We start from the raw sequence: 57,671 nt of genomic DNA, 5'->3' as shown, positions 1-57,671 counted from the left end.
TACCGAGGAACTCGTCAAGAGCCTCTAAGCCCCACGCACCCCGCCGTATAGGCGGTTGAATATAGGCAGTCCGCTGCAGTTCCCGTTCCGTACGGGTGCTGCAGCGGACTTGTTTTTGAACATCCATTAGAGTAAATACATATGATTCAACTCACTTTACAATGCAATATTGTGGCAATGTGGCATGTATTGCATGTATGTCATCTGTCACTTAGAAAACAAGAATGAAATTTAGCTAAAAGTGTGGGTTTAGATGCTGCATAAAGTGTAAACTTATTGCTTGCTTGGGAAAGTTGTGCAAGGGGGGGGGGTTGAGTGCATTGATTCGCAACATTCCAACATTGATGGCAGTTAAGGTTGAGGGTGAAAAAAGATTGATAATCCTAGATTAATTCTGTTAGGAATTTTTTATCGATCCAAGTTGTTGCACAATATGAAACAATAAATACAAATTTTTGTGATTCCATATAAAGCGTGTTCATATAACGAGTGTTCATCGAAAAGAACTGAAGCGGACTTATAGCCGCAAAAGAATTCTGAGAGCACACTCTGAACTGTACGTTAAACACATACTGCGATAACTTTTATATCTGTATATTTTATGCAGAAATAAAGTGGATCAATGTGCAAAACTCATTCCAATTGAGAGAGACTTGGTAATGGATATTCACTCGACTAAGAGCCACTCCGAACAAAGTGGAAAGCTGATGGGCCGTCGTACCCTGGTCAAGGGTGCAGCATGGGCAACGCCCGTTGTGGCAGCAACCGCCGTAGTGCCCGCCTACGCCGCATCCAAGAACCCTTGCGAATACGGCACCATCGTATCCGTGCCCTGGGGTGAACGTGCCAACCGTCGCCGCTACAAGGGTACCGTGAATGAAGAATACGAATGGGCAGTAATGCCCACCTCCAACTGCAGCCCCCAGCCGCAGACCTACTTCATCGACAACACCACCCCCGAAAATAAGCTTGCTTACCCCTGGGGTCGTTACGAGGGTGTGAGCGACTTCCCGCCGATTTACCCCCCGAACGGCAAGGACACCCCTGACTACACCTCCAAGGACGGCGTTGGTGGCGTTGGTGGCGGCGTTATCATCAACGTTCGTGTTGAGAACGTTGCAGGTGACGTCTCCTATGCACCGACCCCCACCGGTGCGGACCGTTTCGCATTCGGTGAGTCTGACGCAAACCGCAAGAACAACATGTACTACGCCGAAGGCTACAAGGGCAAGGGCGCAAACCCCCCGGTTGTTCGCCTCAACGACAACTACAAGGGCAGCCGCTCTACCTACATCGCTCACGGTAAGTACAACTACCTGCACTTCCCGGATGGTCCCCGTCCTCCCAAGGAAAACAGCCCCCTGTGGACTTACGCATACGGTAAGCACTACACGACTGCTGAAGGCCGCGACGGCTGGTCCTGGGACATTCAGGTGATGGCTAACATTACCCACCCCAATGCTGGTCAAGACGTTGTGTCGTACATGACCTACCTGCGTAAGCACACCTACGGTGACCCCGCGCATCAGTCGGCAAAGGTCATTCCGGTGCAGTACCGCGTTATTGTGACTTCCCCCTGGGGTACTGTCACTTATCTTTCGGCAGCTGTTTAATATCAGCTTCCATTAGGTCTGAATGGAGTAGTGACCCATTCGACCTACTTCAATCTTGGATTGAGATTTATATATTGTGATGTTTATTTGAGTATAAAGTTGATGGATTTTTAGTGTATTAGGGAGTGGTGTCCCTAATAAGTAGACGCTATTCTTCTGTCAGCTTTTGGAGGGGCCGGTTCCGCACCACGTGTGCGGAACCGGCCCCTCTGCATGCATCAATAGGGAGAAAAGCTAAGCATTGTATCTCTTGGCGGGCTATTGCAGGGAAGATGAGAAGTGGTGAGCGTTCCGTGAGAAAAAGCGCATTCACATTCACTAGTAAGTGCCCAAAAACGATAGAGTGGAATCAGATAACACTCGATACGAAGCGGACGAGACATGACTCAACCCCCTGAAAACCACCAGCAGCCCGGTGGGCAGTTCAACGCCCAGCCCGGCCAGCAGGCATTCCGTGCCCCCGGTGAGCCCCTCCCGCAGGACCTCTCCGCAGGCTGGCTCCCCGAAGATGAGCGCCAGAAGCCGGTTAGCCCCCTGCCCCAGCCGAAGCTCTTCGCCTACCAGTCGATGCTGCCGCCGAAGGTGCTGCACGCGCTGCGTCACCCCTCCGAAATTCCGTGGCTGGTCGCCGCCTACGCCGTCACCGCGGTCGGCTACATTGTGCTGTTCATGGCGCTGGCTGACCTGTTCAGCTCGATGATGCGTTACGTCTTCAGCTCAACCGGTGAAGGCTCGGTTCGAGTACCTTCCGGCAGCACCTCCGCAAGCCTGGAAGACCTGATTTTCCAGACGGTTGGTCTGCTCATCCTGGGCCCGATTGCCATCTTCATTGTTCGTGCAATCTACTACGCGCAGCAGCGTGTTCGCGGTGTGCGCATCACCCCGACCCAGTTCCCTGAGGCGTACCAGATGCTCGCCGAAGCAGCGGAGGCGGCGGGTCTGCGCCGCGTGCCGGATGCGTACGTCGTCCTCGGTAACGGCGTGATGAACGCTTTCGCGGCAGGTCACGGCTTCCGCCGCTACATCTGCCTGTACTCTGACCTGTTCGAGATTGGCGGTAAGTCCCGTGATCCGGAGGCGCTGCGCTTCATCATTGGCCACGAGGTGGGCCACATCGCCGCAGGTCACGTCGGTTATTTCCGTCTGATTTTCACTACGCTGTTCAACCAGATTCCGGTGCTGTCGAGTGCGCTGTCCCGCTCGCAGGAATACACCGCCGACAACTTCGGCTACCGCTTCTGCCCCGAGGGCGCTGAGGGTGCCGTCAAGGTGCTTGCGGCAGGTAAGTACCTGAACAAGCAAGTTAACTTCGATGAGCTTGCCGACCGTGCGGTCACCGACCGCGGTCTTGCCGTCTGGTACGTGAACCTGCTGGCAAGCCACCCGATTCTCACCTGGCGTGCGCACGCGCTGCGTGACCGCACCCAGCCGGGCCGCCTGTTCTGGCGCCCGACTGAGAACCCGGTCAAGGACGCCGCACCGCGCGTTCCTGTCCTGATCCCGGCGGCGGAGCCGGTGCACATGTGGCCCGACCCGATTCAGTCCACCGAGTTCATGCGTGAACATCAGGACGTTTGGGCAGACCACACCCTGGAAACCGTGGACGTGTACTCCAAGCCCGAGAACGCCCCCAAGTTCGATGCGAATTCGACGCTGTTCGCTGGCTGGCTCACCGAGCAGGCTCGTGCCTTCCACGGCCAGCGTTGGGATGCGTACGCTGCCGCCGGTGGCGTGCCGGCACCGGGTGCTCCCGGTGGCCCGCAGATGCCCGCACCGGGTCAGCCTGCACCCAATCAGCCTGCCTACGGTCAGCAGCCCGGCTTCGGTCAGCAGCCCGGCTTCGGTCAGCCTGCCGCAGGCCAGCCTGCCGCAGGCCAGAACGGTGCAACCCAGAACGGTGCAGGCCAGTCCGCCCCTGAGCAGCCCTCTAATGGCCAGCCTGCTCCTGAGCAGTACGGTTACGGCCAGTACGGCAACAACTCCTCTGAGGGTGGCTCGTACGGTTACGGCTTCGACGGTGATAAGAAGTAGCCGCTGAGCCTACTCTGAACGTCTCATCTGAGCCGCACAGCTCAATAACCTTCACGAACCCGCCGGGGTGCTAACGCACTCCGGCGGGTTCGGCTGTTAACCGCCTCCTGCACACTCCTAAGCTCTCCCTGCGTGACCCCCAGGTGAGAAGGTGTGCCCTCCACGGCATCCGCTGCATGCCGCAGGCATAGAATGGACAGCATGCTTTCATCACTTCGCTCCATCAAACTCGACCCGCTGCTGACCATGCTCATTAGCGCGGTCATCCTCGCAATTATTGTGCCGGCGCGTGGCGACTTCGCCGAATGGTTCAGTACCGGAACGAAGTTCGCGGTCGCCCTGCTGTTCTACCTGTACGGCGCTCGCCTCTCCACCGCGGAGGCTATTCGCGGCCTGACCCACTGGCGTCTGCACCTGATGATTCTCAGCTGCACGTTCGTGCTGTTCCCGCTGGTCGGTTTGGCGCTTTCACCGCTGCGTTTTGTGCTCGGTGATGGGCTGTATATGGGCATTCTGTTCTTGACCTTTGTGCCCTCGACCGTGCAGGCGTCGATTGCGTTCACCTCGATTGCGGGCGGTAACGTGGCGGCGGCGATTGTGAGTGCTTCGCTCTCTTCGATTGTGGGTGTGGTGGCGACTCCGCTACTCGCCATGCTGCTGATGAATACGGGCCATATTGAGTTCTCTGGAACGGTCTTCCTGGATATCGCCATTCAGCTGTTTCTGCCGTTCGTGCTTGGCCAGCTGACGCGCCGCTGGGTGGGGGAGTTTGCTAAGAAGCCGACGACTAAGTGGCTGGATAAGTTCTCGGTCATGATGATTGTGTATTCGGCGTTCTCCGCCTCGGTGGTGCAGGGTGTGTGGACGCGCGTGGCGTGGTGGCAGATTGTGCTGCTGGTTGTGCTCATGGCGATTATTGTGGTGTTTATGCTGTGGCTGACTGATCAGCTGGCTAAGCGTCTGGGCTTCAACCGTGCTGACCGTATTACGATTCAGTTCTGCGGTTCGAAGAAGTCGCTGGCGGCTGGCCTGCCGATGGCGATCATTATTTTTGGTGCGGGCTCGCTGGGCCTGATGATGCTGCCGATCATGATTTTCCATCAGGTTCAGTTGATGATTTGTACCTGGCTTGCGGGCCGCTATGCGCGCCTGGATGTGGTGGGTGCCGCCTCCGCGAAGGAAGTTCAGTAGGGGCTTGAACCCTATCTGCCGGGGTTGTTTGCCGGGTGTCTGTTAGAAGTGTCTGCCGGGGTGCTCGTTGGACTCTCTGGTGGGCGCTATACCGGAGCCTCTGAACCTGTGAGATAAGCCTCTGATGAGGGGTTTTAATGGGGGACTTTGGGCCGTATCAATCGGTTTATGAAGTGATATGGCGCGCACTGCCAAAAATTCCCTGACTAGTGCATTTGTGTGCAAAATGTGGTATTTGTACTGGTCAGTTGGGTTTTTGTGGGGTATGTGCACTTCACTGCATAAAAGTGACCGAGGAGACAATCAACACTATCGGGCGTTGAGCGGCGAAAAAGCCCCAAATTTGCCCTAGAATGTTTTGTCGTGGGTTAGACAGATTCGCATCCTGTATGCAAGAATTTATGACTCACATGGGAACGGTTGAGATTCACTCCCTCACACCGCCCACGAGCGTTGATGCAGCGGATTCACTCCCCGCCCGCATCCCACACTGGAAGAGACTCACTCACTCAACCGGAAGGAAGCTCAAAACCACTTATTCACTCAAACACAACTGGATACACTCAGCTTAATGACGCGCTTAGATTTCATCTATGCGCTAATCGCTGTTTGTATCCGCCAAGAAAGAGGACACTCCATGGCTACCATCATGAGCGTGAACGTATGCGATTCCAAGTACAACGCTGACCCCACCGGCGTACGAGATTCCACTAGTGCTATCCAGAAGGCTATCGATGATGTTGCTGCGCAGGGCGGCGGCTCTGTGGAGATTCCCGGCGGTATGTACCGCGTCTCCTACCCCTTCATCGAAATGAAGCACCGCGTCGAGATCTTCGGCCACGGTCAGGCAACCCGAATCGTCGCTTTCACCGACAAGAGCATCCCGTCGTCTAAGAACGGTAGCTACGAATGCACCGGCGTTTTCCACACCGGTAGCTACACCACCCCCATGAGCGGTGGCACCAACCAGAACAAGCCCATGCGTATGGGCGTGCGTGACCTGTTCATCCGCACCAACAAGTACAACCTGCCGCTGGATTCTAAGAGCAACCAGATTTTCCTGGAGAAGCACACCCAGCCCGTCGACAACGTTGCGGGCGTCATCTTCCACACCCGCATTGCGGACGCTAACCCCGGTGAGCCGGACGCAGTGCCCACCCTGTCCAACATCGAAATCTGGGACACCGCCATTGGCGTTGCGATCCTGGGCCTGGACGATCAGGGCATGAAGATTGACAAGATCCGCATCCGCCAGACCCTGCGCCAGGGCCTGCTGGTCGGTAAGCCTGTCGGCCACCCGCTGCGCCGCCGTGAGGGTGACACCCCCGGCGCGGCAGATAACAAGTTCTCCATGATTGACGTCTCTGACGCAAACATGAGCTTCGGCACCTACGCGGGTATCGAGATTTACACTTCTCAGTCCAAGTTTGAGGCGTCCACCAGCTGGTTCAACAAGCGCAACCAGGGTAAGAACGCCCTGTACGAGGTGAAGACCCGCCATGTGGGTGCAGGCTGGTTCATTCAGGGCACCCGCAACATGTTCATTGGCTGCACCGCCCAGGAGAACGCCGGTCACGGCTGGCTCGTGGAGTGGGGCAACAACCAGTTCATTGGTTGCCTGGGTGAGTCTTCCAGCTTCCAGGACGCTGTTACCGGCGGTGCTCGAGGCGACGAGGCGGCGAACTGGTACATTGGCCGTAACGCACGCGGTAGCCGCTTCGTGGCTCCTCGTTCGCACAACCCTTACAGCTGGGCGAAGGCTTCCCTGTACGGTTTCTACATTGAGAACAACATTCGCGATATGCACATTACGACTGCGTCCGCGAAGGATGACCGTATTGGTGATAACAACATGATCGGCCGCCGTGTTCACGTGACCGGTGCGATGGGCGATAACGTGCTCATCGAGGTGGACCACATCCGCCACGCGACTTTCGCGCCGAAGCAGCTGGAGAAGCGCGGCAACGGCGTGTTCATGGGCTAACCCTCGCGGGTTAGGCTCTGCGGGCTGAGGCTCGTGATCACAAAATCTTAAAACGCATACGCTTGAGGGGCGGGGAGTAATCCCCGCCCCTCAAGCGTATGCATCATATTTTATTTGTGGGTTCCGACGACCTGGTACCCGGAAGTATGAAAATCTCGAATCATTGAATATACCGTCCTCTTATCAAGGATGGTGGTGGGTTTAGCGGTCTTGAGATTATCCGGTTCGTTTTCATTAACAGGCACCTTGGGGTACGGAGCGATAGCTACGGTGTACCAGGAAGTTTCTTTCCAGAAAGGTTTTCCGATGGGGGTAATATCTTTAGCTGCGTAGTTGTAATGTTCCCATGTGCGGTACCACAGCTTTTGTGGGCTACCGGCAGCACGGTAGAGGAAAGCGATAACGGTGCTGGTAGTTGCACGATCATCGGGATGGAACTTGCCATCAGACCAACCATTTGTAATTCCCTCACGTGATGCCCAGATAGCAAGAGGGTAGGTGGGCTCATAGGTCTCCACGTCTGCGTATGGGGATACTTCAGGTAGGTTTTTGACTTCAGGGTATCCTGCTAGACGGTATAAAGCAGCGATAACGTCCATTCTGCTGGCAGAACTATTGGGAAGTCCATAATTGTCTGCAAAAATCAAGCCATTACAATATGCCCAGATATCTGCTTCCTGGCCGCGTCCGTATTGCTTATCCAGGAGACAGTCACTAACTGCGCCAGTATAAAATTCACTGGGGTTGCGGTAGGGGTTGTTCCCTTCCGCATGTGCGGGGAGGGGTGCCAGCATCAAGGATGCGGCAATGCCTGCTACCCCCAATGCTTTGAGGGGTCGAGGGAGGGGGGTCATGTTACTCTCCAGAAATCGGTGATGTGAGAACGACATGTTGAGTGAATCAGCTAAATACTAGCACCACATCAAGGAATCTGAACCCCGCTGTATGTAGGCAATGTGTCACCTGTATCTTTGCTTATTGAAACGGCTGTCCGTCCCAGAAAAGCTACATTCGGCAACGGAAATATCTAAAGAAGTTACCCAGCAATCTTTGGAACTAAAAACTTAAACGCTTGAGGGGCGGGGAGTAATCCCCGCCCCTCAGTTGTTTAACCCGCCCACAAAACAGCCGAAAAACCTTAGAAAAACAGGGCAGGGGAGCAGGCATCACAGTGCCCGGTCGTCGCCTCCACACGCCCAATGCGGTACCCTTGAGCAGGAGGCAGGTCTGCCGGTGCACAGACCCGCACACGCCAAAACACCCGCAGAAATGCGCCCAACACACCGCACCACACAAACTCAACACTGCACCCACGCAGCACCGTATTCACCGCATACTGCCGTATTCACTCAATTCACTCACCACGCCGCCTTCAGCACCGAACGCGGTACCCATCGAAAGAATTGAGCCACTCATGCCCGATACGCCCATGAGCATCAACGCCATCAACTACGGCGCAGACCCCACCGGTGCCAAAGACTCCACCGCAGCCATCCAGCGCGCCGTTGACGCTGTCGCCGCACGCGGCGGCGGATCCGTAGAACTACCCCGCGGCATCTACCGCGTCTCCTACCCCTTCATCGATATCAAGCACCGTGTCGAAATCTTCGGCTACGGCTCCTCAACCGTCGTCATCGCGCACTCCGACCGCGCCATCCCCACCACCGCCAACGGCCACACCGAATACACCGGCGTGTTCCACGTCGGCAGCTACACCACCCCCGTCTACGGCAACTACAACGCCAACAAGCCCATGCGTATGGGCGTACGCAACCTGCACATCCGCACTAACGCCGCCAACACCCCCATCAGCAGCTACCCGCTCGATGCGCACACCACCCCGCTGAACAACGTTGCCGGCGTCATCTTCCACACCCACCTGACCGGCGACATGCTCAACGAACCGGACATCGTGCCCGTTATCGCCGGCGTGGAAGTCTGGGACACCGCCATCGGCGTTGCCGTGCTCGGCCTGGATGACCAGGGCATGAAAATTGACGACGTGACCATCCGCCGCACCCTCAACCAGGGCCTGCTGCTCGGCAAACCCGCCGGCCACCCCCGCCGCCCCAACGAAGGCCAGAACTCCGGCGCGGCAGACAACAAGCTGCGCGGTATCGACGTTGCCGAGGCGAATCTCAGCGGCGGCTCCTACGCCGGTATTGAGGTGTACGCGGCGCAGGCTAAGTTCGAGAACTGCTCCAGCAACAGCAACCACCGCACCAGCAACAAGAACGCCCTCTACGAGCCCGCCACCCGCCACGCTGGCGCAGGCTGGATCGTGCAGGGTGAACGCAACATGTTCATCGGCTGCACCGCACGCTCCAACGCGGGCCACGGCTGGCTCGTTGAGTGGGCGCACAACGTCTTCATCGGATGCGAAGCGGAAGGCTCCAGCTGGGCTGGCACCGTCAGCGGTGCCGCCGGTGCCGACGAGGCCGCTAACTGGTACATCAGCCGCAACGCGCGCGGTACCCGCATAGTCGCGCCTGTCTCCTATAATCCGCCGGAGAAGCCCGCCTCCCTGTACGGCTTCTACATTGAGAACAAGATTTACGACCTGCGCATCACCGAAGGTACCGCCAAGGATGATCGCATCGGCGATGGTAATATGCTCGGCCGCCGCGTGTACATCACCGGCGAGATTGGCGCGAATGTGGTTATTGAAATTGAGGAGTTGCGCCACTCCACCTCGCCCGCCGGTCAGCTCACCAAGGAAGCCTACAACGTGATGCGCGGTTAGTAGAGACTGACGGCAACTGACGGCAGCTAGTAGACACGCCCGAACCGGTCCAGGACTTTCCTGTGAATCGTGAGGGAGGCGCGTGTGCCCTAGTGGGCGCGTTATACCGCTATATATCAGCTAAAAATCAAAGCAGCTGTGAATGGAATACATACCATTCGCAGCTGCTTTGTCGTTTAGAACAATGTTTAATTTTTACTTGATAAAAGTCTCAATTAAATATTGAATAAAATATTAATATGTACTTTAAACTTTCTATGGCGGTGTAAAACAGTCCATTCACTGTGCACCGCCATAGCCGTGCGACAGCATGCGGAACACGCACATCATTGGTACACACCAAAACCGCGTATCGCCGCACGTCAGCCCCTATTCATTGCCGCTTCTCACTATTCCTCAACGCACTCCTTTCCCCTTTTCTTATTCGCTCCATTTGGCGACCCTGCAGTCGACCCAAAAATCGGTTCCTTCCGGCCGGTTCCCAACCACAATTACATAAGGACAAATCCATGCTTCCGGTTATCTCCCGAGCACTCACACCCGCTCCCCGCGCACGCCGCACTTTCGCCCTCACCCTCGCACTCGCCCTCGGTGCCGTACCCGTCACCTCCGCGGTGAGCGCACAACCTGCCGCCCACGCTGCAGAAGCCCACGCCGCAAAACCCGTCGCGAATCTGCAGCTCGTCATCAAGGCAGAGCAGCCCAAGGACGACCCCAGCTACGCCGAATGCGTCGCCAACTTCCTCGGCACCATGAGCGCCACCCCCGGCGTGTGGGCGGTCTGCCACGGCTACCTCGACAGCGAAGAATACACCGTCACCCGCCGCCATAGCGGCGCAAGCGTCACCCGCGGCCAGCTGGTGCGCATGCTCTACCGTATGGCAGGATCCCCGACCGTCAAGGACCTCCCGAAAACCTCGCCCTACAAGGACGTGCCCACCACCGACCCGGACTACCCCGCCTACATCTGGGCGGCGGATGCGGGCATCACCTCCGGCTGGGATGACGGGCTCTTCCACCCGGACGAGTACGCCACCCGCCACACCCTCGCCGCGTTCCTGTATCGTGCCGCGGGTAGCCCCGACGGTGCCGCACGCTTGCGCCAGATCCGCCGCCCGCTACGTGCCGAAGTCAAGAAGGCTGAACGGTTCAAGACCGAAAACCGCTGGGTAGCCCGCACGCTCGGCACCTACCCCGAAGTCGACCGCGACGGTGACGGCGCGGCAGACGTGGTGGACCCCGCCAGCCCCCTGTACTTCTCCGACGCCCTGTACATGCTCAAGGCGTACGGCGATAAGGGCCTGAAGGTTGTGGGCACTCCCGCCGTTGACTAGGAGGCCGTTGACTAGGAGTAATACCGACTAGATTCAGTGCTCTAACTAGATTCAGCGCTGACTAGCGCATATATTCACCGCCCGCCGGTGCGACCCGAAGGTTGCGCAGGCGGGCGGTGCTCTGTTCCGGGTGCTGTGCTGTTCTGGCAGGTTGCGAGCGCCCGTGCCGCCGCGCAATCGCTTCCGTGCAATGAAAGGTGCATGCTCTGCACCCGCTAAGCTAGAAGGCATGAAGATTGCCACCTGGAACATCAACTCAATCCGCGCTCGTGAGAACCGCGTCGAAGACTGGCTCGACGAACACGACGTTGACGTGCTCGCCCTGCAAGAAACCAAAACCAAGGACGAAACCTTCCCCTTCGACCTCTTCGAATTCATGGGCTACGAGGTTGCGCACTTTGGCCTGAATCAGTGGAATGGCGTGGCAATCGCCTCCCGAGTTGGCCTCGAAGACGTGCAGCGCGGCTTTGATAACCAGCCGCACTTCGGTAAGACCGGCGAGCCCGAGGTGCTGGAGGCGCGCGCGATCGGTGCGACCTGCGGCGGCGTGCGCGTCTGGAGCCTCTATGTGCCCAACGGCCGCGGCCTGACCGACCCGCACATGGACTACAAGCTCCGCTGGATGGAGGCGCTGCGCCAGAATGTGCACAACGAACTGGCGGATAACCCGCAGTCGCAGCTCGCCCTGGTTGGTGACTGGAATGTCGCCCCCGAAGACGCCGACGTGTGGGATATTGACTACTTCCTGCGCAACGAAATGACTCACGTTTCCGCACCCGAACGCCGCGCCTTCGCCGCCCTACTCGAAGAGGGCATGGTGGATGTAGTACGCCCGCACACTCCGGGCGAGTACACCTACTGGGACTACCAGGCGGGCCGCTTCACCAAGGATGAGGGCATGCGCATTGACTTCCAACTGTTCTCGCCCGCGCTCGCCGCGCGCGTGGAACGCGCCTGGATCGATAAGGTGGAACGCGCCGGTGAAGGCGCAAGCGACCACACGCCGGTCGTGGTTGAGATTGCCGACTAATCCGAGCGTATAGCTTGCCGTAGAACCGCGTGTAGTAAGGAGGCGGGGGAGGGGTCCCTCGCCTCCTTGCTGTATCTGCTGGTGCTTCTGTGTGCCTGTCTCTGGGCGGCTGTTCCTATGCCTGCCCCTGGGTTTCTGCCAATATTTCGGGGTTTTCTGTGTGGCTTAGTTGAAAAGTTCGGCTAGCCGAACTATTGTTAAATTCCGCCCGGGACGACAGGCAAAAGCGCATTATGATGCCTGCGCAGACACAACCGTGTCCCTAGCGTCCCGGCGCGGCAAATCCCATACATCAACCACATACTCAAACCCGTGACTTCCAATGAAGGATGCCTCATGAACGCTTTCACCCCCGCAGGCAGCAACGCACGCCGCCTCGTCCAGGCGCTCTGCGCCGCCCTCGCACTCACCCTGCTACTCGTGCTCACCGGCTGCGGTAGCACCTCCAGCACCACCGAAGGCGCTAAGAGCAGCAGCGGTAAGAAGACCGTGCTCACCACCTTCACCGTGCTCGCAGACATCGCCCGCAACGTGGCAGGCGACGACCTGAACGTCGAATCCCTCACCAAGCCCGGCGCAGAGATCCACGAGTACGAGCCCACTCCCTCCGACCTGAAGAAGGCGCACGCCGCTGACCTGGTGCTCGACAACGGCCTGAACCTCGAATCCTGGTTCGCGAAGTTCGTTGAAGAATCCCACGCTAAGCACGTGACCGTCTCCGAGGGGGTCACGCCCATCTCCATTACCGAGGACGCCTACGCGGGCAAGCCCAACCCCCACGCCTGGATGAGCCCCAGCAACGTGCAAAAGTACGTGGACGTGATGATTCGCGAATTTAGCGCCCTCGACCCGGCCCACGCCGCCGACTACAAGACCCGCGGCGAAGCCTACAAGAAGCAGCTACAGGGCGTGCGTGACGAGCTCGTCAAGGAAATCTCCACCCTGCCCGAGAACCAGCGCGCACTCGTCACCTGCGAAGGCGCCTTCTCCTACCTGGCGGCAGACGCGGGCCTGAAGGAAAAGTACATTTGGGCGGTCAACTCCGAACAGCAGGCGACCCCCTCGCAGATTTCCTCCGCGATCGATTACGTGCGCGAGAACCAGGTGCCCGCTGTGTTCTGCGAATCCACCGTCTCTGACAACCCGATGCGCCAGGTCGCAGACGCCACCGGCGCACGATTCGGCGGCGTGCTCTACGTGGACTCGCTCTCCGAAGCGAACGGCCCCGTGCCCACCTACCTGGACATGATCCGCTACGACGCACGCACCATCGTTGCGGGCCTCAAGGGCAACTCCTAAACCCGGCATAAACCCCGAATAAACCCGGTAGAAACCCGGGCCAAACCCGGCATCGAAAACCCCGGGTAAACCCTAAACCCCCGATAGGATAGGAGGGGCGGTCGCCTTCATGGCTCCACTCCTCCCAGCCGTTAACACCCGCCCACACGGCACCTACTCAGCAATACCCACTCAGCAACACGCAAGCAAGTACACCCGCCCCACGCATACGGTGACCACCAGAAAGAACACAAGGAATGAGCACTCTTCTCAGCTGCGAAAATGTGCACGTGAACTACGGGCCAGTCCGTGCCCTCACCGGCGCATCCTTCACCCTGGACACCGGGCGTATCTGCGGCCTGATTGGCATGAACGGCTCCGGCAAATCCACCCTCTTCAAAGCCATCATGGGGGTCGTGCCCATGCACGCCGGAAGCATCACCCTCGACGGGCAGCCCGTCGGCGGTAACCGTGGCAGCCGCGGCAAGAACGCGCACCACCACCGCGCCGGACTCGTCAGCTACGTGCCGCAGAGCGAAGAAATCGACTGGACCTTCCCCATCTCCGTGCGTGAGGTCGTCAGCATGGGACGCTACCGCAACCTCGGCATCACCCGCCGCCTGCGTGCCGCAGACCGTGCTGCCGTGGATGAGGCGCTCGCCCGCGTGGAACTGACCGACCTTGCCGACCGTCAGATTGGGGCGCTCTCGGGCGGTCAGCGTAAGCGCGCCTTCGTGGCACGCGCTATCGCCCAGGGCGCCCAGCTGCTGTTGCTGGATGAGCCTTTCGCCGGCGTGGACAAGCGCAGCGAGGCGATGCTCATTCAGGTCATCGAACAGCTGCGTGACGAGGGCGCGACCGTGCTGGTTTCCACGCACGACTTGGCGAGCCTGCGCCAGTTTGCCGACGAGGCGCTACTGCTGCGCGGCACAATTCTGATGCACGACACCCCCGAGAAGGTGCTCGCCCCCGAGAACCTGGTGCGTGCCTTCGGCATGGAGGTGGACGCCGGCGCGCCGGTCGCTGCTACCGGCACTACTGCAAACAGCTCTGCGGAAGGGAAGAACTAAATGGACATCCTCAACTTTCTGGTGGAGCCGCTGACCCTGCCCTTCATGCTCCGCGCGTTCGTGGTCACCGTCATAGCCGCCGCCGTCTGCGCCCTGCTCTCCTGCTGGCTCGTGCTGCTCGGTTGGTCGCTCATGGGTGACGCAATCTCGCATGCGGTGCTACCCGGCGTGGTGCTCGCCTACATTTTCGGTGCGCCCTTCGCAGTGGGCGCGGTCATTGCCGCACTCCTGGCTGTGGCGCTCATCGGCGGGGTGCGGCGTAGCGGCCGCGTGCGCGAAGACGCCGCGATCGGCATCGTGTTCACGACCATGTTCGCGTTCGGTCTGGTGCTGATTTCGGTCACGCCGTCGAATACCGACCTGAACCATATTCTCTTCGGTAACGTGCTGGGCGTGTCCTGGTCGGACGTCTGGCAGGTCGCTATCCTCGCGGTGGTGGTTGCCGCCGTGCTGCTGGTCAAGCGCCGCGACTTCGTACTGTACGCCTTCGACCCGGGCTTCGCGCAGGCGGTGGGGCTGCGTCCGCGTCTGCTCGGCGCGCTGCTACTCATTATGCTGGCGCTAACCTCCGTGGTGGCGCTGCAAATCGTGGGCGTGGTGCTGGTCGTGGCGATGCTCGTCATCCCCGGCTCCACCGCGCGCCTCATCACGGACCGGTTTGTGCCGATGCTCGCGGTGAGCGTGGGAGTCTCCCTGGCCGGCACGCTGACCGGCCTGTACGCCAGCTACCACGCGGATGTATCTCCCGGCGGTGCCGTGGTCGTCACGCAGGGCATACTGTTCGCCCTGGCGTACGTGTTCGCCCCGCGCTACGGTCTGCTGGGCAGGATGCGTGCCCGCCGACTCAGCACTGCTGCAACGAAAACTGAGCCCTCAGCTTCCTAAAACTAACTCAATACAGCGCTAGGCGGAGGCCCTTTACGGGACCTCCGCCTAGCGCTATTTTCTGAAATTCTAGGGTGCCTCTACCGCCCTGCGCCTAGCGCACCGTGCGGGACACGAACAGGGAGGCGGTCGCCTCCGCACCCAACGGAATAATGGTGCCGCCGGGCTTCACCGCGCCAGCCGCGTCCGTCTCGTGCAGGTTGCCGGAACCGGCACCGACCACGCTCACGTTCACCGCCTCCGAGAAGGGCGCACCCTCCTCAATGTGTAGGCGCACGCCGGGCACAAAACCGTGGCCCTGCAGGTAACGCAGCAGGCGCGGGTCATCATCGTTAATGCGTTCGAGCACGACTGTTTCGCCGGGTTCGCACTGGCTCAGCGGCACGGTCTGCGGAAAACTAATATGCCCCGAAGAATCCGGAATCGGGTCGCCGTGCGGGTCGCGGGTCGGGTGCCCCAGCAGGGTGTCGATGCGGTCCACCATGAAGTCGGATACCGCGTGCTCCAGAACCTCCGCCTCGTCGTGCACACGGTCCCAGGTGTAGCCGAGCGTCTCCACGAGGAACGTCTCAATGAGGCGGTGGCGGCGGATCATTGCCAGCGCGTAGGAGCGGCCGGTTTCAGTAAGCTCAATAGCGCCGTAGGGCTGATGCTCGATCAGGTCGGCGGCGGCGAGGCGCTTGAGGCCGTCAGATACCGAAGAAATGCGCAGGCCCATGCGTTCTGCCAGGGCGGATGCGGTGGCAGGGGTTTTGGTCCATTCTTCGAGGCTCCAGATTTCCTTGAGATAGTTCTGGGTGCTGACGGAAAGTTCTGAAAGAGGCATAAAGATAAGTCTACCTTTTCTCTGGTTTTGCCCGTCGAGCTACAGGGTATTCAGCGCGGGCTTAAAGAGCGTCCCGCCCGGACGGTTCACCCCTGGCAGGGGGTGACCATCACGGGCGGGATCAGGTGTTCGGTTCCGCGCTGGCAGGTACGAGAGGCTGGTAGGCACTATAGGCGGGCAAGCGCGAAAGAATGAGGGATGCGCGGCGGCGGTTAGGTGGCACGGCGGCGCGAACGGTCAATACGGGTCAGCAGTTCGATGAGCGCACCGCGTGCCGCCTGCTCCTCGTGCCAGAGGGAGCGGACGAGGGTGCGGCTGACTGCCTGGGTGGTGATGCCGAGCGCGGTTGCGGCGGCCTTCTGCTGGCCGCGTACGCCGGGTACGAGCAGGTTTACTACGCGCCATTCGGCGTCGGTGCGGTCGGCGCATACGCGGTAGAGCAGGCGTGCGGAGCCTGCGGCGAGGTCGGCGAGGTGGCGGTTGTCGGCGCTGACGCTGATGCAGCGTACGGGTGCGCCTCCTTGTGCTTCTTCGACGGCGAGGCGTGAGAATTCGAGGGCGTCGCCGGTGCAGTCGGTGGTGCTGACGGCGCCGAGTGCGCCTGCGAATCGGGGGATGTTGAGCTCGCCGATTCCGATGCCGACCCAGAAGCCGTTATCGCGCGCGGCAATGAGCGCCGCGTGGAGTGCGTCGCTGGCGCGGTCGAAGGCGCCCTGAATTTCATCAGGGTATGTCTGGGCGAAGGCAACACGCGGGTTGAGCTTTGCGAGTTCGTCCGACAGTGCAGTGAGTGAGTGCTGTGCGGAACGTTGAATAAAGGTTAGAACGAACACCTTCCTATTATGCCGTAAAACCTTCAACAAGCGGCGTAAGGTTCGCCGTAATACCGGCAACATTTAAACCCCTAAAAATGCGCATTGATAAGGGGAATTATCGTGAGAATGCACTGTGTGCAGAAATCCTCGAAAGGACGTAGAACACCCCCGAAAGGAAAATAATTTTCATGCAAGTGCACGTTGAATTATTCGCTTTCGGGGGCGTTGAGTGGAGTTGATAGACGGGGCTACCGCGGAACTACTGTGCGTTCGTTACCTGCGAGATATGCGGCAGCTGACGCAGCGGCTTCTGGAATACCATCACCACCAGCGACAGGAAAATGAACACCGCGTAGAACAGCGCCGTGTACGTAATACCCCAATCAACAATGAGGAAGCCTGCCAGCAGAACAGCCAGCGGGGTCAGTGCCATGTTCGGGATGCCCTGCACCGAATGCACGCGACCGATCATGTGCTCCGGGGTGGATGCGTTAATGTACGCAATGATGCTCGAATTGAAGGAGGGGAGCACAATACCCGCCAGCACAATCAGCAGGCACACCGTCCACAGCATCGAATGAACCACCGGCAGCAACAGGTAGCAGGCCGACATGATGGCCAGGGAGGTGATACCGAGCGGGCCGAGCGCAAACTTCTCGGTCAGCGGGCCGACCAGGAACGAACCGAGCAGCACGCCCACGCCGAAGGCGCTCGCAAAGATGCCGATGAAGAGCGGGTGTGCGCCCTCCAAGGTGTAGTAGTAGATGAAGGTGAGCGGAATGCCGACCGTTCCAAAGTTTGCAAGCGTTGAAACGAACGCGATGGACACCAGTACCTTGTTCTTCAGGATGTACTCGAAACCGGCTTTTGAGTCCTGCCAGAAGCTGGTTTTCTCGCCTTCCTCCTCTTCTGCGGGCTGCTGACTAGCGCCGTAGCTCTTGGGAGCGACGATGAACGCCAGCAGGTTAACGACCGCGTGAACGGCGGTCATGAGCACGGTCGAGAAGCCGATAATGATGCCGGCGACCGGGCCGCCCAGCAGGTTAGCGGTGGACTCGCGCGTCTCGCCCATACCGGAGGCGTAGCCCAGGTGTTCCTTGGGAACTACGCGGGTGATGATGGACTGCTCGCTCGGGTAGTCGAAGGTGGAAATGATGGCGGCTAGAGAAATCGTGATCACCAAAACGTAAATGTTGGTGACGTTGAAAACGAGGTAGAGAAGAATCGCTATCCAGGACAGTGACTGGCCGATACAGGACAGTGCCAGGCATTTTGAGGGGCCGATTCTGTCGACCCATGTTCCAGATACTGCTCCGGCGCAGGTGGCGAGAACACCCGCGACGAAGAGGGTGATACTCGCAGCTTCGGGGGAGCCGGTCAGCGCCAAAATAATGATGGGCGTGGTGATATAGCTCATCGAGTCTGAGAGCTGGTTGGCTCCAATGGCGAAGAGAGTATTTCGAAAATCTCTATTCTTGAGTAGCTCGGTGTTGACACTCATGGGGGACCTCCACGATGGGGTTTATGGTGTCGCGCGGCGTGCAATCCGTCGTGCGTAGTTCGTTGTGCGCAATTCGTAGCACGCAATCGTATGAGTGAATACCCCGACAGCCGGCTGTGCCTGCCTGTATTCGCTTGTTTTCGCTTGTTTTTGCCTGTGCCCGCCGGTCATGACGGGCCCGCCGGTTATCACGGGGTGGTTGAGGATGCACGGGGCGGCTCATCGGGAGCCACTCCCCGCACAAGAAGTGTGTCGCGCGATACTTTAGATTCTATAAGAGATGTGAATCATATACATGAACGCTAGTTGAAAAACTTTCCTCATTTTGAGTATTGACATTAGGGTTAGTTTGACTATAATTCATTTTTGGTGCTTCCACCCAACTAAACCTCAGCTGAACCTCAGCTAAACCCGATTCCGGGCACACCAAAGACGCCTGCAACGCAGCGGGCGGGGGAGTGTAGAAGAGCACAGAATAAGGGCTGCACTAGGTGCTACTCCACCAGGCCCGCGAAGCCCGACAGAGCCAGCACCTCCTCAACATCCTGCGGCACCGAACGCGCCACCCACGGCGAATGCACCAACACCGCCTGCCACTGACCGCGCGACACCGCCACATTCAAACGATTCGGCGACAGCACAAACCCGGCACCGCGCCCAGAATCAACCCGCGACGACGCCAACGACACCAACACCACCGCAGCCTCCTGACCCTGGAACTTATCCACCGTGCCCACACGCACACCAGCACCCGAAGAATCCGCCAAACCAGCAGCAATCAGCGCCTCACGCACACAATCAACCTGCGCGTTATACGCCGCCACCACAATGCAATCCTCCGCCGCCAACGGGCGCGGCTCAGCACCAGCCGCCGGAACCCACTCACGACCCAACAACTCGCGCACGCAATCCACCACCGCCTGCGCCTCCTGCACAGAACGCACCGAACAACCCGCATGCTCCACCGGATACGACACCACACCCGGTGCAACACCCTGCAAGGCGCGACCAGCCGTCGCCGCCGCGCTCGCCAACGCGCCGTCATACGACAGCCACGAAACCCGCTCGCACAACGCCGAATCCATGCGCCACGACTCGCCCAAGAAATAGCCAAAACGAGGGTCCAGCGCCGCCGCCCCATCAGACAACCAGCCCAGCGCCGAAACATCCACCGGGTACGGGTGCACACCCGTCGACACCTGCGGCAACTGCTGTGGATCACCCAACAGCAGCACCGAACGTGCCGCACGAGCCGCCGCCACCGTATTCGTCAGAGAGAACTGGCCCGCCTCATCAACCACCAGAACATCCAGCGACCCGGCAGGCACGCGACGCTCACTCACGTAATCCCACACCGTGCCGCCAAAGAGTAGACCGCCCTCACCGGAAATCAGCTCCACCAGCTCAGAATCAGACACCTCAGACCACGGGGCGTCCGGAGTCACTGACTTACCGCGCAGACGCACCGCACGCGAAACATCAAAACCATCACGGGCACAGCACGCCAACATGAGATTCTCAATCACCGCATGCGACTGAGCCACCACGCCCACTTTCGCGCCCTCAGCCACCAGGCGCGCAATCACGTGCGAGGCGAGGAAGGTCTTACCCGCACCCGGAGGGCCCTGAACCGCCACATAGGAATGGTCGAGAGCGCGAACCGCCGCGTGCACGGCATCCACTGCGGGCAGGTTAGAGGCGGAAAAATCAACCTCAAGAGGTAGATTTTCTACATTTTTGGTGTTCGAGGTGCTCCTCTTCATGCGCGGCGCGCGGCGGAACAGCAAATCCGCGGAGGCACTCTCCACCCCCGTCAGCGAAGCTGCTGCATCGAGCACGCTCGGCAGGGCGCGGGACGAGGAGGGAGCCTCGGAGGGCTCGGAATCTTCATCGGATACGGGGTCATTAAGCACGGAGTCGTTGGGCATGAGCGCGCCGCCGAAGAGCAACCCGTGCACATCAGACTGCAGAGCCGCCTCAATCGTCGCCGTAGACACCGGATCGCCAGGACCAATACCCGAAGGCAGGGCACCGTGCGGCTCATCCTTCACGCGGATGCGCTCCTGCAGAAGCACCTCCAAGAACTCGCCAGCCGACTCGCCGGACTCTGCGGCAGCCTCTTCGGGGTCCGCAGAACCCTCAGATCCGGCTCTGAAACCGCCCTGCGCCACCGCCAGCACACGCAAGCCAAAGAAACCCGTCGCCGCCAACTCGGCGGGCACACGCTCACCCGGATTCGACGCACGGAAATAATTCACCTGCGACTCCATACGGTCCAGCGCAATCTGCGGGCTCAACCCCGCTTCATACGCACAAAAAACCGCACGGTCAGAGGGCGCAATCACCAGGCTCGGGTCAGCATCAATTCGCGCACGCAACAGACGCACCTGCGCGCCGCGCACACGATACCAGCCGGGGGCGTCCTCAACCTCGGCGGGCTCCTTCATGGCGGCGGCAAGCGCCTCCAGGTCTGCGGGGGTGTTCAGAAGAGCATGCGCATGCTCCACCGAAAGCACCTGCACTCGATCAAGGTACGCGTAATCGCGGCTCGCTACCCACGCCGTCGGGCCGTCCTCCAGGCGGCGAATGTGCTCACGCCAGAACGGGGCACGCTCGCGGCGGTGATAGTTCGTCATGGACAGTAGCATCGCCGCCTCAAGTTCACCGGCACCCCAGCCGTGCTCTGCCGCGTGCTCCTCCAGGGACGCGAGCTGGGCATCTAGCAGGCACTGCAGGCGGTACTGTTCGCTGTCGTTCTCCACCGCGGCGGGCACCCGGTACATGACCGGGTGCTCCTCAGTTTCCGGATTCTCGGCGGTATCTTCGGCAGTGTCTTCGGTGACGAGCTCCGGGGCATCGGTCGCGAGGGCAAGAGATGCCGCCGCGTTCAGGCACGCCGGGCACTCGTCGCAGGTCAGAAAATAGGGGATGCGCTCGGCAAGTTTCGCCGGTTCTACACCCTCGTTCAGCGCCTCGGTGAGCAGCAGGAGGCGCTGCTCCTGCAGGCGAACCAGCGGCAGAATACGCGCCGAATCAACTCGGTGAGGTTGAGGAACGGGGGAGTGGTGCTCAGAGGGTTCCGATTCGGACCCCGCGCAGTACTCATTTGCGCCGTGCTCCAGATGAAGGTCGAGGCGCCTCACATTCTCGGCATTCTCGGTGCTCGCGGTTGCACTAGCGGTCAGCAGGTGAGCCGCCAGGGCACCGCGCAATAGCGCCCGATGCGCCGCCTCACTCAGATGCGGGGTGCAGACGATTCGGGCGGTATTGCTCTCGGCGGTGCTGTCCGCAACCGGGCAGTCGAGGCGGTCGAGCTCCACCGTGTAGGTCAGCCCCGCCGCGGAGGTCGCCACCAGGGGCACCGGGCGCGCCGTACCACCCGCATGCTCACCGCTGACTACTCCACTGCCGACCATGCCACCTTCGGTCAGCACTCGCAGGCACTCGCGGTACGCTTCGCGGGCGCGCTCGGACTTCTCGGGGGCTGGGCGTGCAGACTGCTTCTGCGCACGCTCTCGAAGCTCGGTGTAGAGCCGCAACTCGCAGGCGGAGGTGGCGGTCAAATCAGCGAGGGTGAAGGTGAGGTTCATGGCGACTTTTCTGCTGGAGGAGAGAGAAACAAGGCGGGTGTGAAACCCTGCCGGGTGAGCGGGCGCGAGCCCCGGTGGAGAGAGGTGTGAGTACCCTACGCCACCCCTCGCCCCGAGAGGTTGATTTTCAGGTTTCACGTGAAACACTACAGAAAATCAACCTGCACGGGGTGATTCAGGGGGCTTTCGGGGCTATCCGGGCATACACGCTAGGAGGCTGCACCCGCCGCAGCCGCGGTAGAAACTGCCGCCGAAGCAGCCGCAGAAGCCGGGGCGCTTGCCCCGTCCGAAGCGGGTGCCGAAGCACTCGCTGCTACCGCAGAGGGAGCAACAGAAGCACTCGGCGCGGTCGAACGGTTCGCAATCGCCGCCGCGGCAGCGTCCACGCGTTCCTTCGCGGCGGGCAGCGCATCCGAGCCGCCCAGATCGTTCAGAATAATCGCGAAAATCAGGCGGGTGCCGTCGGGTCGAATCGCCACACCGCACAGCGAAGACACCGTGTACAGGGTGCCGGTCTTCGCCTGCACAAAAGTGCGCGCGTGCACGGCATTCGCCGCACCAAAACGATCAGACAGGGTGCCGCTCACGCCCGCGACCGGGAACGTGCTCATCAGCTGCTCCGCATGCTCATCAGCATTCAGCAGAGCCACAACCTGCACGAGGGTTCGGGCGGTCACGCGGTCCGTCAGCGACATGCCGCACACGTCTGCCTGCGCCAGGTTTTCAATGTTCACGCCGGCATCCACGAGTGCCTGGCGCACGGTCTGCTGTGCCGCTTCGCCGCTGCCTTCCTTACCTGCGGCGATGGCGGCGCAACGGCCAAGCACCTCAGCGAGGGCGTTGTCGGATTCGAGCATCATGTGTTGTGCCTGCTCCAGCAGGGTTGCAGACTCGACCGCGGCGATTTCAACCGCTTCCGCGGGGGCGGTGCGGCGCTCCGCGAGGGTGAAGCTCATGCCGGACTCCTTGCCGGCGGTGTTGAGTGCATCCACGAACGCCTTCTGGGCGGCAACCGCCGCATCGTCCGGGCGTACCGGGTTGCTTGCGGTGGACTTGCCCGGCACCGTGTGCGATTCGAGCGCAATCGGGTGAATGGGCGTGATCTGGCCGGACGCCACGTCGGCGGCATCCCAGCCGGGGTTCACGCCGGGGCCGGTGAAGAAGGTGCCGTCAAGGTAGACGGGTAGCGCCGCGGTCGGCTTCTCGCCCTCGTTCAGCGCCTTCACGGTCAGCTCGGCGAGGGTGGTTAGGCCTGCGCGTCCGACAATCTGCTTCGGGTCAGAGGCGCCCGCGCCGAGCAGGGTGTCGCCGCCTGCCATGAGGTACAGTCCGGCGGAGTCGCGGGTGACGCGTGTGCGCAGGCGCGCCTGCAGGTTCGCGTAGTGGTTGAGTGCGAACAGGGTCAGCACCTTAAAAGTGGAGGCGGGTACGCGTGCGGTGTCGGCGTTGGCGGCGTAGAGGTCGGCGGGTGCGGTGGCCGCCTTGATGCTGGGCAGGTTCCCGTCCATGCCGGTGACGAGCAGGCTGTACTGCGGGTAGGTGTCGTCAGCGAAGAGCGCGGTAAGAGCGGCACGTAGCTGTTCCTGCTCCGCTTCGGGCAGTGCGGGGGCGAGGGTCGGGGTGGCGCTCGGGGTTGCGGAGGCGGTCGCCTCGGCGGTGCCGGTGGGGCTGCCGGTTGCGCTGCCGATGGGGCTTGCGGAACCTTCGGGGCGTTTCTGTTCGGTTGCGGCGGGTCCGCAGGCGGTGAGGAGGAACATGCCGCCGAGGGTGAGGGCGGCGCGGCGGGTGAGGGTGGTGGTCTGGGTGTTGTGCTTGTTGGAAGGCATCTTTTGAGCATAGCGGGCGGATGGGGTGCCTATCGAATTTACGCGCCGGTGCCCTGATGCTCATGCCGTGTTCCTGCTGCCCCTCACGAACCCTATCTGGGCTGCCCGGCATGGCGGCGGGGTGTGCTGGCGCGCGTGTTGGCGGGCGTGGGACTAGGCGGAATGTTAACTGTGGTATGAGCGTGGTAAATTACGCTGGTTTTGGCGCCGAATACACGGTTTCGGTGTGCGTGAACGGGTTACAATGGGTGAGTTCAACACCTAACTTTCGCACCTTGCGCGCCGAAGTCGCCGCGAAAGTGACTCTAACTCACGAGAAAGAAGGTTCCGATGGAACTCGACGTCACTATTGAAATTCCCCGCGGCTCCCGCGTGAAGTACGAAGTGGACCACGAGACCGGCCGCCTGCGCCTGGACCGTGTGCTGTTCACCTCCATGCAGTACCCCACCGCTTACGGCTACTTCGAGAACACCCTCGGTGAGGACGGCGACCCGCTGGACGCAATGCTGATCCTGGACGTTGACGTTGTTCCCGGCGTGCTGGTTGAGTCCCGCCCGGTCGCAGTGTTCAACATGACCGACGAGGCTGGCGGCGACGCTAAGGTTCTGTGCGTTCCCACCGACAAGCGCTACGACCACATCAAGTCCCTGGCTGATGTTCCCGAGCAGCTGAAGGCTGAGATTCAGCACTTCTTCGAGCGTTACAAGGACCTGGAGCCCGGCAAGTGGGTTAAGGGCGAGGGCTGGGAAGACCTGGCTGCTGCTGAGAAGATGGTCCAGGAGGCTATCGACCGTTTCGCAGCTGAGGGTCACTAAGCTGCCGCACCGTTAGGTGCACCCGGTTTTGTAGGGGGGCGTGTTCCCCGCTTTCGGTTCGTGCGAGTTTTCGTGCGTGCTGGAGGCGGTGGGCACGCCCCCTTTTGTTGTGCTCGGAGTTGTTGCCCAGGGCTTTGTTGAGGGGGATTTCAGCAAGTACTTTGCGCGGTGGGGCTTGTAATATTTCTGAAAGTTCAGATTTTTAAAGATATTTCTAAAGTTCTAGTTACATAAATATTCAAGTTTAAAGTGAGATTTTAATAAACTTCAAGTTTATATTGATATATATTTTTTCACGAGAATGAAATATTTGCTTGTGAATACTCGAAACGGTGAATTTTCAGAGTAGGGTTGAAGGAGTGTGGTGTATAGAGCGTCGACGAAGCGTAAACGCCACACACTATTGTCATCACTCAACTTAATTTAAGGACTATCATGTCTGAACTGTCACGCCGGCATGTGTGCCGGCTTTCGTCATTTGCCCTGGTAAGTTTCTTCGCAGCACCTCAGAGCACGGCATGGGGTATTCAGGGCTCTGTTGGGTCTCCCCAGCAAATAGATGGATGCACTGTTGCCCCGCTTCGTGAAGCATGGGTGCCGACTAATGGTGCAGATAATGTCATTCTGTGGTTTCAGCTTCTTCCCTTTTCGGGCCCTTTTGTAGGGGTGCATGCGCTTCCGTCGGTAGAACTGATGGGGAATCAAGAAGAGTCAGCCTTATATGAGGTAATTCGTCCCCATATTCACCGTGATACAGGGCAGTGGCTGTCTAAAATTCCTTCGGGTCAGCAGATTGTGGTTGAGCTTGAACAGCTGAGTGGATCGCAAGAATACATGGTGCAGATGAGCCGTTGGCAGCCGGGTTCTATGGGATTGACAAGCCATTCTCCTGAGGGGTACCCGGCTGCACCATCACTGACAGTGCGTGAAGACTCGGGTCTGAAGGTGGTTCGTGCGCGTGGTGCCTCAACGGAGAGCACTGAGTATTTTTGTGGTGTCTACCAAGGGGAGATGAAGGGAAACGCATCCCTTGGAGAAGATGACGGTGCGTTTATTCAAGCTCAGCGCTGGGAATGGGGTCTTGAGGTAGATAAAGATATTTCTCAGCCGGAAGAGTTGTTTCAACGAGGGTGCTTTGGCGTGTATTTCCCGGGTCGTAGCGAATACGGCGGATCTACTGTGTCGGCTTCCTATCGGATTAGTGTTAGGACGCCGGGAGGCGTGTTGACATGTACCACAATAGCTGCCCCATAAAACAATTATGGGGGTAATCGCAGGGTTGTGGATTCGGGAAATCTTGCTCTGCAAAAAGAGATGATTGATAGGGGGTTGGTACAGATTTAATAGAATTAAACATCAAATCATCTTTATGTATAGATATTCAGGGAAAATTGGTGGGTTGGCATTCAAACTATTTGAATGCGTTTGAACTACATGGCTTAAGAAAGGAATACAATATGGTTGATTATAGTAAATCAAAGCATGTGAATGTTTTGGATTTTGGTGCAGACCCAACCGGTACGAAGGATTCCGCACCAGCAATTCAAAATGCCATTAACTCGGTGGCCGCTGTTCCCGGTGGTGGTTCTGTCGAGATTCCTTCGGGAATCTATCTTGTGAGTAATGATTTTATTAATCTCAGGGATAGGGTAGAGGTGTATGGTCATGGATTCTCAACACAAATTATTGGGTTTAATAAAAACCCGAAGATTTTAAGAGATGTTGATGGTGACGATATGGAGTGTCAGGGGGTATTTCATATGGGGTCATACAATACCTTTGTGGGTGATATGGGAACAAATATACCAATGCGTTTTGGGGTACGGGATATGTTTATTCGTGCCGCCAATCTTAATCTTTTGAATCCTAATATTCGTAAAGGATTTTTTGAGTATCAAATTGCTCAGGGTAAGCACGTTGCTGATAATTATATACCGGATAATATTGCGGGCATTATTGTTCATACAAGATATGATATTTTTAATGAACCTGAAGCTGCCCCTATTATTTCAAATATTGAAATCTGGGATACGGCAATCGGAATTGCCATCCTGGGTGAACATGATCGTGCTATGAAGGTTGATAAGGTCCGCATTCGTAAAACTCGCAGACAAGGGCTCTTGGTGGGAAAGCCGGTGGGTCATGTTCAGCGTAGAACAGAGAGTTTGAACTCTGGAGCTGCGGATAATAAGTTTGTGATGGTTGAGGTCTCTGATGCCAATCTTGGTGGCGGATATCATGGGGCAATTGAGGTGTACGGAGCTCAATGTAAATTTGTGGCATGTACCGCCTGGTTTGCTATTCGCAATAAGCCAAATTCCGACCTTTATCACGATAGAGATCAGTACCGCAGAAAGTCTGGTGCCGGGTGGGCGATTTTTGGCGAACGGAATATGTTCATCGGATGTACCGCTCAGGAGAATGGCGGGCACGGGTGGGTCGTAGGTTTCAAGGATAATCAGTTTATGAATTGTCTAGGTGAGTCCTCGAGTCTCGAGAATTCACTTATTCTTAAGGGAACTGCACGCACTGATGAAGCAGCTAATTGGTATATTGGACGAAATGCTTCTGGAGCACGCCTAGTATCGCCGCGTTCGGCTAATCCGAAAGTTGGCCAGCGTTCCTCGCGTTACGGGTTTTATCTGGAGAATAAGCTGGATGATATTAGTATTGTGGCCGGTTCATCGCGTAATGCCCGTGATGGTAATAAATTGACTTCGAATGACGGTCGGCACCTTTTCTTTAGGAGAGATCGCAGTGTCCCCTGGGGCAATTTCTATATTGATATTAATTTTGTGGTCTATAGGACCTCGCAAGATAATGAGATTAATCGGAATAGTCAAAATGACGTAAAAGTTTAATCATTCTGAAATAATTGCGCGGAGAGTGAATCCTGAGTACCTTCAAAGGGATTCACTCTTCTTCTACCCTCACACCTTTCACCGAGGATAGAAAATGAAGAAAAACCTTTCGACCCGCGGCGCGGCGGCACTGTTGGCACTGGCTATGGGGTATATGGGCCAGGGTGTAGCCCAGGCGGCATACATTCAGCCGAAATCTGCACAGCCTGTAGAAGAGCTGGAATTTGATGTTAATTGTTTTGACATGCACTTCTATTACGGCAAGAACACTATGGGCAGTTTGGATTGGGCGGAGTGTACCGGCCTGATTACGAAGAAGCAGGTTGTTGGGCTGGCTACAACCCGTGAAGATAAGTTGCCGAACGGGGTCATGACCATTTCGCGTGGCCGCTTGCTGGAGTACCTGTACCATCTGGCGGGTTCACCCGAGGTGAAGAACCTGCCGGAGAAGTCTCCGTACACCGACCTGACTCCGGGCGATGCGCGCTATAAGGTTGCTATCTGGGCGACCCGGGTGGGCTTGACTACTGGTTGGTCTGATGGTTCCTTCCACTACGATACTCCGGCGAGCCGTGGTGCCTACTTTACTTTCCTTTATCGTGCTGCGGGTAGCCCCAAGGTAACTCTGGAATCCCTGGATGCGGCGAATGCTGTGCGTACGGAAAAGGGTGCTGCTCCCATTAAGGAAGGGAGCGAGTTGCATCGAGCAATGAGTTGGGTTTATCAGCATGCTTTAAGGAGGCCCGATGATAACCTTGATAGTGTCTGGTTGAGTGTTAGCTACACCGAGTACAACACCTGGGAAATCAATAAAATACCGGATTTCTATTACGCTTCGTACCCTACTATTTTCACCCCTCTCGCGATTCTTGATTACCATGAAGAGCTGACGCCGATTGTGGCTCGTCTGCAGTCGCTGTCCTAGCGGCAGGTGAGCGGGAGGGCTTGCTGGGGGCGTGTTCCCTGCATCTGGTTCGTGCGATTTTTCGTGCGTGCTGGAGGCGGTGGGCACGCCCCCTTTTACTGCATCTTTCGCCTTTGTTGTGTTTTTCGCCGCATCCGCCTGCACGCCGGGTGTAGTTGATTGTGCAGGGTGCAGATTCCGAGTATGTTCAAAGAAATTCACTCTTCTTCCGTTCTCACACCTTTCACCGAGGATAGAAAATGAAGAAACCCCTTTCAACCCGCGGCGCGGCGGCACTGTTGGCACTGACTATGGGCTTCATGGGTCAGAGCGTGGCCCAGGCTACGCATATTGATCCGAAACCTGCACAGCCTACTGAAGACCCCAAGGCTAATGTCGACTGTTTCGAAATGTACGGCGAATACGGCAGGAACGCTATGAACAGTTGGCAGTGGGCGGAGTGCACCGGCCTGATTACGAAGGATCAGATTGCTGAGCTGTATAACATCGATGAGTGGTCCCTGCCGAATGAGGTCATGACCATTTCGCGTGGCCGCTTGCTGGAGTACCTGTACCAGCTGGCTGGCTCACCCGAGGTGAAGAACCTGCCGGCAAAGTCTCCGTACACCGACCTGACCCCGGACGATGCGCGCTATAAGGTTGCTATTTGGGCGACCCGCGTGGGTTTGACCACCGGTTGGTCTGATGGTTCCTTCCACTACGATACTCCGGCGAGCCGTGGCGCCTACTTTACCTTCCTTTATCGTGCCGCGGGTAGCCCCAAGGTAACTCTGGAGCCCCTGGGTAAGGCGAATGCTGCACGATATAAGAAGCGTTTTGCCCCCATTAAGCGGGGTAGTGAGTTGCACCGAGCAATGAGCTGGGCGTACCAGCATGCAATGGCGAAGCGGGAGGATTATGACCTGCCTATGAACTTCAACTACCCCAGCGCCGATTACGTGACATGGGACGCCTACAGGGTGCCGGATTTCTACTTCGCTTCGCACCGCACTATTTTTATTCCTCTTATGATTCTGGACAGTCATGAGGAGCTGGCACCGATTGTGGCTCGTCTGCAGTCGCTGTCATAGCGGTAGGTGAGCGGGAGGGCTTGCTGGGGGCGTGTTCTCCGCGTCTGGTTCGTGCGATTTTTTGTGCGTGCTGGAGGCGGTGGGCACGCCCCCTTTTGATGTGCTCCTTGATTGTGTTCGGAGGTTCCGGGAATGGTGTGTGCGACCGAACTATTCTTCGGAAAACAGCCCCAGGGCACCCCTGGGAGTGCTAATATGGGCATATTACGAAGAATAGTTCGTATAACCTGAGGTTCTGCAGCGGTGAGGAGGAAACCCCATGGCATTCGACGCAACGGGGTTCGCGCAAGAATTTGGTGCGCAGGTTCGTGCCGTCCGCAAGTACGAAAAAATCACCCAAATGGAGTTGGCGTGGATGGTCGGGCTCAGCGATAAAACAATCCGCGATATTGAGCGTGGGCTACCCGGCCCATCAATTGGTGCGGTCCTCAAGGTCGCCCAAGAGCTCGGCATCGAGCTGGCCATCACCAACCCCCTCACCTAACCCCTCCCGCACGCCTATATAAAGGAACCACCATGCAGAATGGACGCGCAGGACGCCTGCACCCCGCCGTTGGCACTGCCCGCCGCCACCTCGCCGCCGCCCTCGAAAAGCTCCTCGGCGCCGGAAGCATCAAAGCCACCGGACGCTCCCGCACCGCCTCCACCGCGGACGCCGCCGACCTGCCCCTGCTCCTGGTCGCCTGCAGCGGCGGCCCCGACTCCCTCGCGCTGGCAGCCATTGCCGCACACTTCGCTCGCCGCGGCGACGTACGCGTAGGTGCCATCATCGTCGACCACGACCTACAAGAAGACTCCGCCGCGGTTGCCGCGCAGACCGCGCAGACCCTCACCGAACTGGGGCTTCACCCCGTCATCATCGAAAAAGTGCAGGTTCCCGTCGGCAACATGGGCCCCGAAATGGCGGCACGCACCGCCCGCTACGCCGCTTTCACGAAAGCCGTTGAAGCCACCGGCGCCCGCGCCGTACTACTCGGCCACACCCTCGACGACCAGGCAGAAACCGTGCTACTCGGCCTAAGCCGCGGCTCCGGCACCCGCTCCCTGGCGGGCATGCCGCCCGTACGCGTCGAAGGGGGTGTCACCTACCTGCGTCCCTTCCTTGGCCTGCGCCGCACCGACATGCTCGACATCTGCGATGCCGAAACCCTCACCCCCTGGATCGACCCGACCAACACCGACGAAACCCTCATGCGTGCCCGCATCCGCCACAGCGTGCTGCCCTACCTGGAGGAGCACCTCGGCGGGGACGTCGCCCGCTCCCTGGCGCGCACCGCCGCGGTGGCTGGCCCCGACGCCGAATACCTCGACGAGCAAGCACATGCCGCCTACGAGCAGGCGCTCCTACCCGCCGGAACCGCCGTACGCGGCATCGAACGTGAGGACGCCGTGCTACTGGACCGGGCGCAGGTGGCGGCGCTACACCCGGCGCTTCGATTGCGTGTGCTTGCGACCGCCTGCAAGGCCGCCGGGGGAGAGAACCCCGGCTTCGAGCGACTGCAGGCGCTGGACTCTTTCACCGCCGAATACGCGGTAGCTGGGCCCGTTCAGATGCCCGGTCACGTGAGCGCGTACCGTCGCCGCAAAATTGTGCATCCGGCAACCGGTGAACGCCTGGACGTGCTCGTATTAGTGCCAACCCGACCCTAACTAGGTGCCCAGCTAGGTGCCTGTGGAGCCCCCTCAGCACACACTATCTGCGTGGTGAGGTGCGCCGCGGCGCCGTTTTAAGCCATACTTAAGGCGAACACCATCCACATTATCCGCCGTGGGAAGGCATGAAACCCCGCACCCGGGGCCCCGGCGGAGGCGCAGAGCGTCTAAAAGAATACGAAGGAATACATCGTGCAGGCTATCGACGTGCAGGACGATATTAAGAACGTTCTCTTCAGCAAGGAAGAGATTAACGCGAAGGTCGCCGAACTGGCGGCGCGCATCGACGAAGACTACGCCGGTAAGGACGTGCTGTTGGTGGGTGTTCTCAAGGGCGCCATCATGATCATGGCTGACCTTTCCCGCGCTCTCAAGGGCCACTACACCATGGACTGGATGGCTGTTTCCTCGTACGGTTCCGGCACCAAGTCCTCCGGCGTTGTGCGTATCCTCAAGGACCTGGACACCGACCTGGTGGGCCGCAACGTCCTGATCGTTGAAGACATCATTGACTCCGGCCTGACCCTGGCATGGCTGCAGCAGAACCTGATTTCTCGCGGCGCAGCTTCCGTTGAGATTTGCACCCTGCTGCGCAAGCCCAAGGTCGTCAAGGCTGACGTTGAGGTCAAGTACGTCGGCTGGGACATCGAGCCCGAGTTCGTCGTTGGTTACGGCCTGGACTTCGCTGAGAAGTACCGCAACCTGGACTGCGTCGCAACCCTGCACCCGCACGTTTACTCCTAAGCCTTCACCTCAGCAACCATGCTGTAGGTGGTTACGCCCCGCCTCCTCACGCTTGTGGGGGAGCGGGGCGTTGCTGTACCCGCCGGTGGATGTACGTGGAGGCGGAGGCGGGAGGCGCATCCGCCAAGACGGGCTGCCGCCGGTGTACCAGCCGCCGCAGATACCCGCCGCAGAAGATGCACTTTCACCCCCGCCGAGTGCTACAACCCTTTAGCCCGCAGGTGAAATAGAGAAGCCAGGTACCTAGCCGCTCGCCGGGGTAGGGTACATTTAAGGTTGCACCGTTGGGTGTTCCGGCAGGCATGCCGCACCCCAACGGGTCACAGCCGCAACGTAAGGACAAAGCATTGGCGCAAAACCCCAATACTCCGCAGAAAGGCTCGGAGGGCTTCCTGAAGAAGCTGATTAACGGCCCCTGGTTCTGGCCGGGTGCAGCTCTCGTAATCATGCTGGCTTTCCTCATGGCCTCCTTCTTCACCCAGCCCTCGCGTCAGGTGGACACCAACGTGGGTCTTCAGATGCTCAACGACCACCAGGTCAAGAGCGCAAAGATCTACGACGGCGACCAGCGCGTCGAGCTGCAGCTTAAGGACGACTACAAGAAGGGCAACGACAACTACGGTAAGTCGGTGCGCTTCTACTACGTGCAGCCCCGCGGCGACGAAGTTGCTAAGGCAATGGAATCCGCCGAGCTGGAAAGCTACACGGACCAGCCGGTTGAGCACAGCTTCCTGGGCTCCCTGGTGTCCCTGCTCCTGCCGATTCTGCTCTTTGGTGTGCTCTTCTGGTTCCTGATGGGACGCGTCGGAGGCGGCTCCTCCGTCATGAGCTTCTCCAAGTCCCGCGCGAAGAAGTTCACCAAGGACAAGCCGGAAGTCCGCTTCAGCGACGTCGCTGGCGTGGACGAGGCGCTCGCCGAACTGGAAGAGGTCCGCGAGTTCCTGGCTGAACCCGAAAAGTTCACCCGCCTGGGTGCAAAGATCCCCAAGGGCGTGCTGCTGTACGGCCCTCCCGGCACCGGTAAGACCCTGCTCGCCAAGGCTGTGGCGGGCGAGGCTGGCGTGCCGTTCTACTCGATTTCTGGCTCTGACTTCGTTGAAATGTTCGTGGGTGTGGGTGCGTCCCGCGTGCGCGACCTGTTCAAGGAAGCGAAGAGCGACCCCGCCGCCATCGTCTTCGTCGACGAGATTGACGCTGTTGGCCGCCGCCGCGGCGTCGGCATGGGCGGCGGTAATGACGAGCGTGAGCAGACCCTGAACCAGCTGCTGGTTGAGATGGACGGCTTCGACGGCAACTCGAACGTCATCGTCATTGCGGCAACGAACCGACCCGACGTTCTGGACCCGGCGCTGCTGCGTCCCGGCCGTTTTGACCGTCAGATTGGTGTGGATGCCCCCGATATGCAGGGCCGCGAACACATCCTGCGCGTGCACGCCGCAGGCAAGCCGATCGCTAACACTGTTGACCTGGCTCAGGTTGCTAAGCGCACCCCCGGCTTTACCGGTGCTGACCTGGCGAACGTCATGAACGAGGCGGCTCTGCTGACCGCCCGCGATAACGGCAACGTGATTGACGACCGCGCTATCGACGAGGCGATTGACCGCGTCATGGCTGGTCCGCAGCGTTCCTCGCGCATCATGAACGAGCACGAGCGTAAGGTCACCGCATACCACGAGGGTGGTCACGCCCTGGTCGCGGCGGCACTGCGTAACTCCGCACCGGTCACCAAGATTACGATTCTTCCGCGTGGTCGTGCCCTGGGTTACACCATGGTCATGCCGCAGGACGACAAGTACTCCACGACCCGTCACGAACTGCTCGACCAGATGGCGTACGCGATGGGTGGCCGTGCGGCTGAGGAGATCGTCTTCCACGACCCGTCCACCGGTGCATCTAACGACATTCAGAAGGCAACCGACACCGCCCGCAAGATGGTCACCGACTACGGCATGAGCGCCGTGATTGGTTCCGTGAAGCTCGGCGGCGAAGACACCGAACCGTTCCTCGGTGGCGGCGGCGCCTCGGCACGCAACTACTCCGACGAGACCGCGGCAAAGGTCGACGCTGAGATTCGCGCCCTGCTGGAGCAGGCACACGATGAGGCATTCCAGATTCTGCTGGAAAACCGCGATATTCTGGACCGCCTGGCGTTCGCCCTGCTCGAGAAGGAAACCCTGCTCGAGAACGAGATTGCCGAAATCTTCAAGGATGTTCGCAAGCGCCCCGAGCGTGAGCACTGGTACTCCAAGCCGACCCGCGAGCGTACCGACATCCCGCCGGTGAAGGCACCGAGCGAGCTGGCTCAGGAGGCGCAGAAGGCTGAGGAAGCACCTGCCGAGGCGCCGACTGTTCCGGTAGCACCTACGCAGCCGTTGCCGCCTCAGGCGCCCCTCACCAACCCGGACGCCGACCCGACCGTCGCAATGCCCACCCAGCAGTACCCGAACTACCCCGCCCCTCCGGCGCAGCGCCCGGAGAGCGGCACCCCGAACCAGAATGGAGCAGAGAATGAGCGAGGCTAAGAACGCCGTCGACCAGCCGCGTATTGAGGCTGCCGTCCGTGAGATTCTGCTCGCGATTGGTGAGGACCCGGACCGTGACGGCCTGCAACAGACCCCGGCACGTGTGGCGCGTGCCTACGCGGAGTTCTTCTCGGGCCTGCACCAGGACGCCGGCGAGATTCTGGGTACGACCTTCGACATCGCCCACTCTGAGATGGTGCTGGTGAAGGACATCCCGTTCTACTCGACCTGTGAGCACCACCTGGTGCCGTTCCACGGCGTGGCGCATGTGGGTTACATTCCGGGCCCGGACGGTAAGGTGACCGGCCTGAGCAAGCTCGCCCGCGTGGTGGATTTGTACGCTCGCCGCCCGCAGGTGCAGGAGCGTCTGACTACGCAGGTGGTGGAGGCTCTGGAGGAGCATCTGAACCCGCGCGGCGCGATTGTGGTGATTGAGGCTGAGCACATGTGCATGTCGATGCGCGGTGTGCGTAAGCCGGGCGCGAAGACCGTGACCAGCGCGGTGCGCGGTGCGCTGATGAACGGCGCAACCCGTGCGGAGGCGATGAGCCTGATCTTCTCGCAGCGCTAAGCGCATGCAATGAGCATATAGCTATACGCCAGGGGGCAGGATTCTAAGGAATCCTGCCCCCTTGCGCTATACCCCTGCGCTGTGCGGTCGCATGTGTTGGGCCGCATGACGAGTGCCCTTGCGTAGAGGGCGTCATCAGCTGTAGAGTAGTACCACTAGTACCGGCACCACTCCTTCGGGAGTACAGGACCGGTCTTCTTTTTGTTAACGCTACGTACAGTGCTCTTCACGTACCGTTGTTGATGAATATATGACTGTTCCTCTCCTCATCAGGAGCGAAAATAACCGTGGCCGGTTCCGCCCATCAGGGGTCTGGAGCCGGTCATCGTTTTTAAACGATGACCTTAACAAGACAGAGATGACTTACATGCCGTGTAGTTATACCCTTAATATCCTTATATTGATATTATTAAAGAGTTCCGATGATGAAATGATATCAAGCGATGGATAGTGCATGTCTTCAATCGTAAAGCCATTTAAAACATATGAACAGCAGGTTGGAATCTTGCGGCAGCGAGGTATGCTCGTAGGTTCTCAGGAACATGCCGTTCACGTCCTTGAGCGTGTTAGTTACTACCGTCTGAGTGGTTACTACTATTCGTTCCGGCGACCGGCAGGAAGTGGGCGGCGCTCGGATACTTTCATGCCCGGAACTGTCTTTGAAGATATCGTGGCCCTGTATGAATATGACCGTAATCTTCGGTCCATTGCGTTTTCGTATTTCTCGCAGTTTGAGGTGTATTTGCGGTCCCGCCTAGGGAATTTACTGGGGGAAGTGGATCCACTCATATACGAGGATGAAACCCGGTGCGACCTTCAAGGCAGTAAAAGGCGCACTGCGTGGAGCAGATTTACGAGAAAAAGCGAACAGCTTATTCGTACATCTGAAGAAGAATTCGTGAAGCATCACCGTGAACAATACGGCGGGAAGTTGCCCGTGTGGGTCGTGGTGGAAGTTCTAGATTTGGGGGCTCTACAGAATCTGTATTTGGTCTCTCCGCCAAATATTCGACGAGATATCGCGAAAGCCTTGGGGTGTACTGACCCTCAGTTGGAAACTTGGATTAATTCGCTGCGGGTAATGCGCAATATTTGTGCGCATCAAAGTAGGTTCTACAATAAGCTGCACCCAGAACCTCGTTTGCCACGTGTGTTGAGAGGTGGAAGAGTTGAGAGTCCTGAAATCCGTGAGGTTGTTGATCTATTTGGTGTGCCGCAGGCTGAAGAGAACCATAAGATGTGCAAGACTTTCGGAATGCTCACTCTCCTCAAATATCTGATGAATCAGGGTGGAATTGGGGATACGGAATCTCTGACGCAGATTCTGAAGGAACGTCCTGATATTTCCGTTCCTGGGGTTGATGTATCGCGGGCTATGGGCATACCCCAAGGTTGGGAAGAAACCCGTTTGTGGAGCTAAAATCTTCACAGCTTATAGACACGCTGAAAGGGGCGGAGGTGAAAACCTCCGCCCCTTTTCGCATCGCCAAAGTGCTCTGAGAATGTGTTCTGAGCCGGATGCCTTCCGCGGCCGCGGCGGCGCCGATCATGCCGCACCGCAGAAGCTAGAAGAGCCCCGCTGCTAACGCTGCAAGCTACCCTTCGACTCGCTCGGATTATCCCAACCCAGGGCAAGAGTCACGATCAAGCCCACGGCAATGAAACCGCAACCGGTCGCGGTGCCGAAAGCAATCCAACGCACGGCAGGAACACCTTCAGCGAGCACAATAGTCACCAGCGCGGCAAGAGCTACCAGGGAGAGGATCCAAGCTCCAGTCTTCATATTCACAATGAGTCACTTCCTAGAGTATGTATGTGTGGGTGCGCGCCGCCGACCGGGAATGCGCCCGGTGCGGTATGCGTGCCCTCTCAGCATACCTTTAAATAAGTATCTGTAATGCAAGTATTGCATGCCGTGTCCCCAGAATCGACCCCACAGCTGCCCCAATCACTGTGTCAATCACTGCGGCAAACATGGGAGCACCGCAGATTCGGTACGATAAACCCATGACTGAATCCACACACACCACCCGTGTAGCCCCCCTGCCCTGCGACGCGCTCGCCGCCGAACGCACCCTCGTGATGGGCATCCTCAATGTCACCCCCGACTCCTTCAGCGACGGCGGCCAGCACTACGCCGCCACCGACGCCATCGCCCGCGCCGCCCGCATGATCGCCGAGGGCGCCTCCATTATCGACATTGGCGGCGAATCCACCCGCCCCGGTGCCGTGCGCATCAGCGTGGAGGAGGAGCAGCGCCGCATCCTGCCTGTCATCGAGGCAGTCGCGCAGATGGGCACCACCATCAGCGTTGACACCATGAACCCGCAGACCGCCCGCGCCGCCATTGCCGCCGGTGCGCACATCATCAACGATGTGTCCGGTCTGAACGTGAGCGATGAAATGATTGAAACCGCCGCTGAACTGCAGGTGCCGTACATCCTCATGCACGCCCGCGGCACCTCCCAGACCATGAACAGCCTGGCGGAGTACCCGCGCGGCGTGGTCACCGAGGTTGTGGAGGAGCTGACCGGCCTGCGTGAGCGTTTCCTCGCCGCCGGTGTGCTGCCGCAGAACCTGATTCTTGACCCGGGTCTGGGCTTCGCGAAGGGCGGCATGCAGGATTGGGAGCTGCTCGCCGCCATTGACGAGCTACAGGGTCTGGGGCACCGCCTGCTCATTGCCGGTTCCCGCAAGCGTTTTATCGCCAACGCCCTGACTGCGGCGGATATGGCGCTGGCTGAGCGCCTGAACGCGAGCGGTTTCACCGCAACCGATGCGGGTGAGGCTGAACGCGAACTGTGGCAGTCGCTGTCGGAGCCGCGCCCGGCTCAGCATCGTGCGGCAGCCTCTGCGGCGGTGACCGCCCTGGTGGCGGCGCGCGGCGTGTGGGCGGTGCGCGTGCATGACGTGCCCGCCAGCGTGGATGCGGTGACGGTCGCCTCCGCGCTGCGCTCCGTAAGCTAAGGCTCTGTCAGCTAGAACCACCAACCCCGCCCACAACCTCCGATTACCCGAATACCCTCTAGGAGACCCCCAATGACCCAGGCAGATTACGCCCGCCACGACCGCATCACCCTCACCGGCATTACCGCCAAGGGCTACCACGGCGTGCTCGACTTTGAGAAGCGCGACGGCCAGCCCTTCGTCGTGGACGCGACCCTGTACAGCGATTTTTCCGCCGCAGCCGCCACGGATGACCTGACGAAGACCACGAACTACGCGCTCGTGGTTGACCTGATTCACCGCCACGTGACGAACGGTTCCCTGGACCTGATTGAGACCCTTGCGGTGAACATTGCCGAGGGTATCCTTGCGATGTTTGAGCTTGTGGAGGCGGTGGAGATTACCCTATCGAAGCCGCAGGCGCCGATTGAGTTGCCGTTCGGTAACGTTGCGGTGAGCGTGTTCCGTGAGCGTGCCGCGGAGCGCGCGGCTGAGGGCGGCCGCTAGTGGCGGGCACCCAGAAAACCGATACGCAGAAGCCCAACACCCTGAAACACCGCGCGGTGTTGGCGTTGGGCTCGAACCTGGGCGAAAGCGAAGACACCCTGGAACGTGCCGTCGCCGACCTGGTGGCGGGCGGCGTGCAGCTGGTGCGTGCCTCCGGGTTGTACCGTACCGCCCCGGTGGGTGGCCCGGCGGGTCAGCCGGATTTCGTGAACGCGGTCATTGAGGTGACCACTGACCTGGGCGCCTACGAGCTGCTGAAGCTGTGTAACGCAGTGGAGGCGGCGCATCACCGTGAGCGCCTGGTGCGTTGGGGCCCGCGCACCCTCGATATTGACGTGATTGACTATGGCGGCGTGATCTCTGAGGATCCGGTGCTGACTTTGCCGCATCCGCGGGCGCAGGAGCGTGCTTTTGTGCTGGTGCCGTGGGCGCAGATGGACCCGCAGGCGTACCTGACGGTGACCCGGCGTGCGGAGCCTTCGGGGGAGCGGCCGGATGAGGTTCCTGCGCCGCTGAGCCGCGAGGTCGTGAACGTTGCGGAGCTGTCCCGCACGCTGCTTGGGGCGGATGAAGACGCTATTAGCTATATGCGTGAGATGCAGGTACCTGATCAGCCTTAAATGTGGCACTCTGGAAGGTAGAAGAACCTACCGAAAGGAAACACCATGAAGCCCCTGAGTTATCGGGCGATTATTGTGGCGGCTGTGTGCGGTGCCGCTGCCGCTCTTATGGTGAATTCCGTGATGATTGGCGCCGGTTTTGGTGAGCTGAATTTTTCGTGGATGCTCGGCGCGGTGTGCCTGCTGGTTGCGGCGGGTGCCGTGTGGCTGGGTGTGCAGGTGGCTCGTTATCGTCGTATTCAGACGCGTGAGAAGGTACCCCATATGGGCCCGATTCTTGCGGCGCGTGCGGTGGCGTATGCGCAGGGTTCTATCATGACCGGTGCCCTGTTGACGGGCTGGTGCGCTGCGATTCTTGGCTACCATGTGGCGATGGTGTCTGTGCGCGGTTTTTCGGTGGTCTTTTGGGAGGTTCTTGTTAATTGTGTGGGCAGTGTTGCCCTGCTGATTGCTGGCCTGTGGGCTCAGCATTGTTGTCGTATTCCGCCGGAGGATGATGAGGATGCGGCCTCCTCTTCCGGTGCTGTAAAGCCGCGAGAGGGAGGAACCTATGTCGGCTCCTAACCAGAATAGTTATTCGCCGAATGGTCAGTACGGGCAGGACGCCCAACAGGGTCAGTATGGTCAGTACGGCCAGGGTCAGCCTGCTCAGCAGAACCAGTACGGACAGTACCAGCAACCCTACGGTCAGGCTGGTGCCCCGTATGGACAGCAGAGCCAGTATGACCAGCAGACGCAGTACGGTCAGCAGGCTCCGCCCGCTGCCGCGTACCCGAACGCGCCTCAGCCGGTTCCCTCGCAGCCCGTGCCGGAGCCGCAGTGGGTGCCCGCCGCCTCCGGCTACCTGACGGTTCGTTTTGTTCACACTATTTCTGCTTTGGCGCTCCCGATTCTTGCGGGTGTTGCCGTGTATTGTGCGGGCGCGTTCTTCGGCGGCCCGGAGGTGCTACGCATCGTCGGCCTAGTGGTGGTCGCGGTGTTTGGTTTGTGGGGTCTGTGGTGGATTCTGACCACGCCGCGCCGTACTCGCGCGCTCGGCTACGCGCTGGAGTCGAATCATCTGATGGCTCGCCGCGGTATCGTGTTCCGTTCGATGAGCTCCATGCCGTACGGCCGCATCCAGTATGTTGATGTGGATTCGGGCCCTCTGGAGCGCATGTGCGGTGTTGCCCGCCTGACGGTGCGCACCGCGGGTACGACTACCGGCACGATGGTGCTGTTCGGTATTCCGCTGAACGTGGCGGAGGAGCTGCGCGCGGATCTGGTGCGCCGCGCCGATGAGCGAATGGCGGCACTCTAATGAGTACCCCGGTCCCGCCCAACCCCGCGCCGCAGGCACCGCAGCCTCCTGCCTCCCAGACACCGCAGGAGCAGAAGTGGTGGCGTGCCGATATTCGCACGTTCATCATGAACCTCTGGTTCATTATTCTGTTGGCGTTTGGTTTCTTCCAGAGCATTATCCTGAATATTTTGACCACCCCGCCGAACGAGTGGGGCGCGCGCCTGACGCAGGCATTTGATGAGAACAACAGCTACTTCAGCGCAACGTACTCGCAGCTTATCGGCTTCGCCGTGCTCGTGCTGATTCTGGTTGGCGGCTCGATTGACTGGTGGTTTACCCGCTATAGCCTGGACGATTTGGCGATTCACCGCCGTAGCGGTTTTCTGTTCAAGAAGAACCGCACGATCCGTCTGGAGAGCGTGCAGAGCGTGGATATTTCGCGTCCTCTGGTGGCGCGCCTGCTGGGTCTGTCGGAGCTTCGTTTTGAGGTGGCTGACGGCTCGTCGGAGGCGCTGCACATCAAGTACGTTTCTGCCCGCAAGGCAGAGGTTCTGCGCCGCACCGCGATGGCGAGTATTAACCTGCTGCGTTCGGAGGCGACTGGCCGCCCGGTCGACGTGCTGCCCGATAGCATGCAGATTTCGGCGGAGCGCATGCCGGATGCGGATCAGCTGCATCAGCCGTTTGAGGCATCTTACGAGGCGTCCTATGGTGCGCCCGCGCAGGACGGCGCCCAGCCCGCTAATCAGCAGGCAACGCCCCAGCAGGGCGGATACTCGCAGCCCGCACCCGAGCAGTCTGCACCCCAGCACCCCGGTACTCAGCAGCCCGCTGTATCCCGCCGCGGCGCTCGCGGTCGTATGCCGATGCCGGTCGCGGCCGATCCCTCGCAGCCGCCGATTTTCCGCATCTCGAATGTGCGTCTGATTGCCTCCATCATGCTGGAGCACCTGGTGTGGCTGGTTCCCGCCGTGACCCTCATGGTCGGTGCCGCCGTCTTCGCCGCGATGATGGGCGGCGAGAGCCCGTTCCTCATTTTCATGGCGATGCTACCCGGTATGTTCGCGCCCATGGTCGGTTATGTGGTTGCCCTCTGGACGCGTTTTGATGGTGCCGCAAACTTCAAAATCACCCCCAGCGGTCAGGGCGGCGTGACCCTGCGCTACGGTTTCACCGGCACGCACACCCAGAACGTGATGGTTGAGCGTATTCAGGCACTCGCCGTGGAGCAGTCCATCCTGTGGCGTGCGTTCGGCTGGTACCGCATCAAGATGACCATTGCCGGTATCGGTATTGAGAAGAACGACAACCAGAAGGTTGTAACCCGCAATGTTGCCCTCCCGGTTGGCAACAAGCAGGAGACGCTGATGGTGTTGCGTCTGCTGTTGCCCGCCCTGGATGAGGGGCAGGCGCAGGTGCTGCTGGATACCGCCAACGGCTCGCTGAAGAGTCAGAAGCCGCAGGTTCCGGCAATGATTGTGACCCCCTCTTCGGCGCGCTGGATGGACCTGCTCACCTGGAAGCGTAACGGCGTGACCACGGTCGGTTACACTGCCGGTTCGGTGCAGGCGACCACCCGCATTGATTCTGATGCGGCGCGTTCGAGCGTTGGTGAGCATACGCGCGGTGACCTGCTGCTGATTCGTGGCGGCTACTTTATCCGCACGCTGTCGATTGTGCCGGTCAGCCGTGTGCTGAGCGTGAGCCGAGGCCAGGGCCCGCTGCAGCGTGCCTTCGGATGCGCGAGCGTGCATTTCGGTACGGTGCCCGGCCCGGTGCGCACGCTCATGATGCACTTGCCGCCGCGCGTCTGCGAGGACCTGGTGTGGCTGATGACGGTTCGGTTGGAGGGTATTGAGCCTTACTACCGCGTACCGGTGATGAGTGGGCGTCCCTAAGCCAGCCCGTCAGCTGAGCTTCCCCGCCGGGTTAGCGGGCAGCAAAACTACAGATCACACCCTGCCGTCGGTGTTCTTCGTGACACCGACGGCAGGGCCTGCGTGAAAGGGAGAATATACTTAAAGCCGTGATACAGCATTCAAAACCTGCGCGTTTGGGCATTGGAATTATTTCCGCCGGGAGGGTCGGAGCCGTCCTCGGTGCGGCTTTGCGCGCCTGCGAGCACACTATTGTGGGTGTTCACGCGGTGTCTGAGGCTTCCCAGGAGCGCGCCGCGATGCTGCTTCCCGATGTGCCGCTGCTGCCGGTGGAGCAGATTGCTGAGCGTAGCGAATTGCTGATTCTTGCGGTTCCCGATGATGAGTTGCCGGGCCTTATCACCTACCTGGCGTCCTCGGGAAGTATTACCGCCGGTCAGATTCTGGTGCATACCTCCGGTCGTCACGGCACCGAGGTTCTCGCACCGGCGACCGCGCTGGGCGCTATCGGTTTGGCGATTCACCCCGCCATGACGTTTACCGGCATGTCCGTGGACCTGCAGCGCCTGAACGGCACCTGCTTCGCAGTGACCGGGCCTGCACCGTTCATCCCGATTGCTCAGGCACTCGTGGTGGAGATGGGCGGCGAACCCGTGCACGTTGCCGAGGCCGACCGAGCGCTCTACCACGCCGCCTTAGCGCACGCCGCGAACCACCTCGTGACCATCCTGGGTCAGTCCCAGCAGATGCTCGCCTCCATCGGTATTGAGGACCCGGCACGCTACATGGGGCCGCTCGTGCGAGCCGCCGTGGACAATGCGCTCGCCAGCGGTGAGGGTGCTCTCACCGGGCCCGTGGCACGCGGAGACGCAGGCACCGTGAAGGCTCACCTTCAGGCTCTGAATGAGTACTCAGAGCATGAGAAAACAGGTGATATTACAGACTCTTATGCCGCTCTGGCACACGCAACCGCAAAAAGAGCGCATAATAGAGGTTTGTTAAACGATGAACAACTGGGACGAATTGAAAATCTGCTGGGTGAGTCTTCGGACCGCAACCACCCCGGCGATATTGATGATTCAGCCCCCGAAAACAAGGAGTTCTCGTCATGACTGAGACTTCGATGCCCCGAGTCGTGACCACCATTGCGGATTTCCGCACGGCAATCACCGAATCCCTTGCCGCAGCGCAGGAAGAACTGGACCGGGCAGCCCGCCAGGAGGCGGAGCAGAACGGCACCGCAGTTCAGTACACGAACGCATCCCTGGGCTACGTGCCCACCATGGGCGCCCTGCACGACGGCCACGCAACCCTGTTGCGTCGCGCCGCTGAACAGAATGATGTAGTGGTCGCCTCCATTTTTGTGAACCCGCTGCAGTTTGGCCCCGGCGAGGATTACGAAGCATACCCGCGCACCCTGGAGGCAGACGCTGCCCTGGCTGGTGCCGCCGGTGTTGACATTATTTTTGCCCCCGAGGTTGAAGAGATGTACCCCGACGGTGACCCGCTCATCCGCATTTCGAGCGGCGAGCTGGGCACTAAGTTTGAGGGTGCGACCCGTCCGGGCCACTTTGATGGCGTGCTGGCCGTGGTCAATAAGTTCTTCAACATTATTCGCCCCGCAGCCGGTAACCACCCGGTGAATGCGTACTTCGGTCAGAAGGACGCTCAGCAGTACATCCTGATTCAGCGTATGGTGCACGATTTCAACCACGACGTGACCATGCGCCCTGTGGCGATTGTTCGCGACGATAACGGTCTGGCGCTGTCTTCGCGTAATAGTTACCTGTCGGATGAGGAGCGCGAGTCTGCCCTGGTGCTGTCCCGCACCCTGGCGATGCTTCGTGAGAATTCGCTGAACCGTGGCTTCCACGAGATTGATTTGGACGGTGCGCGTGAGCGTATCAACTCCACTCCGGGTGTACGCCTTGACTACCTGGAACTGGTCGACCCGATGACTTTCGGTGAGCCGACTGAGGAGTCGGAGCGAGTGCTGGCACTGGTTGCTGCGTTCGTTGGCCCGACCCGCCTGATTGACAACATGGACCTGCGCTAAGCGTTTGCGCGTTTAGAAGAGTCCCCAACACACTACACAGATAGGTATCACTGTGAGCACTGAGCACACTGCCGCACCGGCGATTGCTGATATGTCCGAGCAGATGCAGATTCGCCTGGAGAAGCGTGCGAAGCTGATCGAGTCGGGTCGCGAGGCATACCCGGTGGGTCTGCTGGATTCTGAGGGTAACCGCGTGGAGCCCAACCACATTGAGGATCTGCGCGCCGAGTACGATCCGAAGCTGGCTGCTGAGGAGCTGAAGGCTGGCGACGAGACTGACCGTGTGGTGCATGTTGGTGGCCGCGTGGTGTTCGTCCGTAACACCGGTAAGCTGTGCTTTGCGACCCTGCAGGGTGGCACCGAGGGTAAGCGCATCCAGGCGATGCTGTCGCTGGCTGAGGTTGGCGAGGAGTCCCTGTCTGAGTGGAAGTCCCTGGTTGACCTGGGCGACCACGTGTTCGTGACCGGCCGCGTGATTGTTTCTCGCCGCGGTGAGCTGTCCATCATGGTGACCGACTGGAAGATGGCGTCGAAGGCGCTACGCCCCATGCCGGTTCTGCACAAGGACCTGAACGAGGAAACCCGCGTTCGCCAGCGTTACCTGGACCTGATGGTTCGCGAGGAGGCTCGCGAGCTGGTGAAGAAGCGCGCCCTGATTACCCGCACCGTCCGCCGCGTGCTGGAGGATCACGGCTACATTGAGGTTGAGACCCCCGTTCTGCAGCTGGTGCACGGTGGCGCGACGGCTCGCCCGTTCCGCACCCACCTGAACGCTTTTGACCAGCCGATGACCATGCGTATTGCGACCGAGCTGCCGCTTAAGCGTGCAGTGGTTGGTGGTATTGAGCGCGTGTACGAGATTGGCCGCGTGTTCCGTAACGAGGGTGTGGATTCGACCCACAGCCCCGAGTTCACCACCCTGGAGTGCTACGAAACCTACGCTGACCAGTTTGTGATGGCTGAGCGCATGAAGGAGATTATCCAGAGCTGCGCGAAGGCTGTCGGTACCGAGCGTATTGAGACTGAGAACGGCACCATTGACCTGTTCGGTGAGTGGAAGTGGGTTGGCGTGTACCCGGGCCTGTCTGAGGCTGTGGGCGTTGAAATCACCCCCGAGACTGACGCTTCGGTTCTGCGTGAGATCGCTGAAAAGCATGAGGTTGACATCGACCCGAAGTGGGACGCTGAGAAGCTGGTGACCGAGCTCTTCGGTGAGATTGTTGAGCCGACCCTGGTGAACCCGACCTTCGTGTACGACTACCCGCCGAGCGCTCAGCCGCTGGCGCGTCCGCACCGTTCCGGTGAGCCTCTGATTGAGGCATGGGACCTGATTATTGGCGGCATGGAGCGCGGTACCGCGTTCTCCGAGCTGATTGACCCGGTCATTCAGCGTGAGCGCCTGACCGCTCAGTCGCTGCTGGCTGCTGCCGGTGACGATGAGGCGATGGAGCTGGATGAGGACTTCCTGCGCGCCCTGGAGCACGGTGCACCCCCGATGGGTGGTCTGGGCCTGGGCATTGACCGTCTGATTATGCTGCTGGCGGGCGATCAGGATCCGGAGCGTCCGGGTACCGTGGTGCGTCAGCCCGGTATTCGTGAGACCATTCTCTTCCCCCTGATGAAGCCGGAAGCCTAAGCTTTAGCTTCACCTCGAGGGTTGCTTATACTTCGCCTTGAGAGGCGATAATGCGGCGGGTGCCGCGGATACGGTTGTATCTGCGGCACCCGCCGTTTTTGCATGCACTCTTTTGCACGGTGTATAGCGTGTGGTGTGGGCTTGGATTGGTATTTGCACAGGTCAGGGGCGTTTTCCGGTGCTTTTTTGCTCTATTCTGGTGCTGATTTATGCTGCTCTATTCGTTCTGGCGGGTGTTTCTGTTCTTATACACGAATGTGTTGTGTAGAAAAGAATGAGGTGCCGGGATAGGGGTAGAATTTCGCTTTTGAATATCGTAGGAATGCCTGGAGCGAATAGCGTATTGAGGTGCCCGTGTGGGTGGTGTAATTCCTGTGGATTGTTGGTAGCGCCGGGTTGTGTATTGTTCGATATTGTCCCAGAGTGAGTGCTGGAAGAATCCAAAGTATTTGCACCCTGAACTTCACTTTAATGTTCTTGTAGTGGATGCAGATTTAACGGGATGCACAGAAGCGATATATCGCTGTGGGTGATTGGTGCATTGTTTCAATGCTTAGATATTTTCGGAATTTTTAATATATTTCTGTTACTATATGAAAGAAAATTAGTACATAAATATATCCGGCACACTATTTTCTCAATCTCCGATAGAGGCTTTTGGGTTTACTCCACAGGATATATGCAACAGATGAGGAGGTGCCTCAATGGCACAGAAGGTTCGCATCATCCTTGAAGACGATCTCGATGGTGGCCCCGCAGACGAAACTATCCGTTTCGGTCTGGACGGCGCTCACTACGAAATCGATCTGTCCTCCGCAAACGCAGCTCGCCTGCGTGACGCTATCCGCCCCTTCGTAGCGAAGTCCCGCCGCGTGCAGGGTACCGCTACCCAGCGCACCCGTGCACCCCGCGGTACTGCTGCTCCGGTTAAGCGCAACCCCGAGACCGCAGCAATTCGCGAGTGGGCTAAGGCTAACGGCCACAAAGTTTCTGACCGCGGTCGTATCCACCAGGACATTCAGGACGCATACTACGCAGCAATGAAGGCTCAGGACTAAAGGTTCTAAGTTATTGCGTGTAACCGGAGGTGCTGGTTCTTTAGGGCTCTAAACCTCCGGGTGCTCAAGGCGGGCGGTGTTATCACCGCCCGCCTTTTGTTGTGCCCCCTTATGCGTTGTGTGTTTTGTGTATCTAATGGGGCGTGTTTTGTGCCTAATTCCAATTAACTATTTACATGTAAAATATATTGATCCTTTGCTGATGCCCGCTTCTGAATTATTAGGAGGAAGAGTGGGGAATCGGATACGCAATCTGGTGTCGAGGTTGGGTTCCTCATTTAGGTTTCATGCATTGGCAGGAAGGCTAAAGGTGTTGTTGCATTAATCTCTTCGGTGCGGTTGTTATGCGCCGTTGTTGTGCGCCGAGATATTCCCCTTGTAAGAGGTACAGAGCGTACCCTGAATAGAGTCGAAAATAATAAGCGCCCTACCTATGTATCGACGTGGGGATTTCCTCTGATGTCGAGATGATTATCGGATGGAATTCTGATGCAGATTGTCTGAAGATTATGCAGAAATATATACCGGAAATGGTGCCGTTATATATTTTTGCGAATTATTGAAATTTCTCACGCAAACATATAAATTTTTAAAAATTTCTGCATTATATTCACGCGCGTGCAGAAAACATGCGGTTTAGGTGTTGGTCTATGTGGCTTCTTTTGGGTTCTTCTCTTCCGTAAACCCGCGTATCGGCACTGTAGACCCTCGGAACCCACTTGTAGCACCTGCCCGTGGTACATCCGACGGTAATATGCGCATACTCTGCACAGGCAACCCCGGGAAAAGTAGCCAGTCCCGGCAAAAACAGCTGGCCCCGGCAAAAGCAGCCAGCACCGGCAAAAGCAGTCAGCACCGACCGGGCGGCACCCATCCACCTTCAGGTAGGCTCACTTGCGTGAGCTAGACCCCTCAAAACTGCTCCTGAGCCCCGCCAGAAGCCCCGAAACTGCGCCTAAACCGCCCCGAACAGCCTATCTGTTCTCTTGATGGCGAACAGACGCCCATCAGCCCGCCCTTTCAGCCGCGCTCAACGTACTCTTGTATCAATAGGAAAATGCAAGGAGTGCGTAAATGTTTGAACGCTTTACCGATCGAGCTCGGCGCGTTGTGGTGCTTGCCCAGGAAGAGGCACGCATGCTCAACCACAACTACATCGGTACCGAACACCTTCTGCTCGGTCTGATTCACGAGGGCGAAGGCATCGGTGCCCGCGCCCTGGAATCATTGGGCGTTACCCTGAACGCAGTACGTGAACAGGTTCAGGACATCGTCGGCCCCGGCCCCCAGGCGCCTAACGGTCACATCCCCTTCACCCCGCGCGCGAAGAAGGTTCTCGAACTGTCCATGCGCGAGGCTATTCAGCTGAACCACGGCTACATCGGCACCGAACACATCCTGCTGGGCATGGTTCGTGCAAACGAGGGCGTAGCAAACCAGGTGCTGGTCAAGCTGGGCGCTGAGCCCGCTGCCGTGCGCCAGGCCGTTATGGACCTGATTTCTGGTTACCCCGGCAACAACTCCGGCGATAAGGAAACCGCTGGTGTGGGTGCGGGTAACTCTCGCGAAGGCACTCCCGCGGGTTCGACCATCCTGGATCAGTTCGGCCGCAACCTCACCGCAGCAGCACGTGAGGGCGAGCTGGACCCGGTCATCGGCCGCCACAAGGAGATGGAACGCGTCATGCAGGTCCTCTCCCGCCGTACCAAGAACAACCCCGTGCTGATTGGTGAGCCCGGCGTCGGTAAGACCGCCGTCGTGGAGGGCCTGGCACAGGCTATCGTGCACGGTGACGTCCCTGAGACCCTCAAGGATAAGCACCTGTACACCCTGGATCTGGGCTCCCTGGTCGCAGGTTCGCGCTACCGCGGTGACTTTGAAGAGCGCCTGAAGAAGGTTCTGAAGGAAATTCGCTCCCGCGGCGACATCATCCTGTTCATTGATGAGATTCACACCCTCGTCGGTGCAGGTGCCGCAGAGGGCGCAATTGACGCTGCCTCCATCCTCAAGCCCATGCTGGCTCGAGGCGAACTGCAGACCATCGGTGCAACCACCCTGGACGAGTACCGCAAGCACATTGAGAAGGACGCCGCCCTGGAGCGCCGCTTCCAGCCGATTCAGGTTGAGGAGCCCTCTCAGGAGCTCGCCGTGCAGATTCTCAAGGGTGTGCGCGATAAGTACGAGGCACACCACCGCGTCACCATTACCGACGAGGCTATCGAGACTGCCGTGAACCTTGCGGCACGCTACATCTCTGACCGCTTCCTGCCAGATAAGGCTGTCGACCTGATTGATGAGGCGGGCGCACGCCTGCGCATCAAGCGCATGACCGCACCCCCGGAAATCAAGCTGCTCGACGAGAAGGCAGCCAAGCTGCGCCAGCAGAAGGAAGACGCCATCAACTCCCAGGATTACGAGAAGGCCGCAGGCCTGCGTGATCAGGAGCAGAAGGTTCTGGCTGAGAAGGAAGAAGCCGAGAAGGCATGGCGCGAAGGCGGCGACGCATTCGGCACCGTGACCCCCGAGGTTATTTCTGAGGTTCTTGCCGCTTCCACCGGTGTTCCGGTCTACAAGATCACCGAGGAAGAGTCCAGCCGCCTGCTGACCATGGAGCAGGAGCTCCACAAGCGCGTCATCGGTCAGGAGCACGCTATTGCGGCACTGTCCCGTGCTATCCGCCGTACCCGCGCAGGTCTGAAGGACCCGCGCCGCCCCGGTGGTTCGTTCATCTTCGCCGGCCCGACCGGTGTGGGTAAGACCGAGCTTGCCAAGGCTCTGGCGGAGTTCCTGTTCGGCGATGAGGATTCGCTCATCACCCTGGATATGTCCGAGTACCAGGAGAAGCACACCGTCTCCCGTCTGTTCGGTGCGCCTCCCGGCTACGTTGGTTACGATGAGGGCGGCCAGCTGACCGAGAAGGTCCGCCGCAAGCCCTTCTCCGTGGTCCTGTTCGACGAGGTTGAGAAGGCTCATGCCGACCTGTTCAACTCGCTGCTGCAGATCCTGGAAGACGGTCGCCTGACCGACTCGCAGGGTCGCGTGGTGGACTTCAAGAACACCGTCATCATCATGACCACCAACCTGGGCTCGCGTGACGTGAACCGCCGCATCCCGGTTGGTTTCCAGGCGATGGATGACACCGCAGCCGACTACGAGCGCATGCAGGCACGCGTGATGGAGAACCTCAAGGAGCACTTCCGCCCCGAGTTCCTGAACCGTGTGGATGACATCATTGTCTTCCCGCAGCTCTCCGAGTCTGAGATTCTGCAGATCGTGGACCTGTTCGTGGGTCGCCTGGCTAAGCGTCTGGCGGAGCAGGATATGTCCATTGAGCTGACCAACGCTGCGAAGGTTCTCATGGCAGCTAAGGGTTACGACCCGTCCATGGGTGCTCGTCCGCTGCGCCGCGAGATGCAGCGCAACATTGAGGACGCCCTGTCCGAGAAGATCCTCTTCGGCGACATCAAGCCCGGTGAGAAGATCACCGTGGACGTTGAGGGCGAGGGCGACTCCGCGAAGTTCGTCTTCTCTTCTCAGCCGATGAAGGAGCTGGCTCTGGACTCGGTGCAGGAGCTGAACGAGGGCGAGTCTTCCGAGGCACCTGCCGCTGAGGGTCAGGGCAACGACTAAGCTCTGGAATAAGTCCTAGGTAGCTAGGCTTAGCGCACTAAACGCCTGAGGGGCGGTACCGGAATTATCCGGTACCGCCCCTCAGGCGTTTCTATTATAAGCCCCAGGAGCCTCTAGGAGCCTGTCTGCGGCGGGTACTAGAGCGAGACGAGCACAGTACCGCCCTGCGTGACTTCGCGGGCGAGAGAGTCCGCCAGCAGCCCCGCGTAGCAGCGCTGCAACTGCTCGGCAGCGGGGGAGAGATCGTACAGCGCCTTCAGTGGACGATGCACCGCGGCGGGTGCATCCGCCGGGAAGGCCAAGTCAGGCGAAGCTGATGCACCAGTGGCCGCAGTGGTGCCTGCACCCAGGATGAGGTCGCGTTCCACCGGCTCATGCGCCGCACGCAACACCGCCATGACTGCGCCGCGCACCTGGCGGTCCGTGCCGTGCCAGCTCTGACCCTTGGGGGTGTAGTCCGCCTCCGGCTTACCTGCCGCAACCCAGGCACACAGATCCTCCACCGGGCACAGCTGACAGGTTGGGGACTTTGCCGTGCAGACCAGCGCACCGAGCTCCATGGTCGCCGCGTTCCACAGGCAGGAGGTGGGGGTGTCGGCGGGCATGAGCGCCTCCGCCAGGCGAGTCTCAGCCGCCGTCAACGAGCGGGAGGGCAGAGCCTTGCCAGACACAGCGCGCGCGTGCACGCGGCGGATATTCGTATCAATCACCGTGGCGCGCAGACCAAACGCAAACACGCTAATCGCCGCCGCAGTGTAGGAACCCACGCCCGGCAGAGCCAGCAGCGCATCATACTCGGCGGGAACCTCACCGCCGTGCTGCTCCACAATCGCTACAGCGGCACCGTGCAGACGCTGCGCGCGGCGCGGGTAACCCAGGCGGCCCCAGGCGCGCACTGCCTCCGAGGCGGGCTCGGCGGCAAGGTCGGCGGGGGTGGGCCAGCGGCGCATCCACTCCTCCCACACGGGAAGCACGCGCTTGACGGGGGTCTGCTGCAGCATGAACTCGCTGACCATCACGCCCCAGGGGGTGCACTCGTCACGACGCCACGGTAAATCGCGTGCCTGGTCAAGGAACCACTGGTTAATGCGTTGGTGAAGCGCTTCAACATTGGTTCCTTCGGGGAGGTGCTGAGTAGGGGTGGATGCTTCTGTGGTCATCCGAAAAGCCTACGCCACGAGGCATATATTCCCAAAACTGCATGAACAGAGTTCACTGTGAATCTCAGGGTTAAACCCGGTATCCTTGAGGTATGTCTGAAAATGGTCCCGTTCTGCCTCCCGAAGTGTACCGCCGCCGTCGCATCGTGGCGGTTATTGCTCTGCTCGCTATTATTCTGCTGCTGGTTGCCGGCGTGACCTCCATGGTCGGCATGATTAACGGCAAGAAGGAGGCTACCGTAGCCTCCACCGCGACGGCTTCCGGCGCGCCCTTCCAGAGCTTCAGTGCTCGCCCCTCCGAAACTGCTTCGGCTACCCCGTCCGCTAGTGCGACTGCCTCGGCTACCGCAACTGCCTCGGCTAGCGCTTCGGTAACCCCTTCGGTGACTGCATCTGCAGCACCCACTGCAAGCGCGACCACCGCTACCCCCGTAGCAACCCCGACCACGCCCGCGCCGACTCCGAGCGTGACCACTGCGGCTGTTGTTGCGGCGTGCACCGCGAACGACCTGAAGGTGACCGTCACCCCCGCGAAGCGTACCTTCGCAGCCGGTGAGCAGGTGTCCTTCCACGTGACCTACACGAATTCCTCGAAGACCCCCTGCGCTGTGGGCGGCGAGGGTGCAAACACCGGCGTGGATCTGAACATTACTTCCGGTGCAGCTCAGGTGTACACCCGTAGCCTGTGCGCGGCGACCGCCGTTCAGAAGTCTGAGGTAGCCGCAGGTGCTGAGGGTGCAACCGACCTGGCGTGGGATCGTAAGATCAACGTCCTGGGTTGCTCCTCCGCTTCGACCGCTCAGAAGGGATCTTACTGGGCGACTGCCACGGTGAATGGTGTGACTTCGGCTCAGGTGAACTTTGTGATTCAGTAGTTCACTTCTATAGTTTTCGCCCGTGAATGGGCACGCAAAAGCCCCCGTGCTGGATATTCTCCGGCACGGGGGCTTTTTGTATAGGTCTATTGCGTGGCACTATTTGGAGGCGCGCGGCTTGGCGAAGCGGCGCTCACCCAGGTACCCGAGCAGGCTACCGAATGCGGTCCACTGCAGTGCCGCCAACAGCAGGGTGGACAGGTCGGTCACCTCAAAGGAATTGGGGATGACCTTGAACCACAGCAGCGGCAGGTAAATCAGGAACAGAATGGGGGACGCCCACACGAAGAACGGGACGGGGCGCTTAGCCGACGGATACTTAGCTCGTGAGTACGACATTGTGACCTCCAAGGGGTGTCATGATGCTTGAGGCACCAGGGTGCGGAGGGAACTCCGCTGTCACTACATCATAATGCAAAAGGTTCTTGTGAGGCAGGAAAAGGCCGCCGTGCCAGATAGTCTCCGGCGCGGGGGCTTCTCGTATGGGTCTTGGGTTAGAGGTACTTCTCCAGGCTGCTCTCCGCCATGCGGGACAGCTGCTCACGCACCGTGCGGGCACGAGCCTCACCCACACCGTCCACGGCACGCAAATCCTCGAGGGACGCTGCCATCAGGGCCTGCAGGCTGCCGAAGCGCTCCACCAGACGCTCAGAAATAGCGTTCGGGATGCTCGGAATACCGGCGAGCAGACGGAAACCGCGAGGCTGCAGGGGGAACTCCAGGTCGGGGTTCTCGCCAAAGCCGACAGTGCGGGCAATCGTGCGCAGATCCACGATAGCCATATCGTCCAGGTTCTGAAGCGCCTCAACGCCGGCGGCGATCAGCTCGTCATTCGTCTCGGGCAGATAGTCGCGCAGAATCAGATCGCTGGCGGTCATCTCGGGGGCGCGCAGCTCCTCCAGCTGCAGGGCAATGAGGCGGCCGTGCACGCCGAGCTCCAGCACGTAGTGGCTGACCTCGCGGATAATGCGGTTCACCATCTCCATACGCTGAAGGGTCATTGTCACATCCGCCAGGGAAACGTTCGACTCAATCTCCAGGGCAGACAGGCTGGAGAGCACCGAACGCAGACGCTTCTTATAGCTTTCAAGGGTCTGAATCGCCTGGTTTGCGCGGGCCATCAGGTACTGGCTGTCCTCAACCATGTAGCGGGTGCCGTCAACGTACACCGAAATCACGGACATCGAGGCACTCACCGAAATCACCGGGAAACCGGTCTGAATCGCGGTGCGTTCGGCGGTGCGGTGGCGGGTGCCGGATTCGTTTGTCTCAATGGAGGCGTCCGGCATGAGCTGCACGCCGGCGTGCAGTAGGCGGGTGGCGTCACGGTCGCAGATGATAGCGCCATCCATCTTCGCCAGCTCGCGCAGGCGGGTTGCCGAGAACTCGGTGTCGATGTTGAAACCACCCGAAGACAGGGAGGATACGGTGCGGTCGGATCCGAGTACGATGAGCGCGCCCGTACGGCCACGCATGATGCGTTCCAGGCCCTCGCGGAGCTCGGTGCCGGGGGCGATTCGGGCGATAGTTTTAAGCAATAGGTCACTATAATTCATCTGCACAAAAAACATTGTACCCGTAAGGGCGGTTATTGAGCCAGGTCAGGGGCGGAACGGCGGGCTAAAGTGCCTTAAAAGCGAACGGATATTCTCGATATTTATACGGGAGTGCACGAAGCGAAACTATCTACATTTAAGAGTAAAAATGCGTTCTGCGGTACCCCATTTCGCCGTGACCAAACACCGCGCACCATATCGCCCCAGACCCTAAAATAGACCCATGACCGCGCGCACGAAAAACACCAAAACCGCACCCGCCTACCGCTGTACCGAATGCGGCTGGACCACCGCCAAATGGGTAGGCCGCTGCGGCGAATGCCAAACCTGGGGCACTGTCGAAGAAGCCGCCGGGGGCACCCGTGCGCGCACCCGCGCCGCATCCAGCGTGCAGAAACCCGCCCAGCCCATCGCAGAAGTCGACTCGCGCGTAGCCGCCTACATGAGCACCGGAAACCCCGAATTTGACCGCGTGCTCGGCGGCGGACTTGTACCCGGCGCGGTCATCCTCATGGCGGGCGAACCCGGCGTGGGCAAATCCACCCTGCTGCTGGATGTCGCCGCCACCTTCGCGCGCGGCACCGCCGGGAGTGCGGGACAGCAGGGGGTGCAGAATATCGCACCCCAGCCGCCGCGCCCGGTCCTGTACATTACCGGCGAGGAATCCGCCGCGCAGGTCAAGCTCCGCGCCGACCGCATCCGCGCCATCGCGGACACCCTCTACCTGACCAGCGAAACCGACCTCGGCACCGCCCTGGCGCATATTGAGCAGGTCAACCCCTCCCTGCTGGTCATTGACTCCGTGCAGACCCTCGCCTCCGCGGAAGTTGAGGGTAGCGCCGGCGGCGTGACCCAGGTGCGTGAGGTTGCTGCCTCCGTGATTGCCGCGGCTAAGGAACGCAACATGTGTACCCTGCTCGTGGGTCACGTGACTAAGGAAGGCACCATCGCGGGCCCGCGCCTGCTTGAGCACCTGGTGGACGTGGTCTGCCAGTTCGAGGGCGATAAGCACTCGAATATCCGCATGCTCCGCGCGATTAAGAACCGCTTTGGACCCACCGACGAGGTGGGCTGCTTCGACATGCACGAGGACGGCATCGCACCGGTGCTGGACCCCTCCGGCATGTTCGTTTCAAGTACCCCGCACCCTGTGGCGGGCACCTGCGTGACCGTCACGATGGAGGGCCGCCGACCCCTGCTCGCGGAGGTGCAGGCGCTGCTGGATCAGGCGGTGGCACCCGCCCCGCGCCGTACCGTTTCGGGCCTGGATTCGGCGCGTATCCAGATGCTGTTGGCGGTACTGCAGCGCCGCGCCGGGCTGAACGTGGGCAAGCTCGACTGCTACGTATCCACGGTGGGTGGCGCGAAGATTGCCGAGCCCGCCGCCGACCTGGCGTGCGTTATGGCGCTTGCCTCGGCGGCGCAAAATAAGCCGCTACCGCGCAAGCTCGCGGTCTTCGGCGAGGTTGGCTTGGCGGGTGAGGTGCGCGCCGTTCCGGGCATCCGCCAGCGCATTGCGGAGGTGGGCCGCCTGGGCTTCACGCACGTGCTGGTGCCCGCCTCCCCGACTGGCGTGGGGGACGTGCCCGAGGGCGTGACCGTGCGTGAGGTAACCACCCTGGGTGAGGCGCTCGCGCTGCTCTTCCCGCAGAAGTAGCCGCCCGCGCATCAACAGCATGGAGATAGCGGAGGAGGGGGCTCCCGGCTGGCGTGAATACCGGCTGGGAGCCCCCTCCGCTGTGTCTTGGCGGTTGCCACTGACTCCGCTAGAACCCCGCTAGGAGGAGCGGCTCTCTTCCTCGTTCTCGTGCAACATGATGTTGATCGAGCGGGTGTTGAGCTTGTTCGTGCGGTGGGTGTTCACTGCGCTATCGGTCACGTCGTCAACCACCATGGAGTCATCCATGTCAGCGTCAACAATCGGGATTGCCGAGGTACGCGGTGCGTGTTTGGTGACCGCCTCACCCAGGGGCACCAGAACCGCCACGGCGTCCTTGTGGGACATACCGGTTGCCTCCATAAAGTCCACCACAATCAGGCGGAGCATCAGCACGAGTGACTCGCCCTCAAAGGTTGCCACACCCATCGTGCGCGGCTCGAGGGTGCCGGCAAGCTTAATCATGCGCTCGCGTGCCTCCATCATGTAGTGCTCGCGTTCGCCCTCCGTTGGGGCAGACATGCCCAAGCCGAGGCTCTGTGCCGACACCGACAGCTCGGTCAGCGCGTCACTGAGCGAGAGCTGCGCGGCAGTGCGTAGCTGCACGTGGTGAATCGTGGACGCCATGCGGCGGTTGAGCACACGGTCGTTACGAATCGCCAAATCTACCGCGGCGAGGGTCTTTGCCATGCGCGCCAGCTCGCCCTTGCTCTTGCGGCTATTCCAGGACAGCTCATTCATACCCTGCGCGGTGATTAGGTCGCCTCGGCACGCATCATACAGCGGTTGCAGGGCGCGTGCATCAAGCAGGCTCTGGTACGCCTTGTTGTAGTCGTAGTAGCGGATTGCTTCGGAGGAATGCTGGAAAACCTTCGCGAACGCATCCATGAGAGCCTGCGCGCGGGCACGCGGGTTCTTACGCGGGTCGCGCGGCATCAGGTACATGGCGAGGAACGCAAAGGCGCCACCAACGATACCGTCGAAACTGCGGGTGAACGCATCGTCAGGTACGGGCAGCAACAACGTGAAACAGGCCTGGAAGCTGAGCTGAATCGTAAAAATAATGCCCTTATCAATAAATCGGGCAATAATCACGGTCAAGAAAAGCACCACTGCCGCCTGCCAGGTGCCGTGACCGAGCAGAATCAGCAGAAGGTCGCCAATGAGAATGCCGAGGGTCACGCCGAAGGAGACCTCAAGGATTCGGCGGGAATGCTTAGCACCGCTTACATAGCCGAGGGATACGAGGGCAGCGACCGGTGCGAAAATGGGCTCGTGGTGGCCCAGGATGTGCTCAGCGAAAAGCCAAGCGCCCATAGACGCCGCAACAATCTGCACAGACTGAAAGAAGTCTGCTCGGACTCGGTGAATACCCTCATGAATGAACTGTCGGGTGTTCTGTTCAGTAGTGCGTAGAATCTCTGCGAAGCGTGCCATGGGAACCATCATACCGGCGCGTGTGCCGTGTACAAGGGGGTAGGGGAGTGTTGGGTTGAAGTGTGAGAGACCCCGCGCCCCGTACCCGCCCCCTACCCGCTCCAAAGCCGCGTTTTTCGCGGAAACCTAGCTCCAAAACCGCTGCTCTAGCCCCGTTACGCAGCCTTGCCCCCGTTCCGCAACCTAGCCGCGGAGGCGGTGCGCCACCCTCGCCAGCAGGCCCGGCTTCGTCTCGGCGGGCGCTTCAGAAGATGACTCAGGCTCAACGGTGACAGGATGCGTTTCTTCGGCGCCGTGCGCACTGTACGCACCACCGATAGCGCGGGCACGTTCGAGCTGCCGACGATGCTCGGCATCCCAGGAGTGCGCCCGGTCAGACATCGCCCACTCGAAACCCGCGGTGAGGGAGGTTTCGGTAAAGAGATCGCGTGCGGCGCGGACGGTTGCGCCCAGCGGCTCGGGGAGAGCCGGAACCTGTTCTACAGCGGGGAAGGG

General features: G+C 59.7%; 47 protein-coding genes (2 of these 47 cut by a window edge). 35 read left to right on the top strand and 12 right to left on the bottom strand.

All coding sequences use genetic code 11. The features are described from left to right. From ROTMU0001_RS01130 to ROTMU0001_RS01110, 5 genes are all read left to right on the top strand, one after another. Nucleotides 1-28, top strand: the 3' portion of a protein-coding gene (locus ROTMU0001_RS01130; protein WP_005507659.1) for an acetate/propionate family kinase. It extends 1,109 nt beyond the left edge of the window; only the last 28 of its 1,137 coding nucleotides appear in the window; its start codon lies off the left edge, out of view; it ends in the stop codon at nucleotides 26-28. Nucleotides 29-659: 631 nt separating this feature from the next. Continuing rightward, nucleotides 660-1,613 carry a hypothetical protein gene (locus ROTMU0001_RS01125; RefSeq protein ID WP_005507657.1) on the top strand — a complete coding sequence of 318 codons (954 nt, stop codon included), beginning with the start codon at nucleotides 660-662 and terminating at the stop codon, nucleotides 1,611-1,613. A gap of 381 nt (nucleotides 1,614-1,994) precedes the next feature. Continuing rightward, nucleotides 1,995-3,644: a M48 family metallopeptidase gene (locus tag ROTMU0001_RS01120; RefSeq protein ID WP_005507656.1), complete on the top strand. Its 1,650-nt coding sequence runs from the start codon at nucleotides 1,995-1,997 to the stop codon at nucleotides 3,642-3,644. Nucleotides 3,645-3,836: 192 nt separating this feature from the next. Further along, entirely contained in the window at nucleotides 3,837-4,835 is a 999-nt protein-coding gene (locus ROTMU0001_RS01115) for a bile acid:sodium symporter family protein (RefSeq protein ID WP_371326370.1), read from the top strand. Between the two features lie 637 nt (nucleotides 4,836-5,472). Beyond that, nucleotides 5,473-6,819, top strand: coding sequence for a glycosyl hydrolase family 28-related protein (locus ROTMU0001_RS01110; RefSeq protein WP_005507652.1), 1,347 nt, complete (start codon nucleotides 5,473-5,475; stop codon nucleotides 6,817-6,819). A gap of 110 nt (nucleotides 6,820-6,929) precedes the next feature. On the opposite strand, the gene ROTMU0001_RS08930 is transcribed toward ROTMU0001_RS01110, so the two are convergent. After that, nucleotides 6,930-7,673: an S-layer homology domain-containing protein gene (locus ROTMU0001_RS08930; RefSeq protein WP_052293942.1), complete on the bottom strand. Its 744-nt coding sequence runs from the start codon at nucleotides 7,671-7,673 to the stop codon at nucleotides 6,930-6,932. 560 nt (nucleotides 7,674-8,233) lie between these two features. On the opposite strand from ROTMU0001_RS08930, the gene ROTMU0001_RS01100 reads away from it, so the two are divergent. The 6 genes from ROTMU0001_RS01100 (at nucleotide 8,234) to ROTMU0001_RS01075 (ending at nucleotide 15,159) form a co-directional block, all read left to right on the top strand. Then, on the top strand, nucleotides 8,234-9,562 hold the full coding sequence (locus tag ROTMU0001_RS01100) for a glycosyl hydrolase family 28-related protein (protein WP_005507650.1): 1,329 nt from the start codon (nucleotides 8,234-8,236) through the stop codon (nucleotides 9,560-9,562). 509 nt (nucleotides 9,563-10,071) lie between these two features. Then, nucleotides 10,072-10,896 (top strand): S-layer homology domain-containing protein, encoded by an 825-nt coding sequence (locus ROTMU0001_RS01095; RefSeq protein WP_005507648.1) that lies wholly within the window; start codon nucleotides 10,072-10,074, stop codon nucleotides 10,894-10,896. A gap of 229 nt (nucleotides 10,897-11,125) precedes the next feature. Continuing rightward, a complete protein-coding gene (locus tag ROTMU0001_RS01090; protein ID WP_044141798.1) occupies nucleotides 11,126-11,926 on the top strand; it encodes an exodeoxyribonuclease III in 801 nt (266 codons plus the stop codon). A gap of 336 nt (nucleotides 11,927-12,262) precedes the next feature. Then, nucleotides 12,263-13,225 carry a metal ABC transporter substrate-binding protein gene (locus ROTMU0001_RS01085; protein WP_005507646.1) on the top strand — a complete coding sequence of 321 codons (963 nt, stop codon included), beginning with the start codon at nucleotides 12,263-12,265 and terminating at the stop codon, nucleotides 13,223-13,225. A 236-nt stretch (nucleotides 13,226-13,461) separates the two neighbouring features. After that, nucleotides 13,462-14,274, top strand: a complete 813-nt coding sequence (locus ROTMU0001_RS01080; RefSeq protein WP_005507644.1) for a metal ABC transporter ATP-binding protein — start codon at nucleotides 13,462-13,464, stop codon at nucleotides 14,272-14,274. Then, nucleotides 14,275-15,159: a metal ABC transporter permease gene (locus ROTMU0001_RS01075; RefSeq protein ID WP_005507642.1), complete on the top strand. Its 885-nt coding sequence runs from the start codon at nucleotides 14,275-14,277 to the stop codon at nucleotides 15,157-15,159. 94 nt (nucleotides 15,160-15,253) lie between these two features. On the opposite strand, the gene ROTMU0001_RS01070 is transcribed toward ROTMU0001_RS01075, so the two are convergent. The 5 genes from ROTMU0001_RS01070 to dacB form a co-directional block, all read right to left on the bottom strand. Next, nucleotides 15,254-15,985, bottom strand: coding sequence for a metal-dependent transcriptional regulator (locus tag ROTMU0001_RS01070; RefSeq protein WP_005504316.1), 732 nt, complete (start codon nucleotides 15,983-15,985; stop codon nucleotides 15,254-15,256). Between the two features lie 212 nt (nucleotides 15,986-16,197). Then, nucleotides 16,198-16,818, bottom strand: coding sequence for a hypothetical protein (locus ROTMU0001_RS01065; protein ID WP_005507641.1), 621 nt, complete (start codon nucleotides 16,816-16,818; stop codon nucleotides 16,198-16,200). A 241-nt stretch (nucleotides 16,819-17,059) separates the two neighbouring features. Beyond that, nucleotides 17,060-18,301: an MFS transporter gene (locus ROTMU0001_RS01060; RefSeq protein ID WP_005507638.1), complete on the bottom strand. Its 1,242-nt coding sequence runs from the start codon at nucleotides 18,299-18,301 to the stop codon at nucleotides 17,060-17,062. A 494-nt stretch (nucleotides 18,302-18,795) separates the two neighbouring features. Then, the gene (locus ROTMU0001_RS01055; RefSeq protein WP_005507637.1) at nucleotides 18,796-21,891 is read right to left on the bottom strand and encodes a DEAD/DEAH box helicase; all 3,096 of its coding nucleotides are present in this window, start codon (nucleotides 21,889-21,891) and stop codon (nucleotides 18,796-18,798) included. A gap of 209 nt (nucleotides 21,892-22,100) precedes the next feature. After that, a complete protein-coding gene (gene dacB / locus ROTMU0001_RS01050) occupies nucleotides 22,101-23,717 on the bottom strand; it encodes a D-alanyl-D-alanine carboxypeptidase/D-alanyl-D-alanine endopeptidase (RefSeq protein ID WP_005507636.1) in 1,617 nt (538 codons plus the stop codon). 330 nt (nucleotides 23,718-24,047) lie between these two features. On the opposite strand from dacB, the gene ppa reads away from it, so the two are divergent. From ppa to ROTMU0001_RS01000, 11 genes are all read left to right on the top strand, one after another. After that, the gene (gene ppa / locus ROTMU0001_RS01045; protein ID WP_005504328.1) at nucleotides 24,048-24,533 is read left to right on the top strand and encodes an inorganic diphosphatase; all 486 of its coding nucleotides are present in this window, start codon (nucleotides 24,048-24,050) and stop codon (nucleotides 24,531-24,533) included. Nucleotides 24,534-24,968: 435 nt separating this feature from the next. Then, nucleotides 24,969-25,787: a hypothetical protein gene (locus ROTMU0001_RS09070; RefSeq protein ID WP_141752125.1), complete on the top strand. Its 819-nt coding sequence runs from the start codon at nucleotides 24,969-24,971 to the stop codon at nucleotides 25,785-25,787. 203 nt (nucleotides 25,788-25,990) lie between these two features. Then, the gene (locus ROTMU0001_RS01040) at nucleotides 25,991-27,394 is read left to right on the top strand and encodes a glycosyl hydrolase family 28-related protein (RefSeq protein ID WP_005507633.1); all 1,404 of its coding nucleotides are present in this window, start codon (nucleotides 25,991-25,993) and stop codon (nucleotides 27,392-27,394) included. A gap of 94 nt (nucleotides 27,395-27,488) precedes the next feature. Continuing rightward, a complete protein-coding gene (locus tag ROTMU0001_RS01035; protein ID WP_005507632.1) occupies nucleotides 27,489-28,319 on the top strand; it encodes an S-layer homology domain-containing protein in 831 nt (276 codons plus the stop codon). Between the two features lie 239 nt (nucleotides 28,320-28,558). Further along, nucleotides 28,559-29,389 (top strand): S-layer homology domain-containing protein, encoded by an 831-nt coding sequence (locus tag ROTMU0001_RS01030; protein ID WP_005507631.1) that lies wholly within the window; start codon nucleotides 28,559-28,561, stop codon nucleotides 29,387-29,389. A gap of 259 nt (nucleotides 29,390-29,648) precedes the next feature. Further along, nucleotides 29,649-29,873: a helix-turn-helix domain-containing protein gene (locus ROTMU0001_RS01025; protein ID WP_005504337.1), complete on the top strand. Its 225-nt coding sequence runs from the start codon at nucleotides 29,649-29,651 to the stop codon at nucleotides 29,871-29,873. Between the two features lie 32 nt (nucleotides 29,874-29,905). After that, on the top strand, nucleotides 29,906-31,039 hold the full coding sequence (gene tilS, locus ROTMU0001_RS01020; RefSeq protein WP_005507629.1) for a tRNA lysidine(34) synthetase TilS: 1,134 nt from the start codon (nucleotides 29,906-29,908) through the stop codon (nucleotides 31,037-31,039). 195 nt (nucleotides 31,040-31,234) lie between these two features. Next, a complete protein-coding gene (gene hpt, locus ROTMU0001_RS01015; protein WP_005504342.1) occupies nucleotides 31,235-31,786 on the top strand; it encodes a hypoxanthine phosphoribosyltransferase in 552 nt (183 codons plus the stop codon). Nucleotides 31,787-32,133: 347 nt separating this feature from the next. Beyond that, on the top strand, nucleotides 32,134-34,308 hold the full coding sequence (gene ftsH / locus ROTMU0001_RS01010; protein WP_005507627.1) for an ATP-dependent zinc metalloprotease FtsH: 2,175 nt from the start codon (nucleotides 32,134-32,136) through the stop codon (nucleotides 34,306-34,308). Then, the gene (gene folE / locus ROTMU0001_RS01005; RefSeq protein WP_005507626.1) at nucleotides 34,295-34,879 is read left to right on the top strand and encodes a GTP cyclohydrolase I FolE; all 585 of its coding nucleotides are present in this window, start codon (nucleotides 34,295-34,297) and stop codon (nucleotides 34,877-34,879) included. The genes ftsH and folE overlap by 14 nt, the downstream gene beginning before the upstream one ends. A 454-nt stretch (nucleotides 34,880-35,333) precedes the next feature. Next, nucleotides 35,334-36,299, top strand: a complete 966-nt coding sequence (locus ROTMU0001_RS01000) for an Abi family protein (protein ID WP_044141795.1) — start codon at nucleotides 35,334-35,336, stop codon at nucleotides 36,297-36,299. Between the two features lie 162 nt (nucleotides 36,300-36,461). Here ROTMU0001_RS01000 and ROTMU0001_RS00995 read toward each other — a convergent pair whose 3' ends face one another. Continuing rightward, nucleotides 36,462-36,668 (bottom strand): hypothetical protein, encoded by a 207-nt coding sequence (locus ROTMU0001_RS00995; protein ID WP_005507623.1) that lies wholly within the window; start codon nucleotides 36,666-36,668, stop codon nucleotides 36,462-36,464. 218 nt (nucleotides 36,669-36,886) lie between these two features. Here ROTMU0001_RS00995 and folP point away from each other — a divergent pair, with 218 nt between their 5' ends. The 11 genes from folP (at nucleotide 36,887) to ROTMU0001_RS00940 (ending at nucleotide 50,491) form a co-directional block, all read left to right on the top strand. Then, nucleotides 36,887-37,846 carry a dihydropteroate synthase gene (gene folP, locus ROTMU0001_RS00990; RefSeq protein ID WP_005507621.1) on the top strand — a complete coding sequence of 320 codons (960 nt, stop codon included), beginning with the start codon at nucleotides 36,887-36,889 and terminating at the stop codon, nucleotides 37,844-37,846. Between the two features lie 72 nt (nucleotides 37,847-37,918). After that, a complete protein-coding gene (gene folB / locus ROTMU0001_RS00985) occupies nucleotides 37,919-38,332 on the top strand; it encodes a dihydroneopterin aldolase (RefSeq protein WP_005507619.1) in 414 nt (137 codons plus the stop codon). Then, on the top strand, nucleotides 38,332-38,952 hold the full coding sequence (gene folK / locus ROTMU0001_RS00980) for a 2-amino-4-hydroxy-6-hydroxymethyldihydropteridine diphosphokinase (RefSeq protein ID WP_005507617.1): 621 nt from the start codon (nucleotides 38,332-38,334) through the stop codon (nucleotides 38,950-38,952). The genes folB and folK overlap by 1 nt, the downstream gene beginning before the upstream one ends. Before the next feature lie 45 nt (nucleotides 38,953-38,997). Beyond that, entirely contained in the window at nucleotides 38,998-39,516 is a 519-nt protein-coding gene (locus ROTMU0001_RS00975; protein ID WP_005507616.1) for a DUF3180 domain-containing protein, read from the top strand. Continuing rightward, nucleotides 39,503-40,252, top strand: a complete 750-nt coding sequence (locus ROTMU0001_RS00970; RefSeq protein WP_005507615.1) for a PH domain-containing protein — start codon at nucleotides 39,503-39,505, stop codon at nucleotides 40,250-40,252. The genes ROTMU0001_RS00975 and ROTMU0001_RS00970 overlap by 14 nt, the downstream gene beginning before the upstream one ends. Then, nucleotides 40,252-42,132 (top strand): PH domain-containing protein, encoded by a 1,881-nt coding sequence (locus ROTMU0001_RS00965; RefSeq protein WP_005507614.1) that lies wholly within the window; start codon nucleotides 40,252-40,254, stop codon nucleotides 42,130-42,132. The genes ROTMU0001_RS00970 and ROTMU0001_RS00965 overlap by 1 nt, the downstream gene beginning before the upstream one ends. Nucleotides 42,133-42,260: 128 nt before the next feature. Then, the gene (locus ROTMU0001_RS00960; protein WP_005507613.1) at nucleotides 42,261-43,223 is read left to right on the top strand and encodes a Rossmann-like and DUF2520 domain-containing protein; all 963 of its coding nucleotides are present in this window, start codon (nucleotides 42,261-42,263) and stop codon (nucleotides 43,221-43,223) included. Further along, nucleotides 43,220-44,167, top strand: a complete 948-nt coding sequence (panC, locus tag ROTMU0001_RS00955) for a pantoate--beta-alanine ligase (RefSeq protein ID WP_005507612.1) — start codon at nucleotides 43,220-43,222, stop codon at nucleotides 44,165-44,167. Before ROTMU0001_RS00960 ends, panC begins: the two co-directional genes overlap by 4 nt. Nucleotides 44,168-44,219: 52 nt before the next feature. Next, nucleotides 44,220-45,803 (top strand): lysine--tRNA ligase, encoded by a 1,584-nt coding sequence (lysS, locus tag ROTMU0001_RS00950; RefSeq protein WP_005504365.1) that lies wholly within the window; start codon nucleotides 44,220-44,222, stop codon nucleotides 45,801-45,803. A 704-nt stretch (nucleotides 45,804-46,507) separates the two neighbouring features. Next, the gene (locus ROTMU0001_RS00945; protein WP_005507611.1) at nucleotides 46,508-46,861 is read left to right on the top strand and encodes a histone-like nucleoid-structuring protein Lsr2; all 354 of its coding nucleotides are present in this window, start codon (nucleotides 46,508-46,510) and stop codon (nucleotides 46,859-46,861) included. A gap of 1,074 nt (nucleotides 46,862-47,935) precedes the next feature. Further along, entirely contained in the window at nucleotides 47,936-50,491 is a 2,556-nt protein-coding gene (locus tag ROTMU0001_RS00940; RefSeq protein ID WP_005507610.1) for an ATP-dependent Clp protease ATP-binding subunit, read from the top strand. A gap of 137 nt (nucleotides 50,492-50,628) precedes the next feature. On the opposite strand, the gene ROTMU0001_RS00935 is transcribed toward ROTMU0001_RS00940, so the two are convergent. After that, nucleotides 50,629-51,651, bottom strand: coding sequence for an HhH-GPD family protein (locus tag ROTMU0001_RS00935; RefSeq protein WP_005507609.1), 1,023 nt, complete (start codon nucleotides 51,649-51,651; stop codon nucleotides 50,629-50,631). A 92-nt stretch (nucleotides 51,652-51,743) separates the two neighbouring features. On the opposite strand from ROTMU0001_RS00935, the gene ROTMU0001_RS00930 reads away from it, so the two are divergent. Continuing rightward, the gene (locus tag ROTMU0001_RS00930; RefSeq protein ID WP_005507608.1) at nucleotides 51,744-52,526 is read left to right on the top strand and encodes a hypothetical protein; all 783 of its coding nucleotides are present in this window, start codon (nucleotides 51,744-51,746) and stop codon (nucleotides 52,524-52,526) included. A gap of 99 nt (nucleotides 52,527-52,625) precedes the next feature. Here ROTMU0001_RS00930 and ROTMU0001_RS00925 read toward each other — a convergent pair whose 3' ends face one another. Beyond that, on the bottom strand, nucleotides 52,626-52,865 hold the full coding sequence (locus ROTMU0001_RS00925; RefSeq protein WP_005507607.1) for a hypothetical protein: 240 nt from the start codon (nucleotides 52,863-52,865) through the stop codon (nucleotides 52,626-52,628). Between the two features lie 155 nt (nucleotides 52,866-53,020). Next, nucleotides 53,021-54,097, bottom strand: a complete 1,077-nt coding sequence (gene disA, locus ROTMU0001_RS00920; protein ID WP_005507606.1) for a DNA integrity scanning diadenylate cyclase DisA — start codon at nucleotides 54,095-54,097, stop codon at nucleotides 53,021-53,023. A gap of 208 nt (nucleotides 54,098-54,305) precedes the next feature. Here disA and radA point away from each other — a divergent pair, with 208 nt between their 5' ends. Then, complete coding sequence (radA, locus tag ROTMU0001_RS00915; protein ID WP_005507605.1) at nucleotides 54,306-55,739, top strand: DNA repair protein RadA; 1,434 nt, start codon at nucleotides 54,306-54,308, stop codon at nucleotides 55,737-55,739. A gap of 120 nt (nucleotides 55,740-55,859) precedes the next feature. Here the strand turns inward: radA and ROTMU0001_RS00910 are convergent, their stop codons facing one another. Then, nucleotides 55,860-57,188 carry an FUSC family protein gene (locus ROTMU0001_RS00910; RefSeq protein WP_005507603.1) on the bottom strand — a complete coding sequence of 443 codons (1,329 nt, stop codon included), beginning with the start codon at nucleotides 57,186-57,188 and terminating at the stop codon, nucleotides 55,860-55,862. 171 nt (nucleotides 57,189-57,359) lie between these two features. Continuing rightward, nucleotides 57,360-57,671: the 3' portion of a polysaccharide pyruvyl transferase family protein gene (locus ROTMU0001_RS00905; protein WP_005507601.1), read on the bottom strand. Its footprint extends 1,380 nt past the window's final position; the window shows 312 of its 1,692 coding nt (coding positions 1,381-1,692); the start codon falls outside the window, past its right edge; its stop codon occupies nucleotides 57,360-57,362.

This window comes from Rothia mucilaginosa ATCC 25296 (assembly GCF_000175615.1).
Lineage (GTDB): Bacteria > Actinomycetota > Actinomycetes > Actinomycetales > Micrococcaceae > Rothia > Rothia mucilaginosa.
This window is presented reverse-complemented; position numbering and strand designations above follow the sequence as displayed.

Coding starts and splice junctions, on each gene's coding strand:
- ROTMU0001_RS01115 (WP_371326370.1), top strand. CDS start 3,837: ATGGACAGCATGCTTTCATCACTTCGCTCCATCAAACTCGACCCGCTG.
- ROTMU0001_RS01075 (WP_005507642.1), top strand. CDS start 14,275: ATGGACATCCTCAACTTTCTGGTGGAGCCGCTGACCCTGCCCTTCATG.
- ROTMU0001_RS01035 (WP_005507632.1), top strand. CDS start 27,489: ATGAAGAAAAACCTTTCGACCCGCGGCGCGGCGGCACTGTTGGCACTG.
- ROTMU0001_RS09070 (WP_141752125.1), top strand. CDS start 24,969: ATGTCTGAACTGTCACGCCGGCATGTGTGCCGGCTTTCGTCATTTGCC.
- ROTMU0001_RS00910 (WP_005507603.1), bottom strand. CDS start 57,188: ATGATGGTTCCCATGGCACGCTTCGCAGAGATTCTACGCACTACTGAA.
- ROTMU0001_RS00930 (WP_005507608.1), top strand. CDS start 51,744: ATGTCTGAAAATGGTCCCGTTCTGCCTCCCGAAGTGTACCGCCGCCGT.
- ROTMU0001_RS00970 (WP_005507615.1), top strand. CDS start 39,503: ATGTCGGCTCCTAACCAGAATAGTTATTCGCCGAATGGTCAGTACGGG.
- panC (WP_005507612.1), top strand. CDS start 43,220: ATGACTGAGACTTCGATGCCCCGAGTCGTGACCACCATTGCGGATTTC.
- ROTMU0001_RS01080 (WP_005507644.1), top strand. CDS start 13,462: ATGAGCACTCTTCTCAGCTGCGAAAATGTGCACGTGAACTACGGGCCA.
- ROTMU0001_RS01060 (WP_005507638.1), bottom strand. CDS start 18,301: ATGAGTGTCAACACCGAGCTACTCAAGAATAGAGATTTTCGAAATACT.
- ROTMU0001_RS00975 (WP_005507616.1), top strand. CDS start 38,998: ATGAAGCCCCTGAGTTATCGGGCGATTATTGTGGCGGCTGTGTGCGGT.
- folP (WP_005507621.1), top strand. CDS start 36,887: ATGACTGAATCCACACACACCACCCGTGTAGCCCCCCTGCCCTGCGAC.
- ROTMU0001_RS01090 (WP_044141798.1), top strand. CDS start 11,126: ATGAAGATTGCCACCTGGAACATCAACTCAATCCGCGCTCGTGAGAAC.
- radA (WP_005507605.1), top strand. CDS start 54,306: ATGACCGCGCGCACGAAAAACACCAAAACCGCACCCGCCTACCGCTGT.
- ROTMU0001_RS01120 (WP_005507656.1), top strand. CDS start 1,995: ATGACTCAACCCCCTGAAAACCACCAGCAGCCCGGTGGGCAGTTCAAC.
- ROTMU0001_RS01085 (WP_005507646.1), top strand. CDS start 12,263: ATGAACGCTTTCACCCCCGCAGGCAGCAACGCACGCCGCCTCGTCCAG.
- ROTMU0001_RS00940 (WP_005507610.1), top strand. CDS start 47,936: ATGTTTGAACGCTTTACCGATCGAGCTCGGCGCGTTGTGGTGCTTGCC.
- ROTMU0001_RS01025 (WP_005504337.1), top strand. CDS start 29,649: ATGGCATTCGACGCAACGGGGTTCGCGCAAGAATTTGGTGCGCAGGTT.
- ROTMU0001_RS00925 (WP_005507607.1), bottom strand. CDS start 52,865: ATGTCGTACTCACGAGCTAAGTATCCGTCGGCTAAGCGCCCCGTCCCG.
- ROTMU0001_RS08930 (WP_052293942.1), bottom strand. CDS start 7,673: ATGACCCCCCTCCCTCGACCCCTCAAAGCATTGGGGGTAGCAGGCATT.
- ROTMU0001_RS01100 (WP_005507650.1), top strand. CDS start 8,234: ATGCCCGATACGCCCATGAGCATCAACGCCATCAACTACGGCGCAGAC.
- ROTMU0001_RS01030 (WP_005507631.1), top strand. CDS start 28,559: ATGAAGAAACCCCTTTCAACCCGCGGCGCGGCGGCACTGTTGGCACTG.
- ROTMU0001_RS01070 (WP_005504316.1), bottom strand. CDS start 15,985: ATGCCTCTTTCAGAACTTTCCGTCAGCACCCAGAACTATCTCAAGGAA.
- ROTMU0001_RS01095 (WP_005507648.1), top strand. CDS start 10,072: ATGCTTCCGGTTATCTCCCGAGCACTCACACCCGCTCCCCGCGCACGC.
- ROTMU0001_RS00965 (WP_005507614.1), top strand. CDS start 40,252: ATGAGTACCCCGGTCCCGCCCAACCCCGCGCCGCAGGCACCGCAGCCT.
- ROTMU0001_RS01055 (WP_005507637.1), bottom strand. CDS start 21,891: ATGAACCTCACCTTCACCCTCGCTGATTTGACCGCCACCTCCGCCTGC.
- folB (WP_005507619.1), top strand. CDS start 37,919: ATGACCCAGGCAGATTACGCCCGCCACGACCGCATCACCCTCACCGGC.
- ROTMU0001_RS01000 (WP_044141795.1), top strand. CDS start 35,334: ATGTCTTCAATCGTAAAGCCATTTAAAACATATGAACAGCAGGTTGGA.
- ppa (WP_005504328.1), top strand. CDS start 24,048: ATGGAACTCGACGTCACTATTGAAATTCCCCGCGGCTCCCGCGTGAAG.
- ROTMU0001_RS01125 (WP_005507657.1), top strand. CDS start 660: ATGGATATTCACTCGACTAAGAGCCACTCCGAACAAAGTGGAAAGCTG.
- disA (WP_005507606.1), bottom strand. CDS start 54,097: ATGTTTTTTGTGCAGATGAATTATAGTGACCTATTGCTTAAAACTATC.
- ROTMU0001_RS00935 (WP_005507609.1), bottom strand. CDS start 51,651: ATGACCACAGAAGCATCCACCCCTACTCAGCACCTCCCCGAAGGAACC.
- tilS (WP_005507629.1), top strand. CDS start 29,906: ATGCAGAATGGACGCGCAGGACGCCTGCACCCCGCCGTTGGCACTGCC.
- dacB (WP_005507636.1), bottom strand. CDS start 23,717: ATGCCTTCCAACAAGCACAACACCCAGACCACCACCCTCACCCGCCGC.
- folE (WP_005507626.1), top strand. CDS start 34,295: ATGAGCGAGGCTAAGAACGCCGTCGACCAGCCGCGTATTGAGGCTGCC.
- ROTMU0001_RS00945 (WP_005507611.1), top strand. CDS start 46,508: ATGGCACAGAAGGTTCGCATCATCCTTGAAGACGATCTCGATGGTGGC.
- ROTMU0001_RS01040 (WP_005507633.1), top strand. CDS start 25,991: ATGGTTGATTATAGTAAATCAAAGCATGTGAATGTTTTGGATTTTGGT.
- ROTMU0001_RS01110 (WP_005507652.1), top strand. CDS start 5,473: ATGGCTACCATCATGAGCGTGAACGTATGCGATTCCAAGTACAACGCT.